Source organism: Methylacidiphilum sp. Yel (genome assembly GCF_004421185.1).
Classification (GTDB): domain Bacteria; phylum Verrucomicrobiota; class Verrucomicrobiia; order Methylacidiphilales; family Methylacidiphilaceae; genus Methylacidiphilum.
The window spans coordinates 1-46532 of sequence record NZ_LXQB01000003.1; the positions used below are offsets into that span (position 1 = coordinate 1).

Consider the following 46532-nt stretch of genomic DNA (forward strand, 5'->3'; position numbering starts at 1 on the left):
TTCAGACGGTTCAAGGCGGACTTGATAGCCTCCGTTGCACGCACACTCTAGCAGAAATCACAAGCCCGGAAGGCATATCCGGATGCTCAGTACGGTGTGTCCAGTACGTCTCGTGATGCAATTTCACACCGTTCTTGCAACGCTTCTGTAAGCCAACAGCACAGACAGCGTTGAAACAATCAGTGTACTCAGGGAGTGTGCGCAAGAGGATTTGAGCTGTTTGGTTGTAGGTTCTAGAAACAATCGGATTGTCCTCCTCATACTTCACATACTATCCTATTTTGCGAAGCGAGAGTAGCGCCGCTCCTCTCCATGCCTAAAGGAAGGGTCTTGCGCGACGCTGTTGGCAGATGAAAGCCTCTCTTTTGAAGAAAAGCTTTGGACTGAGTCCTTTTCCTAAAAACTTTAGCTTTCTTGGCTTCTAGCCTCCTCATTCGGTTTATGTACTAAAAAAGTATCGTCAAAAAATGGAGTTGGAATTCCATCGATACTTTTAGCGTTTTTTTCTTTCCAGTACGTACGGAGGCCATTGTCTCCTTTTTTCCTTGCCCATTGGATAAGGTCCTTTCTATTTCCTTTAAATTGAAAAAGAGGAACACCAAATCCACAGGAAGTGGTCACAAGATCAATATCGACTTGTATGATTTGTCTGGAGCCTGGAAAGGAAGGGAAAAGAATAAGAAATTCCCTCCACTGCTCTTCCCATGGATGAATCACTCTTCCTTTGCCGTAAAGCCTCAAAATGAGAGGCTTACCTTCAAAAGAACAAAACATAAGGGTTATTCTCCCATCGGTGGCAAGGTGAGCAGCAGTTTCGTTACCACTCCCAGTTAGGTTGAGCCAAAGAATCTTTTTAGGACTAATAATTCGAAGCGTATCTAATCCCTTGGGAGAAATGTTAATTCGGCTAGAAGAGGTGGCTGTAGCTACAAAGAAAACTTTTTGGTTTACAATAAAATCTTTTAATTCGGCAGTGATTTCTTTGTAACTTTTACCCATAATCCCTATACATTATGGCAGAGGATATTCCTTGTCGAGCTCAAGGTTTAATTTTAGGACATTGACACTTTTTTCACCAAAAATATTAGCAAGAGGATTTTGAGTATTTTTCAAAATAAGATTCTCTATAGCTTTTAGATCCGCTTTTCTTGCTTTAGCTACTCTTGGAGCTTGCAGAAGAGCGTTTTTGAGGCTGATGTGCGGATCGAGCCCGCTTGCAGAGGCGCAGACTGCATCAGCAGGGATAAGATTTAAGGAGGCTATGCCATTTTCTTTTCTATAGTGAGTGGCTCTTTTTTTTATCCTTTCAATAAAGTCTGAAGAAGAAGGAGCAAGGTTACTGCCTCCAGAGTTGAGTCCATCGTAGGTAGAAACAGAGGGCCTCGAATGAAAATATCTTGGAGAATCAAAATTCTGTCCTATGAGTAAGGAGCCACGGACATGGCCTTTCGAATCAATGATGAGGCTTCCTCCAGACTGATAAGGGAATAAGAGTTTTCCCAAAATATATACCGTAAAAGGGTAGATGCCAGAAAGAATAAGCAGCAACAGAAGTGTTAGTTTGACGGAGAGAACTAAGCTATGGAAGAGCTTCATAAGTATTCTTTAGACAAGGTGTAAAAAGAAGAGCAATTGGTCTATAAGTTTAATTCCTGCAAAGGGGGCTATTACTCCACCAAGGCCGTAAATTAAAATGTTTTTGATTAAAAGATTCTCTGCAGAAATTGTCTTTAGCTTCACTCCTTTCAGGGCTATAGGGATTAAGAGAATAATGATGAGGGCATTGAATATAACGGCACTAAGGATAGCACTTTCAGGAGTACGTAGCTGCATAATGTTCAGTGGGGATATTTCGGGAAAAGTGGACATGAGCATTGCAGGAATAATGGCAAAATATTTAGCCACATCATTGGCTATGCTAAAAGTGGTTAAGGCCCCACGAGTCACGAGAAGCTGTTTGCCAATCTCGACGATTTCTATCAGTTTTGTCGGATTACTATCAAGATCAACCATATTGCCGGCTTCTCTAGCAGCTTGAGTCCCTGTGTTCATTGCAACCCCAACATCCGCTTGTGCCAATGCGGGGGCATCATTGGTGCCGTCTCCGGCCATGGCAACAAGGTGACCAAGAGCTTGTTCTTGGCGGATTCTATTTAGCTTTTGCTCAGGGGTAACCTGAGCCATGAAATCATCGACACCTGCTTCGGCAGCGATAGCCGCGGCAGTCAGCGGATTATCTCCTGTGATCATAATTGTCCTTATGCCCATTTTTCTTAGCCTTGCAAAACGTTCTCTAATCCCTCCTTTGACAATATCCTTTAGTTCAATCACACCAAGAACCTCTTTGCCTTCGACGACAACAAGAGGGGTGCCTCCATTTTTAGCGACCTTTTCTACTATTTCTTTTACCGATTGGGGTATGCTCGCTCCCATTTCTTTCAAATATGCTTCGATTGCATCCATGGCCCCTTTTCGAATCCTTCTTTCGCAACAAGATCCATCTGCAGAAAAAAAATCAACTCCACTCATTCGTGTTTTTGCACTAAAAGGGATAAATTTTGCTCGTGTATCAAGCACTTCTCTGCCTCTTAACCCATATTTTTCTTTGGCAAGAATGACAATCGATCTTCCTTCAGGAGTTTCATCAGCTAAGCTAGCAAGTTGAGCGGCATCAACCAGTCTATAGTGATCTATACCAGGGGCAGCTATAAATTCGGTTGCCATCCGATTTCCTAGGGTAATAGTCCCTGTTTTATCCAGCAAGAGAACATCGATATCTCCAGAAGCTTCGACAGCTCTTCCACTTGTGGCTATAACATTGAATTGCACTAATCTGTCAATGCCGGCAATCCCGATGGCACTTAATAAGCCGCCTATTGTGGTTGGAATCAGACAGATGGTCAAGCTCGTCAAAATAGGAATCGAAACTGGAGCCTGAGAATACTTTAAAAAGGGAACCAGAGTCAGGACCACTAATAAAAAAATGAAGGTTAAAGAGGCTAACAAGATGGTTAAGGCAATCTCATTAGGCGTTTTTTGCCTTTTGGCTCCTTCAACCATTTCGATCATCCTGTCAAGAAAAGTATTCCCAGACTCAGCAGTGATTTTTATGACAATCCGATCACTAATGACACGAGTCCCACCCGTAACAGCACTTCTATCGCCACCACTTTCCCGTATGACTGGAGCTGATTCCCCAGTGATCGCTGATTCATCTACCGTTGCTGCTCCTTCAACCACTTCTCCATCAGAGGGGATGGTGTCACCGGCAACGCATACTACTAGATCTCCTTTCTTTAACTCACTGGCGTTGACAATGACTTCTTTTCCTTGGAGAAGTTTCTTTGCCATTGTCACAGTCCTGGTCTTCTTTAAACTTTCGGCTTGAGCCTTTCCCCTACTTTCGGCAATTGCTTCTGCAAAATTGGCAAAAAGAACAGTAAACCAAAGCCAGAGACTAATCTGAAGGGTGAAGGAAAAAGATTCCGAAGAACGAATCATTTCGATGGTAGTAATGAAGGCACCAATTTCGGTTACAAAAATAACGGGGTTTTTCCAAAGACTAAAAGGATTGAGTTTTATAAAGGCTTCTTTTATTGCAGATGCAATAAGAGCTAAGCTCCAAAAAGAAACAACATTCTTGGAGGGTTTCATAATTTTAGAACATTTTACCCCTAGCCATCATTAGATGCTCAAGGATAGGTCCTAAGGTAAGAACTGGGAAAAAGCTAAGAGCTCCAAGCAGGAATATGGTTGCCCCAAGGATAAAAACAAAAAGGGCACCACTGGTCGGGAAAACCATTTGGCTAATGTACCGTTTCTGACAAACAAGTGAGCCAGCAATGGCAAGCACAGGGATAATGACAAAAAAGCGACCAAAATACATAGCCAAAGCAAGGCAAATAGCATAGGGAATAGAGGTAGCGGATAATCCTCCAAAAGCGCTTCCATTGTTTTGGCTGGTAGAGGTAAAAGCATAAAGAATTTCAGTCAATCCATGTGGCCCATTGTTTCCTAGGGCTGCCCTCCCCCATGAAGAATATATAGCCATTGAGGACATGCCTAAGATTAAAATATACTGGATCATTAGAGCTAGCACCGCCATTTTGATCTCGTAGGCACCAATTCTCTTTCCCAAATAGCCCGGAGTTCGGCCTATCATCAGACCGAATAAAAACACCGAAAGAATGACGAAAAGCAGCATTCCATATAATCCAGAGCCCACTCCCCCAAAGATGATTTCTCCTAAGCTCATATTGAACAAAGGAATCATTCCTGAGAGGGGCAAAAAAGAGTCATGCATGGAGTTGACTGCTCCACAGGAAGCAGCGGTCGTGACGGCAGCAAAAAGTGTCGATTCAAATATTCCAAATCTCGTTTCTTTGCCTTCCATATTGGTTAATTGTTCAATGCCATAAGGTTTAAAAAACGGATTGCCTGCATGCTCTAACCAATAACAGCTAAGGCTAAGAACAAGAAAAAGAAGAACCATGGTTAGCCAAATTGACCAGCCGTGACGCAGTTTCTTACAACTTAATCCAAAGTAATAGGTTAACGCACTAGGGATGAGAAAAATAAGGAGCATTTCCATAAAATTGGAAAGGGGAGTTGGATTTTCATAGGGATGAGCGGAGTTGGCGTTAAAAAATCCTCCTCCATTAGTTCCAAGAAGTTTTATCGCTTCTTGGGAGGCGATAGGTCCCTGAGGTATAATGCAAGCTCCTTCATGAGCTTTGCTATCTAGTGGAAGATAGCGGATGTAGGCATGGAAATTTTGAGGGACTCCTTGTGACATTAGGAGTAAGGCACCAACAAGAGATAGAGGTAATAGAAGATAGTAAGTGATCCTTGTAAGATCTACCCAGCAATTTCCAATAGTTTTTACCTCTGTTCGAACAATACCCCGAACGAATGCGGCGGCGAGGGCAATGCCAGTAGCTGCCGAAGTAAAGTTATGGAAAGCAAGCCCAACCATTTGAGAAAAGTAGGAGACTTCTTTTTCAGGTATATAGGATTGCCAGTTGGTGTTTGTTCCAAAACTAATGGCCGTATTGAACGCTATGTGAGGGGCCATAGGTCCAATATGTTCAGGGTTAAGGGGGAGAACATGCTGCATTCTTAGCACAAAATAAGTCAACAACATGCCTACAAAATTAAAGAGTAAAAGGCCAATAGCGTATTCTATCCAATTTTGCTCTTTTGATTTATCGATCGAGCAAATTTTGTAAGTTAAATTTTCCAGTGGTTTGAAGATGGCATCAAAAATAGTTTTCCCTTCTGTATCCAGGACTCTATAAATATGTATTCCCAAAGGTTTGTTTAGGACAGCAAGGATAGATATAAAAAGAGCAAGTTCTATCCAATCTGAAGCTCTCATTGTTTTGTAAAATTTAAAATTTTTCAGGCCAGAGGATGACTATCAGCAGATAAACAAGCAGTAGGAGAGAGACTAAAAATAGAATAAAAAGCATAGGCTAGATCCTTCACACTTCACACTTTATCGCATGCTTTGCAGTAGAGCAGGCTGCAAAACATCAAACCAACAAAGAACAAAACATACATAGTGTCGATCATCTTACAAAGGATATTATCTCTTCTTTTTTGTCTTCTATAGTTAAATATAGTGTAGAAAATATCAAAATTTTATTAATCCTTGCATTTTTCATTTTAAAAGATCTTGAGGATCGACATCTATTCTAATGTTTATACCCATTTCAGAATCTTTGCCAAAAATTAGCTTCTTTAGCTTTTGACTGATCTCCATGACTTTTTGACAGCGTATGAATAACTGATAATGATATTTGCCTTTGATTTTGGCAATTGGGGCCTGTGTCGGTTCACTGATAAGAGCATTAGAATCTTTCAATGCATCTTTAATTTCTTTGGTGAAGGCTTCTGTCATAAACTTGACTTTTTCTTCTGGATTCCCTATGAAGCGAATCAATATGGCTCTGCAGAAGGGGGGATAAAAAAGAGTTTTTCTAAATTCTAGTTCCTGATCAACAAAACCAAGATAATCGTGGTGTCTTGCAAATTGGATGGCTGGATGGTAAGGGGTTCGTGTCTGTACAAAGACTTCTCCTTCTACAGAGCCCCTGCCTGAACGGCCTGAAACCTGTAAGAGTTGTTGGAAACTTTTCTCCGATGCTCGAAAATCAGGGAGATGTAAAAGACCATCTATGGAAACAATTCCAACAAGACTGACATGAGGAAAGTCCAGGCCTTTTGCAACCATCTGAGTACCAACAAGAATATCAAATTGCCCTTCTCCAAAGGCCCTTAATGCTCTTTCCATTGCCCCCTTTTTTTTCATTGTATCTGAATCCATTCTTAAAACTCGAGCAGAGGAAAACAATTGTTGAATGGCTTCTTCTACTTTTTCTGTGCCGCTTCCCAAAAATTTAAAAGCTCCTACTGCCCGACACATAGGACAGAAAGAAGGAACAGAAGCAGAATAATTGCATAGATGACAATTTAAAATCCCAAGGTTTTTATGAAAACTTAGGGAAATCGAACAATTTGGACAGGGAAGGACATAACCGCAGTCTGAGCATTGCAATGAAGAGGAATAGCCCCTGTGATTTATATAAAGGATAATTTGCTCTTTTCTTTCCAGTCTTTTTTCTATGGCTTCTTTTAGTTCATCTGAGACCAATTCTTCAGGCTTTAGAAAAAAACCGGTGCCTTTCTTTTCTTGTTGTGAAAGCCTCCTTTTGCGTTTTCTTAGATCGACAATGCTGACAGAAGGGAGTTTTCTTTCTTCGACCCTTCTTTTAAGTTCTATCAGTTTATATTTACCGCTCATCGCATTATAGTACGATTCCAAGGAGGGAGTGGCCGAACCCAAAATAATAAGGGCTCCTTCAAGTCGAGCACGCATCACGGCAACGTCTCTGCCGTGGTAGCGCGGGCTTTCCTCTTGTTTGAATGAGCTTTCATGTTCTTCATCCACAATGATTAACCCTAGGGAGGGGAATGGAGCAAAAAGAGCCGACCTGGTGCCAACAAGAATATCAATCTTGCCTCGGAGTATATCATACCAAAGAGTTGCTTTTTCACTACGGGAAATGCGGCTATGCCAGCAACCAATAGAGGCTCCTTGTGCTGTAAATCTGGCTTTAATTCTCTCCAAGAGTTGTGGTGTTAAAGAAATTTCAGGGACTAAAAGAAGAACCTGTTTTTTTTGCTTTAAGCATTTTTCAATTGTCCGCATATAGACTTCTGTCTTCCCGCTACCAGTGACTCCAAAGAGAAGAATCGGTTGAGGAAGACCTTTATGCATTTCCTCTTCGATCAAGTGGACTGCATGGCTTTGTTCTTCTGTCAAGCATTTTGGAGGAGAAAGATTAGGAACAATAGGGAAATAGGTTTCGGCTTTTTTTTGGGAGAGTCCAACTATTAACCCTTTGCGCAAAAGATTTTTCCAGATGTTTCGAGAGATTCCAGTCTTTTTAGGAAGCTCAGAAAGCCAAGCAGGTTGCCATTTTTGGAGGAAATCCAAAGCCTCTTTTTCTTTTTTGGCTCTTTTTATTTTGCTTTGAATATAAAGAGGATCCAAATGCGCTGGCAGGGATAATAGAAGATCCTCTTTTGGTTTAATAGTCGCTCTACTAATGGAATCAGGTAAGGCGGCTTGTAAAGCTGAAATCAACGGGCTACAGTAGTAGTCTGCAATCCACTTGCATAATTTGAGAATGTTTTGAGGAACTAATAATTCTTTATTTTCCCTGCAGAGAAGGGGTTTAAGCGTAGAGTTTTGTTTTTCAAGAATATCCACAACGATTCCCCTGCCAAATCCATTCTTAAATGGAACGCGAACGTGAGTGCCTAAAACAATTTCTTTCTCCAGGGCTTCGGGAATAGCATAGTCTAGGAGAAAGTCTCTTTTGTTATCAAGAAGTACTCGAGCGATATGGAGAGAGGGAAGCGAAGGGGGTGGGAAAAAAAATTCCTGTTCCATGTAGAGCCTTTTAAAAAATAAATTAAAGCTAGGCAGAGAAAAAAGAGAAATGATTTGATCTGAAAAGATCTGAAAAAAAACGCGCTGCATACAACCTCTTCCTTTAGGAAGAGGATAAGGCGCGGCATTCAGGTGTTCTCTGACTCTCGATAAACTGTTGGATAACAAGCAGAGGAGCGCCGCCACAGCTTCCGGCAAAATAACTTGGGGACCAGAGATGTCCACTTCATAGTTTTCGGCAAATTTGCGTATAGTTTTTCTTTTGGATCAGGCGGCTAGAGACGCCTTTCAGACTGTTCATCAGCGTGGAAATGGCCACTTTGGGGTGGATAGGTCACCAAAAGGTGCGCGAGGTCATCCTGAGGGTCAAATTCCAACAATTCAGCTTCGAAAGCTTTACAAACCGAGGCCATAATCTCGTGCAGCTCTTCCAAAATCTCTTTAGTGAAGACTCCGCGCCGATAATTAGTCACAAAGACCAATGTAGATGAAGATTATATACACAATGTCGACCTGTACGGATCTCGTTTGACTTTATCATAGACCAAGTATTTCCTAAAAAACATGGAAATTCTCCAGTCCTTTCGATTCTGCTTGGAACCGACAACGGGACAATCCCAGTGCCTCACCCGTTACCAGGGATGTGCGCGGTTGGTTTGGAACAAAGCGCTGGCCTTGCAAAAGGGGCGGCTGGAGGCCGGGTCCCCTTTGCTCTCGTATGAGGAGCTTGCCCGGCTCCTGACACGGTGGAGACACAGCGAGGACTACGGGTTTTTGGCTCAGGTGCCCGTTCACTCTTTGCAATGGACGCTCAAGTTTCTGGATCGGGCAATCCGGACCGCGTTTGACAAGTCCAATCCGGCGCGGTTGCCGCCCTTCAAGAAAAAGAACCGGGACGAGGCCGGCCTGCGCTTTACGGACCCCAAACCGATCAAGCTCGACCTGTCGACCAAGGACACAGACGGGCGGTGTGTCTTGCCGAAGGTTTTCCTGCCCAAGATCAGCTGGGTGAAGTTCCGCAAGTCCTGGCCCATCGATGGAACGATTCGGAATGCCACGGTAACATGGCAAGCCAGGCACTGGTACATCTCTTTTCAGAGGGCGGCATGAAAAGAAACTGGCTTGGGAAATACGGAAGCTGTCGCGGAAGAAACGGTTCTGGCGAAACTGGCAGAAACAGGAGGCCAGGATAGAACGGCTTCATGCGCATATTGCGAATGCCCGGCGGGATTTTTTTGCACAAGACCTCCACGGCCATCAGCAAAACCCACGCGATGGTGTTTGTGGAGGATTTGATCCAGAACATGAGCCGGTCGGCCAAGGGGACGAGGGAGAATCCGGGGAAGAAGGTGCGGGCGAAGAGCGGGCTGAACAAAGCGATTCTGGACCAAGGGTGGTCAATGTTCCAGAAGTTTTTGGAGTACAAGCTCCATTGGTCGGGAGGCTGGCTGGGGACCGTACCGACCCCATAGACGAGCCAGACTTGTCCGGAGCCGGAATGTGGACATGTGAGTCAAGCGAATCGGCCGAGGCAAACGACATTCCGCTGCGAGAGGTGCAGGTATGAGGGCAATGCCGACTCAGTGGGAGCGATGAACATATTAAGGGCTGGACTGGCCCGGCTCGCCTGTTCTCCGGTGTAGTGCCGGGGAGTCGGTTGTTCGACTGATCCAAGGGGTGCAACAAGGCCCCTGGTGGCAGGAAAGAATTCCCTGACTGAAGGCGGAGGAGGGGGCAAGCGTTGAAAATGCTTTTATCTTGCAACATGGTGATGTAATTTGATAGCAAAAAGGATTAATACAATGTCAGAATCAGAAAAAGTATATAAGATCGTCCATGTCATTGGCACTTCCAGCGAAAGCATCCAACAGGCGGTTCGCAATGCTATAGAAAGAGCAAATAAAACACTTCGTAATTTGGATTGGTTCGAGGTCAAAGAGATTAGAGGATCGGTTAATAAAGATGGAAAACCTCTCTTTCAAGTAGAGGTTAGAATAGGCTTTAGGCTAGAAGACTGATAAGAGTTATTTTTCAATATTCCTTGACCTAATAAGCCTTTTGTGTTTGAACATAGGGTCAATAAATGACTTTTAGAGGGGACTCTTCCCAGCTTTTCAAAATAGATAGTCCTTCCTCTCTTAAGAGTTGAATAGATTGCAGTTGTCTTTGATTGGATGGTTTTTTAAGTTCTTCGTATAAGAAAACATCTCGAAAACCAATTTTTTGAGCATCTTCTGCAGAACAACCAAAATATATTTTGTTGATCCCAGCCCAATAAATTGCCGAAAGGCACATTGGACAGGGTTCACAACTACAGTAGAGGATAGCCCCATTCAAATTGAATTTATAAAGTTTGTTGGCAGCCCGACGAATTGCTAGAATTTCAGCATGTGCAGTTGGATCTTGAGTTGAAAGCACCTCGTTATGAGCTAAGCCAATCGCTTCTCCTTGAAGCACCACAACTGCTCCAAATGGACCACCTTCTCCTTGTTCCGAACCATATTTTGCTAGTTTAAATGCGAGTCTCAGCCAAAACTCAGGACTATCACCGTTCATTGGCGGTTCGAAGATATCTGCCATAGTTCGCTTAGTTTAGTTGTTTTCTTTAAAAACGGAAAGAATTCACAATGAAAAATATCTAATCCTCCATTCTTCCTGTTTACTACTCTCTGCTGAGAGTATCAGTCCGAAAAGGAATCTTGACTTTTTTTGTCTGTTTTGTTTGCTCCTTTCTTATGAAATTTGGGTGGTTAGAAATCACTCTTTTTTCGATTGTCCTTGTCGTAGTGATCTCAGCCATATTTGTTAGAGGGAAAAATTGGTTGGAACCAGGTTTTTGGGGAGTGTTTGCTATCGTGAGTTCTTTGGTAATGTTTTCTATTCTTTGGCTTTTAACTTTTGATACCTTAAAGAAAATTTCATTTGGTTCAGCTCGAGTACCGTCTCCAACCGTTATCAATCATAAAATTGGATTTGAATACGATCCAGATAAAAAGCGCTATATGCCAACAATAGGGGAAGAAGAATTATTTTTCGGGAAAAAATGGTCAGAACAAGAAGCGACTCAACTGTTAACCAAAGGCAAGTTAGTGATTCAGAGTAGAAATTGCATGGACTGTCATACTCTCTTAGGCAATGGAGCCTATTTTGCACCTGATCTTACGAAATCTTGGCTTGATCCAAAATGGCAGACTATGATCCAACCAATGATAGGTGTGGCTACAAAAGAAGAAACTATGGCTAAGTGGCTGCAAAACCCTGAGTATTATGGAACATGGCAAAGAAGAATGCCCAATTTGAAATTGACAGAAGAGGAGGCCAAGGCCGTCGTTGGCTATCTAAAATTTATGTCTGCTATCGATACAAACGGGTTTCCGGATCATTTTGGCAAATCACCCGCTATTTTTTGATTCCCAAAGTTAAAAATGAAAGAAAGTAAAGATCTTTATGAATCACAAAAATTAGCCATTGGCTATTGGATCGTAGCTATATGTCTTTTTGGAGCCCAACTTGTCTTTGGACTGATTATTTCCTATCAGTATATCCAGCCTGAATTTCTCCATAAATTCCTTAATTTCTCTATTTGTCGGCTGCTTCATATTAACTCAATGATTCTTTGGTTGCTTTTTGGTTTTATTGGGGGAATCTATTGGTTTTTACCTTTAGAAACAGAAAGAGAGGTTGTAGGCATTTTTCTAGGCAAAATCGCTTTTATAGTTCTGACAGCAGCTGTCAGTATTGTTGTGCTGGTTTTTTTGCTTGTCCAAATAGGCAAAGGAGAAATGCTGACGCTTTGGCTTGTTACTGAAGGCAGAGAGTATATTGAAGCGCCAAGATGGGCTGATATTGGTATAGTGGCTGTTTTTTCGATAATATTTTTTAATGTTTTTGCATCTATCTGGAAAGCCAAGAAACTAAAGGGAATACTTTGGGTATTAATAGTGGATTTGCTTGCCATTATTGGATTTTACATTGCTGGCATGTTTTTCAGTCCCAATATCTCGGTAGATCAATTTTGGTGGTGGTGGGTGGTGCATCTTTGGGTTGAAGCAACCTGGGAAGTGCTAGTTGGCGTACTTGTTGGATGGGTGCTAATGGCTGTTTTGGGAACCTCAAGAAAAATTGTTGAAGGATGGCTTTACTTAGAAGTTTTCCTTATTTTTGGAACTGGAATTTTAGGGCTAGGACATCATTATTTCTGGATAGGTGCTCCAGAATATTGGTTAGGCATTGGAGGCTTTTTTTCTGCCCTAGAGCCTTTGCCTCTTGTCGCAATGATTGTTCATGCGGTCTATGATGCAGGAGTCCATAGGTTGAAAACAATTAATAAACCAGCTTTTTTTTGGATTGTGGCACAAGCCTTTGGCAATTTCATCGGAGCAGGGGTATGGGGCTTTATGCATACATTGCCTCAAATCAATCTTTATAGTCATGGCACACAGTTGACAGCAGCCCATGGACATCTTGCTTTTTTTGGTGCGTATGTTAATACGAATCTTGCCTTAATTTATACGGCTCTTCAAAGAATTCGGTTGCATGAGGGATCCATTCTTGATGGAACCCTTTGGAAATGGGTTTTTATTGGTTTGAATCTGGCAATGTTGGGTATTACTGCTCCATTAACTGTGGCTGGGTTTACTCAAACATTTGTTGAACGAGCCGTTGGTGGTTCGACATGGCAAGCCTACATCGATGCCCAGTCGCATCCCTGGTTTAAAGAGTCTATGATCTGGCGCATGGGATTTGGAATTATGTTTTTTGTTTGTTATGTCTTACTTGTTGCTGATTTGTTAACTATTGGGAAAACAAAGGCCACTCATCAACAATAGGACCATTTCTTATGAGTGCTGACTCCGTTTTAAAGATGCTCTTAGCCAGCTTGAGTTTTGTTCTTACGGCTGGCTTGTATGCATTTTTTTATGCGTTTGGAAGATTGAAAGGATCTTTCTTTTGGGAACTCTTTTCTTTTGTTTTTGCCTTAATGATGATGCTTAGCGGGTTTTTTCTTGTTTCATGTCCTGCATTTACTCTTTTTTGGAAACTGCTTCTGATTTTTTCTATTTTTAGCTATTTGATCATTCCAAAAGCAATGTTTTGGATTGTCGAAAAAATTCATCAAAAAGAAGGGGAAGAAGAAGGAAGACTAAAGACACTGAAATAGATTAAAAAAAGCTTGTTTTAATTTATAAGAGATTTTAAAGAAATTATGCATGGCTGATGTCTCACTGAGTGCTGTCTATACTTCGTTGGAGGATGCTGAAAAGGCTCTAAAGAGCCTGGAGCAAAATCAATTCCCTCTTACAAGAGTTTCTATTCTTGCTCAGGATCTATCCAGTGAAAGAAAAGTTCATGGATATATCACTGCTGGAGATATCGCCAAAACGGGTGCCACTATTGGGGGATGGGTTGGCGGGCTTTTTGGGATCCTTGTAGGTGCAGCCTTTGTTTGGGTTCCAGGGTTTGGTCCATTGATTGTTGCTGGTCCTCTTTCAGCAGCTTTGCTTGGTGGGTTGGAGGGATTGGTTGCCGGTGGAGTTGCTGGAGCAGCTCTTGGATTTTTGTCTGGCTTGGGGATACAAAAACAACATATTTTAAAATTTGAAGAACATCTCAAAGCAGGAAAATATCTTCTTGTTATTCGAGGCACTGAAGAAGAGATCGAAGGGGCTAAAAAGATTCTTGAAGCAACACAACCGCTTGAAATGCAGGTTCATAAAGAAAGCCCATAGTCAGAGTTTTTTTGGAGATGCTTTCTTTTTTCCCCTTGAGGTGCCTTGACAAAGTTTTTTTCCCAAAACGATGAGTCTTATGTTTGTCAAATAACTAATCAAAACGTGCTATAAAATTACATTATAGGCAGATTCTTTTCTATCTCCTTCCAGTCAAGGGCGTTAAAAAATTCTTCAATGTAACCTTCTTTGTCTGAACCAAAGTCTGACTCATAGGCATGTTCGACAAGATCAATAGCTAGCAGAGGACTCATCCCTGAAAAAGGAAAAGCATCTTCCCTATTAGAAGATAGGTTAAAGAGTTTACCAGTATAATGATCCAAAACCAACCAGACCCAGCCTGTAGAATAAAGTGCCTTAATTTTAAAATCTAGCTTGAATCGCACGACGGAATCAAAATTGATTTCTAGGAGTTCTTTGATTTTCCCTTCGCAATTTCCATTTCTGCCTAAAGAAGAGAAATACAATTCATGGCTTGCAATCTTACCATAAAGGGAAAACCATTGACCTATCTTTGAGGTGACAAGCTCTTTTTTAGAAGGTTCTTCCTCTGTGTTTTGAAAAGAAGGCCAGTTGTCAAGATATTGAGAAAATTCATTGGCTATGGAATTAGCCTCTTGCAAAAGATGACTGTATAAAGCCACATGCTTATTTAAAGCGTTCGCAGAAAATTTCCCAATTCCATTTTCAAATTTTTTTAAAAAAATCTCAGACTTGTCCGTTAAAACTTTCAATGAATCAGTAGCCATCTTGCATATAATAATAGGAAAATTCTTAGGTTCATGGCAAGGATTCGTTTTTTTCTCTTCCTATTGGAATAATTTTTCTAGGCTCTTTTCTTCTTTGTTCCCCTTGGCTACGGAAAGTAGTTTGCGAGCTAGTCTTATTGCTTCTTTGCTTTCTCCTCCAAGCATTCTTGCAATTTCCTTCAAACGGTCTTCTTCAACAATTTTCTTCAATAGAACTCGTGTGACATTTTCTTCCGATTCTTTCATAACCTTGAAATGAGCGTCCCCTCCAGCAGCCATGGATGGAAGATGGGTTATGCAGAGTACTTGATGGTTTATTGAAAGTTCCTTCAATAAAGAACTTACCTTCCAGGCTATCTCCCCACCAATGTTAGCGTCTATTTCGTCGAAAACAAGTATTGGGATAGGATCGACTCGGACAAAGACCGCTTTTAAGGCCAGCATGACTCTGGCTGCTTCTCCACTTGAAGCAATTTCTTTCAATGGTTTGAGTGGAATGCCTGGATTAGGAGAAAAAAGAAATTCTATTTCGTCCTGACCAGAAGGACCAACCTTTTCTTTATTATCAATACTTATGGAAAACCCTGATTGGGCAAAACCCAATGATTGGAGCACAGTTTGAATAGAAATGATTAATGCTTCGGCTGTTTTTTTTCTTTTGGAACTTAAATGCAAGGCCTCTTTTTGAAGTGCTTCCAAAAGTTCGAGTTCTTCTTTAGCGATATTTCGGACTATATCTTCTTCTTCCTTTATTTTGGCTAATTGTTCGCTAATTTTAGATTTATAATCGATTAATTCCTCTATCTGCAAAGCATATTTTCTTTTTAAATTCTCGAGGAAATTTTTTCTTTGTTCTAATTTTTCGAGAGCTTCTGGATCTATTTCTATTTTAGAAAAATAATCTTCGATCAATCTATCGAGTTCTAGCAAATCATGAGCTGCGGACTGTTCCAAGGCTATTGCCTGAGAGCCTTTTTGAGGATCAAATTTCTCCAATAGGCAAAGGTGCCTATGCAGAGAAGACAATAAAGAAAGAATAGAGGGATTGTTCTGGGAAAGCAAACCACGAATTGCTCCAAGACAATCGTAAATTTTCCAGCCGGTTCTAGCTAAATTTAGCTTTTGGTCGATTGCTTCTTCTTCTCCTGGAATAAGATCGGCAGCGACAATCTCCTGCAGTTGCTCGTTAAGTCTCTGTTTCTTTTTGAGCAGCTCTTCTAAAGAAAGAGAATTTTTTTTCTTCAGCAGTTTTTGATGAGTCTCATAAAGGGATTTTACTCGATGGGATAACTCATTTAAAGAGCCAAAAGCATCGAGGAGCTTTAATTGGATTTTTTTGTCAACAAGGGATTGATGATCGTGAGGACCAAGCACATCGATCAGATTATCTCCAAGTTCTTTTAAAAGGGAAATCGGAATGAGTTCACCATTAATGAATTGGCGACTCGATCCTGAAGGCCGCATTTCCCTTCTCAAAATAAAAGAAGAGCTATCTAATGTATCCAATCCTTTTTCTTTGAAAAGATCAGAAACCCTGGTCCAGAAAGTCTCTGATAATTGAAATTCTCCTTCGACTATGCCTGGCTTTTCTTTATTTTTTAGAAATGACGGAGAAGCTCTTTCTCCCAACAGAAACTTTAAGGAGTCGATGACTATCGATTTGCCTGCACCGGTTTCTCCAGTTAAAACATTGAGTCCCGGGACAAGGTCCCATTCTAGCTCTTCAATAAGGGCGAGGTTTTCAATCCTTAACTTGAGTAACATGAAAAATCTGTATCATTTTAAAATAATCGAAACGGTGTTCAAGTTTCCTCTATTTCTCTTTCTTCTTGATCCTTCTTTTTCCCTAGCAAATACGCCCAGATAAAAGAATCAAGATCTCCGTCAAGAACTTCCTCTACCTGAGATCTGTTTTCTCCAGTTCTCAAATCTTTAACCATCTTATAAGGTTGTAGGACATAAGATCGAATCTGCCTTCCCCAACCTATTTCTCCTTTTTGTCCGTAAATTCTTTCCATTTCGGCTCTTTTTTTGTCTTTTTCTAATTCATAAAGCCGCGAACGAAGGATCTTCAACGCGGTGGCTTTATTTTGTAATTGGCTGCGTTCATTCTGACATACCACAACTAATCCAGTAGGTAAATGGGTAATACGAACAGCCGAATCCGTTGTATTGACACCTTGGCCTCCATGACCGCTAGAGCGGAACACATCTATCTTTAAATCACTTTCTTTAATTTCTATGTCGATGGTTTCGTCAACTTCTGCAACAACATCGACCGAAGCAAAGGAAGTTTGTCTTTTCCCCTGAGCGTTAAAAGGAGAAATTCTGACAAGACGGTGCACGCCACGCTCTGCTTTTAAATAACCATAGGCATTGTTCCCTGAAACTAGGATGCTTGCGGATTTGATCCCTGCTTCTTCTCCAGGGAGAATATCGACAAGACTCACCTTATAGCCATGCCTTTCTGCATAGCGCTGATACATTCGCAAAAGCATTGCAGCCCAATCGCACGCTTCTGTCCCTCCTGCTCCAGCATGGATCGATAAAATAGCGTTCTTCTGATCCAATGGATCAGAAAGAATGAGTTTGACTTCCACTGAATCGAGCAACTCAGAATAATTTTTTATTTCCCTCTCTAATTCTTCTATAAGGGATACATCTCCGCTTTCCTTTAAAAGATCAAAGAGAGCTTCTAGATCTTTGAATCTGCTGAGGATAGTGTAATAATCGGATAGTTTTGCTTTAAGCTCTTTTGATTTAGATATCGCTTTTTCTGATTTTTCGCTTGATTGCCAAAAACCTGGATCGGCCATTTCTTTTTCTATCGCTTGAAGTTCTGCTTCAAGCTGCGTAGGGTCAAAGAAACCCCCGTACGGAAAATAATCTCTGTTTGAGTTCGCTAAGTTGATTAGAGAGAATATGTAAGTCGGTCATGTTTAAAATGTACGAAATTTCTCTTTAAAAAACAAGCCTTCTTTCTCTTCTATCCTACTATTAGGCGTAGCTCTTTATGGGTCCCAGAACGCAATTTTAGTCTTTTTCTATATCCTAAGAAGCAGGTCTGCCTTTTTTAGCCAGGCAATTTTTCTAGGAGCTAAAGAAAAGCTCATCGGTCCCAAGCCACACTAAAACTTGCTCGAGCGATTGCGGAGACTCTCTAGAAGTCTCTTGCGCAAGAAAAAGGGGTCGGCCAATCGGACCAAAGCCAAGGCTTAGGCTTGCAAGGCTGCATGCCAGGATTGCCAATATCCGGCAGGAAGGCTTACACAAGCTCACGACAAAGCTCAGGCGACGATTTCACCCCCGTCGTTGTCGAAGAGCTGAAGGCGGGCAGCATGGTGAAGAACCGGTAATCTTGCCGGCTCCCTATCCGACATGGGTTTCTTCGAGTTTTGGCGGCAACTGGCATACAAGGCAAAGTGGGGTGGTGGAATGGTGGTGGAGGCCGACCGCTGGTTTCCGTCCAGCGAGAGCTGTATGACTGGCAGGACGGTGCAGGAAAAATGCCTCTGGCTGTTTGCAGGTGACGATGTCCGGACTGTGGGAGGTGAATGCGGCTAGCAATCTTCTGGGGTATGGATTGGACGTCCTAAGCGGTCCTACGGCGAGGGCCGGCTGTATGTGAAGCCTGTGGAGAGGAAGGCACTGGCTCTGGCCTCAAAGCCCGAGTGAAACCAGCTTCGGTGAAGCAGGAAGTCAACTTCGAACCTGTGTTAGTAGAAATGAGTAAGTCTGACGGAACGGTATAGGATCAAGTGGAGGAGTTGGCAAAGCGTTTTTTTTCCCTTTCTAGTCTTTGGATCGCTTTGTGAATTCTATTTAGAGTCAGTTCAATGTTATCGAGATTTTTTTCGACTTGATAAAGGTTTCCCGACTTATCATAGATTAAGATTTGAGTGGTGTTTTTAGGAACTCCCAACTCATGGGTTAATGTGCCATTCATGTCGAGCACAGGGAAGGGACGAGAGTTTGCATTAAAATTTTTTTTTATGTGGGAAAGAGCCAATCCTTTAAAAAACCCTGCGTGAGAAATGTCTTCAACTAAAATCAGTGCCACATCATCAGGCAGTTTTGTTTTAGGATCCTCTCCAAGCAGTCGAGCCCATTTTTCTTGCTTTTTACCCTGAGTCATGTTGGGTACGGAAACGATAAAAACAGTGATTTTTCCTAGAAACTGATTTATGGAATGCTTTTTACCTAAGGGATCGATCAAGGGATAGAAGGGAAAATGACGAGCGTATCCATCGTAGTGAATGGAATAATTGGGGGAAGTTTTTTCAGCTGCTTTTAACAAGGAAGAACTACATAAAAAAAGCAAGAGGAATAGAACCATAGTTGGAATAATACGAAGGGGATAGAATTTCTCTTTGCTCTTTATTTCTGGGATAGACCCAATAGCCAACAGTTTCTTTTTGCATAAAATAAGCATAATGCATATTCTAAGGGAAAATTTCTATTTAACTAAAAACATTTTTAGGGGTTTTGTTCTATTTAAAATAACTGAATATGTTGTAATTTCTTTCATTTACTGAAAAACAATCAGCCTGATTTTATGGAGCTAGCAAGCCAGCAAAGTAGAGAGTCGAGCTTTTCCCATCTCTCTCCATCAGGAGAGGCAAGAATGGTTAATGTGACGGATAAAGCTGTGCAAAAAAGAACGGCCATTGCTGAAGGCTTTATAACGCTTTCTCAAGAAACGATTGGCCTTTTGCAGGCTAAGGCTATGCCTAAAGGAGATGTGCTCACCGTTGCGAAGATTGCCTCGATTATGGCGGCTAAAAAAACAGGGGAACTCATACCTTTAGCCCATGCTGTTGGCCTTTCTTATGCTGATACCCATTTTGAAATCGAGGAAACTGGAATAAGAGTAGTCGCAAGGGCCGAATCAGTGGCGAAGACAGGGGTGGAGATGGAAGCCCTTGTTATGGTCTCAGTAGCCCTTTTGACTCTCTACGATATGTGTAAGGCGGTTGACAAATCGATGGTCATCGGTCAAATCAGACTTATAGAGAAAAAAAAGGAATGAAAATTGGTCGTATTACTTTAAGCGACAGAGCCTATGCGGGTATTTACAAGGATCAGAGTGGTCCTGAAATCGAAAAAGTTATCATGCATCTATTTGCTGAACCTGTTGAATTCATTTCTGTATTGATTCCTGATGAAAAAAATTTGCTTGTTTCCGAATTTTTGAGGCTTGTTGATGAACTTGACTGTCCTCTTGTTCTCACAACTGGAGGCACAGGGCCATCTTCAAGAGATGTTACCCCTGAAGCAACAAGGCTTGTCTTAGAGAAGGAATTGCCGGGCTTTGGCGAAATCATGAGAATGGAGTCGTATAAGAAAGTAAAGACGGCAATATTATCAAGAGCAGTTGCTGGAATTAGAAAACGCTCGCTTATCATTAATTTACCGGGCAAACCCTCTGCCATAGCCGACTGTTTAATGCTGCTGGGAGAAGCTATAGCCGAATGTTTGGATCATCTACGTGGGTATAGGCCTCTTCTAGCAATTAAAGACAAAAAATAGAATCGGTAGCAGCGGTAGACGAGTAGAGTTTGCAGAGAAACCAAATAGAAAACCAGTTGATCTGCAAAAACTGTGGAAATTATGGTACAAAAAAAGACATAGGAGTAGAAACTTCGACAAAGAAGTTTTTTTGCGTTAAGATTTTTTGAATAGAGTCACAAAGAATGTCAGTTTTAATGTAAAACTTATAAAAGCGGAGTCAGTTATTCTATGAAGCCAACGGTTTACGAAATTGAAGAAGGGAATAAATTATTACCACGATTTGATCTCCATGAGTATTTACCTTGTATCACTCTGGATGCGGATACTGGAGAGGTGCTTATGTTAGGCTACATGAATAAAGAGGCTTTGGATAGAACCATAGAAACAGGATTGGCGACTTATTATAGCCGATCGCGAAAAAAAATTTGGGTGAAGGGAGAGCAATCAGGGTTTTTTCAACACGTTAAGGATATTTTTATCGATGATGATCAAGATACCTTACTTTTAAAAGTGAAAGTCGATGGCGGTGCCTCCTGTCATGTTGGTTATAGAAGTTGTTTTTATAGAAAGCTAAAAGCAGGAAGCAAAGAAGAGCTTGAATTTACTGAACAAAATAAAGTTTTTGATCCAAAAATTGTTTATAAACTTAGCTCATGACTTTACATCCTGATTCTGGATTTCCCAGTCCACCCATCTCACTAAATCCTCGATCCTATTCCTTCCGTCATGATGCCAAAATGCTGAAGGCTGTTGCATTTCTCCTACAGAACAAAATCTTGTGACCCCAGCATTAATAAAGAGCCTAACAATATCATCTGGAATTGTTTCGAAAACACCTACCGTACTTATCATACCCTGGATAGGTTTTAGCCATTCCTTTAGCTTTGTTTTGTCCACGCTGTCAACGTAAATGGTGCGATAGCCACAAGTGGGTTCAAAACTGTTGGATCTTCTATGGATTACAGTCCAGGGATTAATCTCCGTGAGACTACTTTCCCATACAGTCCAGCCCAGGGCCTTTGCACAATCCCGGAGTTGTTTAATGGCTGCGAGTTCTTCAATATTAATATCAAAGCCTTTTTCTGAGCTTCTCTTGCTCAGACTCTCCGCAAGAGCTTCGCAAAAAGAGAGGATGATGGTGCTAGGTGTGTTCTCTTCGATGAGCATTGATTGAGGAGAAAGACATCCTAATTGGTTAAAAAGACTGATATCTTTAGCGCTTAGGGTTATTTTTTCTCTGTTTATATTTTCGATTGTGCCTACCCAAATTAAGCTCACTTTATGGCCATGGCCGACAAATCGTTTGTCAGAAGGGGTCAGAGCTTTGAAATGCTCAATTGTCCTATTCCCACCAAAAACTACAATACAATCAGACTGTTCAAAGGCTTCTTGGTTGAATTCAAAACAAAGTTTGACTTGATTTTTCAATTTTTTTGGAAGTAAAGAAATAAATCTTAAGAGTGGTTCGGTGACCGGCTGGGGACACTGAACAACATTGAAAGAGCCTACCAGTAGCCCAAGTAAAACGCTTTGAAAACCAGCTACATATAAGTTGGCTGCCAATACATGGTATATTTGTCGTGGAGCGATAGCCTTGGTTTTCGCTCCTCCGTAATCAAAGAAGTCATCCAAAGCAGTTAAACTTTTTAATTCCAGTTCCACAAGACGGATGAGGTCCTCTTTTCCCCTGAAGCCAATTTCTGGGAAAAGCTTGCAAATTGCATCAAGCATTTCAATTCTTTCCAAAGTTTGCATCTGCTAACGGTGGGTGTTTTCAAAAAAGGCTATTTCTTCAATGCTTAAAGAACAACCCCTTGGGGGAGCATGATTAGATCTTCCTATAAGATAAAATCCTTCTTGAGTTTTTATGGCTATATCGAGAGTTTGTATGCAAAGAACAGAATCGACATTGGCAAGATCTATCCAACGGACCAATCCTTTTTGGCCGACTTGACATTCTTTTTCTGTTCTAGGATCGATAACTAAAACTTTGGCCCAAGGAGGGACTAAAAATGTCCCATCAGTGCCTTTGGAATAAGCCTGACTAGATAATTCCGTCATCCCATACTCGCTGAAGATACAGTCTTGTGTTATCCCAAAGTAAGAAGATAATTTTTGATAAAATTCTTTTTTGTCGATCTCTTTATGCTTTCCTTTCATCCCTCCGGTTTCAAGGATAAAAGAGCCTTGAGGAAGCGATAAAGATTTAGGGTGTTTTTCCATAAGTAAAACGAAGCTGAAAGCCGTTCCACATATTCCAACGTTTCTGCCGGCTGAAATGTCCAAATTGAGTTTTTGGATAAAGGGATCAATACAAAATGTTTTGTTTTGAATCCAAAAATAGGACGGGAAAGGGTTTGATTCTGCCCAAAAAGAAAACATTGCAGAAAGGGAACTATGTGGATTTTCATTAGGAGACTCTGTTAGAAAATGAAGACATGCTCTATGGATAGGGATAGCAGCTTCGTTAGCCCCCTGCAAAGACACAGCCTTATAGATCAATGGATCTAAAAAATAGTGTCTTCCTTGGATTCCAGAGGTGGTGCCACTGGTAAGGTAATGGCCTGCTGCCTGTTCAATGGTGTAACAAAAGATGGTTTCTTTTTTGAAAAGTTCTTGTGGAATGGCAGGAATTTCTTTCCAAGAAGAAAGGCGATTTGCAATAGTTTCCGTCAAAGTTTTATAAGCAGGGCAATGTTTTCTTTGAAAATCATATAATCTAAAAACTAAGGATTCGAAATTTTGTGGATTTTCTCGAAGGCTTAATAATTGATCTATCCACCACTGCCTGTTAGCTGGATCTTGAAAAAAACTTCTTTGGCCTTCCATAGCTTTTTCTTTCCTTTTTATCATAGCGAAATAAACTACATTAAAAATATAGCGAGTTTAGAAAAAAATCCCTTTGGAATGGGAGCATAAGATGCAGAACAAAGATGAGGTGACCATTTTGTCTCCATACATTTCGCTGGAAGGAGAATTGTGGGTGAGGGATAAGGCGATTGTCAATTGTCATATTCAAGGGAAAATAAGAGTGGGAGGAAAGTTGGAAATACTTTCTGAAGCGGTCATCGAAGGGGAAGTCTATGCGCAAGCCATTGAGATAGATTCGGGAGCTACAATAAATGGAAGAATAGTGATCGGTAAAAACAAGCTAAATAGTTAATGCAACCAATCAGTTCCAAGCGATTAGATAGTAAAACACAACTTATTAGATGTCCTGCTTGTGGGCATTCTCAAGTTGAATCCAGATGGGCTCTGTCGACTATTTGTAAGAAATGCTTTCATTATATTGGGCTTGCTACAAAAAAAAACCCCGTTCCATGTCTTCCTTCTTTGCCCTCCAAGACGCGTGAAATTACCTGCCCCTACTGCCACAATTCTCAAAAAATTTATCCTCAAGCCCTTTCTGTCGGTTGTGCTTTCTGTGGGGCCTATCTTTATGTGGAAAATCTTTGCCTAAAAGGAAAGATCAGAGGAAAAATTTCGACTCTTGGAGATATTGATTTTGAGGCTGGATCGGAATATGTGGGCGCTACTGTACAGGGAAGAAGAATAAGAATCAGGGGAATAATGCAATGTTCTTTTAAAGCCACGGAAGAAGTGGAATTTTGCTCGCAGAGTGTTGTAAAAGGGATAGTGGTCGCCCCGCGGGTAATTGTGAATCGATTTTCTTCTCCCAAAGTAAAGGAAGTGATTACTTACGAGCTTATAGTGAAAGGTCAACTTGAGTGTGAGACCATTATTGCCAGAGATTTTTTAAAAATTGAATCTTTCGGTAAGATTACGACAAAAAAAATGTTAACCAATAGGCTTGTGGCTGAGCTTTTTTCTCGGCTAGAAGCGGATTTCGAAACTTATTCGTTACTTACTCGAGATATCCAGAAAAATGGAATAGAGCTAGGAGAAGAGAGGCTCTTTTTAACTTAAGTATTTTTAGTTAGCTAATTGGCATTATTAAGAATTTGACTTTTCTTTATCCCAGATGATGGTTTTTTTTAGAATTCTTCACAAGCGATCTCTTCATGGTTATTTCTTGACAAAATTGATACCCTTATTATGATAAGCTTTCTGATTAGGATTCCACTGGGTCTTCGACGGGATCAGAAATCTAAGAGATTGAGAAGGGTGGGGGAAGAACGAGAAAATTTTTTAAGGAGGATGTAAATCAAAAAGCAGGCCTTCCGTGGTCACACAAGAAGAAATTCTTTAATTTATAAAAAGTATAGTGGGAGGGTAAGATGTCTCAACATAGAAGCTACCGAAGTGGTTCCATGTTAGCCGCCAAAAGAAACGTGCTTAAAAGATATGAGCGAATTAATATTTTGAAAAAGCAAGGAAAATGGAAGGAAGGGGATAAGGTTCTTGGCCTACCAAAGACCAAGCCAGTTTAAAGATTCCAGTATTTAAAAAATTTCTTTCTTCAGAGCATTCTAAGGGTGCCTGAAGGCCTCAGGAAAGAATCATTTCCTCATTGGGCTTGTTATCTCTCTTGTTGCTCTGCTGCTTTTCAACAAATTTGCGCGGGAGTCCCCGCCTTTCAAGGCGGAGAGGGATAGCGCCGCCGCGCAGCGGCGATGCTTTACAACTGAAACATAATACTCGTCAACCTGAATGAATTGCCAGCCACCCAATCGCTGAGGTGCAAACTGAAGCTCCTGCTCACTAAAGAGCAGGAGGAGGCGGTGCGGTGCACGGCGTTGGCTTACCGTAACGCCCTAAATCACACATCCACTGTCGCTTTTTTGGGCGGGAAGATATCGCAAGGCAAGAAACTGCAAAGGCTGGTGTCCCAGGATTTGCGCGAAAGGTTTGAGCTGCCAGCTCAAATGACATACAACGTGCCCAGACAAGTGGCTGCGGCCTAAAAAACCCTCTGGGAACGCGCCAAAGCGGGCGCGGCCCATAAAGCGAAAGGCTGGATCGGCCCGGCGCTATAAGGGTCTCGACAAGGCATACAGATTCACTGCCATGACCATGACTTTGAACCATCGCCGGGATTGGTCCTTGGGCAAGGAACAAACGGTCAGCATGGGGACTTTGGGCGGAGGCATCCGGTGCCGATACGAAGGATGGAACCGGCATCTGGAGAGGATGGCGCGAGCCCAGGGAGCATGGTGTCACACTGGGCGGGGCCCTGCTCTGGCAGGACTCTGCATCCAGGGCATGGTATCTGCTGGTGTCCGTCGAAAAGGCTTTGGACCGGTACCCGCAGGCCTCCATCACCCCAGTCAAGGGTGTGGACATGAACCGCCGGAACCTCGCGGTGGAATCCAATACCCAAGGCAAATGTCGTTTTTATCCTGGTGGACACCGAAGGCAACTGGCCAATCGTGCCGCCAGTAGACGAAGTGCGCTGCAAGAGAAGGGCACTTGCGGAGCCCCACGCGATGGTAGGCATGGAGGGGCTAAAGGCTATCCGTTATCGAACCGAGTGCAGACAGTCGGAGAAGGTTTTCGTCAAACGCTGCAAGGCCAACCGTAAGGGGAGCACTTGGGGTTTTGCGGAGGGGCAAGCCAAGACGGCTTACAAAATCCGGCTGCCGTTCGGAGTGCCGGTTTGGGTGGCTGCGGATTACACCAGCCAGAGACGGCCGGTTTGCGAGCATGTTGGACGGGAGAATCAGCCCAATAAGGGACTGCTGTTTGTATGCGCCCATTGTGGGTATAGGCTCCATGCCGATTTAGTGGCTGCCAGAAACATCAGCATGCGAACGCTTTTCATCTGGCAAGACTGGGTGAGGACGGGGCGATTGTCAGCCGACCCTTAAGCATCGGGTGATGAAGCCAAAGCCGCACGCCTTTCGAGATACACGCAGCTGCGGTGGAGCCTGGATGCAAGCTCCGTCCTTTAGGACGGAGTAGTTGACTTAATGACCGCTGACTTTAGAAATGCTTTTGGATGCTATCCATTAGCAAGTATATACGGCTAGAGATAGGATGGGGTACCATGGGCATTTTTAAGGCAAGAGAGGATGGTTGTAGAATTGGAATCTTAGCTAAGAACAAAGCCATTTCGATTACACCCCTAGGCTACCTCCAAACAGGAGTTAACATGGTTTTTTTTAGCTCTATAATTTGTCAGCAATTGCTCATACAGAAACTCTGATACATTAAAAGGCTAGGAGTTCGAAATAATCGGCTACGGAGGAGGGAATAAAAGAAAAGCTCTGGTGATCTAATACTATTTGCTTGCTTATTTGCTTTTCTTTTTTAGAGAGCTGTAGGGGCTCTTTTGAACCAAAGAGGAGTATTCTTTGAGCAAATTGCTGTGTCAATTGAGGAATGCCAAGACCATAACGGACGTGGATCTCTCCTGTGACGACACACATGGTTCTTTGAGAACCAAGGGGAGAATTCAGAAAGCTTAGGATGTGCTTTGCCATAGAACTTTCTCTAAGTCTTTGTGCTTCTATAGCAAAGGCAATCCTTTGTTTATCCATAAAAGCATGGACTGAAAGATAGGGGGTTAAAAATCTCCTATATAACGGTGTTATGGCGGCCAATGGGAAAGCGGCTTTTTCTTTTTTTGCTAGGGAGGAATAGCCTTCCCTTGCTACTTTTGAAATAATAGGATGAGTCGTGTCTATACCGATCAAGGGTATGTGATGTTTTTGAGCAAAAAGGCAAAGTGGTTTGTAATCCAAGTAGTTAGGCCATTTCTTCTTCCATTGAATGGTTTCTGAAAATTCTTTGAAAGAGAGCTGACCATTTATAAACCGATCGATTATCTTTTGGTCTTTGGCTTCGAGGGATTCCAACGCCAAAGCCAGAGGAATGTGCCTGTTGTATAGAAGTTTTAAAAGTGCAAGCTGGGCTTTATGATGGCTATGCAGAGTGTGTACTTCGCCCAAATAGATAATTCGAGCCTTGGAAAGATCTTCTATTAGCTCTTTATGATTTACTATTGCTCCACTCTTTAGATCTATCCAGATTCCTTCTGCAGCATTCCCAATGCGATAAAAGCTTAAGAAAAGAACAAGTAGAATGAATATTTTTTTCACAAGGATGAATGAAACAAAAAGATCGTTGTCTCCTTCTATTGCTGAGAGACATCATTAAAAAGAACATCGATTGTTTCTAAAGACAAATCTTTCCAGCTAGAAATTACTAGATCAGCATTTTCTAAGTTGTTTTTAGGTCTTGTAGTGGTCAAAGCGATCACTTTCATGCCAGCCTTTTTTGCAGATTCAACTCCTGCAGGGGCATCTTCAAACACTACACAGCGGCTGGGCACATAACCCAATTTTTGAGCTGTTAGTAGATAAGGGGCAGGATGTGGTTTGCCTTCCCTGACGTCTTCAGCACCTACTATAACGGGAAAATACTCTTTGATTCCTAATTTTTCTAATACGAAGAAGATATTGGTTTTTGTTGTCGAGGAGCAAATAGCCATGGGAATATGCTTCTGTTTTAAGCGATCCAGAAACTCTTTGACTCCATAAGTAAGACAAAGGCCTTCCTCCTGTACAATTTTTTTATAAAGTTCTTCCTTTCTCTTTGAAAGTTGAGTAATTTCTTTGGGATTTTGACTCCAGCCAAGAAACTCGGAAATGATTTTTTCATTTTTCATTCCGAATGTTTTGTTCATAAAATCTTGTTTAACTTCTTTGTGTTGTTCGGCTGCAAGCATGCGCCAACTTTGTTCATGCTGTTTGACTGAATCGACAATGACGCCGTCCCAATCAAAAAGAGCAGCCCACTGATAGTTATCATGGTCTTTTTTCATATAAAACTAACCGGCCTTAAAGCGAATCGATCGAAAAGATCGATTTTGCATGCAAAGAACAATAAGAAAGGCCTTTATCATCCCAATAGCAATATCTTCTCAAGAAAGGTCTTATTTTCCTGGAAGGTTATGACAAAGGTAGGTATTGTTATTGTTCTTTTCAAGATTTCCTTCTTTGAAAATTCGTTTTGTAAAAATCTGCGAGCAAATCAAAAACAATATAAGTCTTTAGCCAGTGAAAAAGAGCTTCTAAAGGCTTATAAAGCCCGAGGATTTTTAGCTCTTTATAGGAATCGGAATAGCGAAGCAAGAAAATTTTTTCAAATGTGTTATTCCCTCTCTCCTCAGGATGCAAAGCTTTGTGAACTTTTAGCCATAGCATCTCTTAGGGAAAACGATAGAAGGGGAGCAATCTTTTGGATGCATCAAGCCCATTTGATTGGGCTAGCCCGTTTTTATCAGATGGTAAAGCACCCTTTTGAATGTTCGAATTCTTTGCAAAATGCAACCTGTCCATTACTTAACACCTCTTATCCAGTCGTTCCGTTGGAAATTGATGGCCATTTTTTTGCTTTTCTCATCGATACAGGGGCTTCGACATCTATTGTGGATAAAAAAGTGGCACAAGCTGTTGGACTAAAAGAAGGGTGTCCATCGGAATTGGTTTTAAGTAATGGAAAGAGGATTCAGGGAGCTTTGAGTACTCTGCCAATTTTACGTATTGGTTCTTTTGCGATTAAAAATGTTCCGGCCATGCTCATCGAAAAGCTAAAGCCACTTTCCTCAGGTGCTCCGAATAGCTTTCATGGGGTATTAGGAACAGATTTGCTTTCAAGATTCAATATACTCATTGATTATCAAACAAAGAAGATTGTCATTTCAAAAAGGGCCATGGAGCAAGGGGCTACCTTTCTATCTGGGTCAAAATTATTGGCTGAAATTCCTTTTTTGTTTAGCCCTCAAGGACTTCTGCTACTAAAAGGGAGCCTTCAGTCGAAGGAAGTTTTTTTTATTTATGATACTGGATTTGGAGGGTACCCATTGGAATTTAATCAAAAATATAGGAATATGTTTTTTGGGTTTTCAGTACCTGCTAGAAGCTCATTGATATTTGGACCGGTAGCAATCAAGAAAATAAGTGAAACTTTTAGCCAACTTCCACTGACTCTAGAAGAAAGAGAAGAAATACCTATAGGAGGGATAATTGGCAATAGGCTCTTTTCTAGATACAAAGTGTTGTTGAATTTCTCAAAAATGGTTGTGCAGCTATATGATCAGAAGAACTAAGCTAGTGGGCAGACAGGGATTCGAACCCTGAACCAAGTGCTTAAAAGGCACCTGCTCTACCGTTGAGCTATCTGCCCTCGGGAATTAAGAATGTATTTTTTTTTAGTTATTTGTCTAAAAAAAATTGTCCAAAAAAAAGACCATTTCAATCTTTCTGTTCGAATAAAAATAGTATAGTATTGCTTTGTCTATCTAAAAAATATACTTTTCGAAATGCCTAAAAGTTTCTCCTCTTATGAAAAATTCATTATCTGCTTCTTTAGCTGATTGTCAAAGCCAACGGGATCATAGAAAAATCAAAATACACCGAGTAGGAGTTAAAGGTCTAAGGTATCCTATAGAAGTACGAGACAAAAATTTTGAAAGCCAACATACAGTGGCTACCGTATCCCTTCTTGTGGATCTTCCGCATCATTTTAAGGGCACACACATGAGCAGATTTGTTGAGGTGCTCAATGCGCATGGTCGGATGGTGCATGTCTGTAATGTTTTTTCGATCGTCCATGAACTCCAGAAGAAATTACATGCGGAAACTGCTCATGTCATCATGGAATTTCCTTATTTCATTGAAAAAATTGCCCCAGTGACTGGTTCAAAAGGCCTTGTTGATTATCAGGTAAGATTTGAAGCAGCGGCCTATCTTGATGAGACGGATTTTGTTATGTGGGTTACTGTGCCCGTGACCACCTTGTGTCCTTGTTCAAAAGCAATAAGCGATCGGGGAGCTCATAACCAAAGAGGGTATGTGTCAGTTGCCATAAGATTTGTTCAAACGATCTGGATTGAAGACGTCATTGAGATGGTTGAAGCCTCAGCCAGTAGCCCGATTTATTCTCTTCTTAAAAGACCTGATGAAAAGTATGTTACTGAATTGGCGTTCGATAACCCTGTGTTTGTAGAAGACTTGGTGAGGAATGTGGCTCTTAGGCTCAATGCCAATCAAGATATACTCTGGTATCGGGTAGAAGCCGAGAATATGGAAAGCATTCATAATCATGCTGCTTACGCTTGTGTGGAAAAAGAGCTAGAAACTTAGAAAAGAACAATTGACTGACTATGCCAAAAAAGATAAGCAGAGAGGAATAGCAGTTGATAAATGGTTTTTTTTTAGTTATAAGTATTAAGTGATCCATGGGGAGCCTTATTGGCTGAGAGGTTCTTCTCTAATGATAGAGGAGAACGACCCTATGAACCTGATCCGGATAATGCCGGCGGAGGGAAAGGATATGCACTGTTCTTATGCTCTTATCTCCTGTTCGGCTGTCCTCTGAAAGGAGGAAGCAACAATGGCTCAAAACAGTAATCGGCTGACGTATTTGGATATTGTTTCAAAAGGAAAAGAACTTTCTTCCTTCCTTTTGTCTTTTTTCCCAAATTCCAAAAAGGTATATATCCAAGGGGAAAATAGGGGGGTAAACGTTCCCTTTAGGGAAATAAAGGTTGCTCATAATGGTTCTGGTGTAGCAACAGATCATTCATTTTTTTATGCTTACGATACTTCTGGGCCTTATACAGATCTTTGTGCTGAAGTAGAAATAGGGAGGGGGCTTTTCCCTTTGCGAGCCGAGTGGATAGAACAAAGAGGGGATTGCGAACCTTACGAAGGCAGGCCAATTAAACCTGAAGATAATGGATGGGTATCGGTCAAAGATAAAACCGGGATTCTGCTGAAAAATGGTGCTCAAAAGCTTTCTTTGTTAAAAAAGCGTCTGCCTTTACGTGCCAAAGCTGGAAGAAGGGTTACTCAACTGCATTATGCCAAAAAAGGCATTATTACTCCAGAGATGGAGTTCGTAGCCATAAGAGAGAATTTAGGTAGGAAAGGTTACTCTCTTCGCCAAGGCAAAGGCCCACTTTATAGCCAGCACTCGGGATTGGCCTGGGGGGCATCGTTCCCAGAAGAAATAACTCCAGAATTTGTAAGGAAAGAAGTTGCTTCGGGCAGAGCGATTATCCCCTCTAACATTAACCATCCAGAGCTGGAACCGATGATTATTGGCCGTAACTTTAGAGTCAAAATAAATGCGAACATTGGAAACTCTGCAATTAGCTCATCGATGGATGAAGAGGTAGCAAAACTGGTTTGGGCTATTCTTTGGGGAGCTGATACGGTCATGGATCTTTCTACGGGAAAAAACATTCATGAAATTCGTGAACTAATTATTCGTTCTAGCCCTGTGCCGATAGGGACTGTTCCTATCTATCATGCGCTAGAGAAGGTTGGGGGGATTCCTGAGGAATTGAGTTGGGAAATCTATAGAGATACTCTGATCGAACAGGCCGAACAGGGAGTAGATTATTTTACCATACATGCCGGAGTCCTTTTGCGATATATCCCTTATACAGCCAATCGACTCTGTGGCATTGTTAGTAGAGGAGGGTCCATTATGGCTAAGTGGTGTTTAGCCCATCATCAAGAAAACTTTCTCTACACGCATTTTGATGAAATCTGTGAAATATTAAGGAGCTACGACATCAGTGTGTCGCTAGGGGATGGGTTAAGACCAGGAGCCATTGCCGATGCTAATGATACGGCTCAGCTTAGTGAACTTTTTACCCTTGGCGAACTGACTAAAAAGGCGTGGGAACATGATGTGCAAGTGATGATTGAGGGGCCTGGCCATATTCCTATGCAATTGATTAAAGAAAACATGGATTTAGAGCTTAAGCATTGTTTTGAGGCTCCCTTTTATACCCTTGGACCGTTGACTACGGATATTGCGCCCGGTTATGACCATATTACTAGTGCCATTGGAGCTGCAATGATCGGCTGGTTTGGCTGTGCAATGTTGTGCTATGTCACTCCTAAAGAACATCTAGGCTTACCTAATCTTGAGGATGTAAAAACTGGGGTCATAGCGTATAAGATTGCGGCTCATGCTGCTGATCTTGCAAAAGGGTTTCCAGGGGCCCAATTACAGGATAACTTTTTGAGTTATGCCAGGTTTCATTTCCAATGGGAAGACCAATTTAATTTAAGTCTTGATCCTCCAACCGCTCGGCTTTTCCATGATGAAAATTTACCTCAGCCAGCGGCCAAGCATGCTCATTTTTGTTCGATGTGTGGACCTAAGTTCTGTTCAATGAAAATCACCGAAGAAGTCTTAAAATACGCGGAAAAAAATAAGCTGACGACAGACGAGGTCTTTTTAGAGGGGATGAAAGAGAAAGCTGAAGAATTTAGAAAAATCAAAAATATTTATATATAATATTTTTTTTTCTTTCTTTTTTTATTTTACTAAATAATATAAGTTTTATAAATATTGATCCTAGATCATCCTAAAAATTTGTTTTTCTTACTGTATGAGACAAAAGCCATCTCTTTCCATTTCTTCCATGGTTATGTCCAATCGGAAATCGATTGGCATCGAAAATCTTGCTTTACTTGAGGAATATTACCAACGCTGGAAGAAAGATCCGAATTCTGTCTCTGCTGATTGGAGCGCTTTTTTTGAAGGGTTTGAGTTCGGATATGAATCCTTAAAAAATGGTCAGCTCGGAAAGAAAGTCGAAAGCCGAGCTAAAACCGATGATTTAAAAAAGCAACGTGCCGTTTATGAACTTATTCATGCCTATCGCACCCTTGGGCATTATATAGCCAATCTTGATCCGTTGGGATTCAATCAATATGAATATGACGAATTGAAGCTTGAAAGATTTGGGTTAGATCAAAAAGACCTTGAGTGCTACTTTGATTCTGGAGATCTGGCTGGGGGGGGATGGAGAACTTTACGGGAGATATTAGAGATACTTAAGAAATCTTATTGTTCTACGTTGGCTGTTGAGTTTATGCACATGGATTCTTTTGTGCAAAGAAAATGGATATCCCAGCGGATTGAAGGAAAATCTTTTTATGCTGGTTTTTCGAAAGAACACAAAAAGCAAATTCTTTATGACCTATTGAAGGCTGAACTTTTTGAAGCGTTTTTACATACACGATACGTTGGACAGAAAAGATTTTCTTTGGAAGGAAGTTGTACACTCATTCCTATGATGGATGCTCTTATAGAAGCTTGTCCGACCCATGGGATTGAGCGGCTTGTTGTTGGAATGGCGCATCGAGGAAGGCTTAATTTTGTTGCCAATGTGTTGCAGCAGGATTATAAGGTCATCTTTGATGAATTTTCTGAAAATTACATTCCCGAAGGGGTATTGGGCAATGGGGATGTTCGGTATCATTTAGGCTTTGAAGCAGCTCTGAAAACTAAGTCTGGTGCTATTGTAACAGTAGGCCTAACGCCTAACCCAAGTCATTTGGAAGCTGTTAATCCTGTGGTGGAAGGCAAAGCCAGAGCTTGGGAAAGAAGACTAAAAGATACAGAGCATAGAAAAAAAGTTTTGCCTTTGCTTATTCATGGAGATGCCTCATTTATGGGACAAGGCGTTGTGCAAGAAACTTTGAATCTTTCCAGGCTTGAAGGGTATACAACGGGGGGTACTCTGCATATTATTGTCAACAATCAGATTGGCTTTACAACGGTGCCTCAGGATGGGCGCTCTACGCATCATTGTACGGCAGTAGCACTGATGCTAGGAATTCCTATTTTTCATGTCAACAGTGATGATCCTTTGGCGGCTGTCTTTGCTGTGCTGCTAGCTTTAGAGTACAGGCAAGTTTTTGGTCAGGATGTGGTTGTTGATCTTGTGGGATATAGAAAGTATGGACATAACGAGGGGGATGAACCTAGCTTTACTCAACCTCTTCTTTATAAGGCAATAGCACAGCATCCCAATATCAGTGATGTTTTCTTGGATCAGTTGATAAAATCCGGAGAGATGACAAGAGAAGAAGCAAATGCATACCGAAAAATATTTGTTGCTGAGTTGAACCAAAAAATGGAGGAATCGAAGGAATGGATTAAACAAGAAAACCCTCCCACCTTGAGACCCAGGTTGGCTTGTCCCAGGATTTTTGATCCAGTGAAAACAGCCGTTCCTTTGGAAGAATTCCTTTATGTAGGCAATGCATTGGTGAGGGAGCCTCCTGATTTCAATCTTAATCCTAAAATCCGCAAGATCCTTGAAGAAAGAAAAGCCATGGTTGAAGGAAAACAGCCAATTCTTTTAGCTTTTGCTGAAACCATGGCTTTTGGCACTCTTCTCTATGAGGGAATCCCAGTTAGACTATCCGGTCAAGATAGTCGGCGTGGGACTTTCAGTCAAAGGCATGCGGTACTTTATGATACAAAAGTCTCTAAGAAATATGTTCCCTTAGCGAATATCCATCCCAACCAGGCGATATTTTGTATCTATAACAGTCCCCTTTCCGAATATGCTGTTTTAGGTTTCGATTATGGCTATTCTCTAGATTATCCTGAAGCTTTAATTATTTGGGAAGCTCAGTACGGTGATTTTGCTAATGGGGCTCAGGTTATTATAGATCTATACCTGGTTAGCTCTGAATCGAAGTGGGGTGTGACATCGAACATTGTTTTGCTACTGCCACATGGATATGAAGGACAGGGGCCTGAGCATTCTAGCGCACGTGTGGAAAGATTCCTTCAAGCATGTGCTGAAGATAATGTCGTTGTTGCTAACTGTACTACCCCAGCCAATTATTTTCATATCTTAAGAAGACAGGTTTTGAGGGGATTTTCTAAACCCTTAATCCTTTTCACCCATAAAAGCCTTTTACGCAACCCACAATGTTCCTCGTCCATTACAGAATTTGTTCAAGGCTCTTTTGAAGAGGTCTTGGCGGATCCTCAGGTCAATCAACCAAGCTCAAAAGTTATCTTATGCACTGGAAAAGTCTATTATGATCTTATAGACTACAGAAGCCGGATTGGAAGGATGGATATTCCTATTGTTCGAATCGAACAGCTCTATCCTCTGCATGAGAAAAAGCTCAAAGAGATTGTCTTAAGCTATCAGCCCCAGTCCCTAGTTTGGTGTCAAGAGGAGCCAAAAAACATGGGCGCTTGGACTTATATGTTTCCTAAACTGAACGATATTTTTTCTCTTCCTGTCCTTTATGCCGGTAGGGAGGCCTCGGCCAGCACGGCGACTGGTTCAATGGCCTACCATCGGCTGGAGCAGCAAAAGCTTCTTGCAGATGCCTTTGGCAGATAACCCTTATGTAAATTCATTTTTAACCCAGGAGCTAGGTCGCAATGGATATAAAAATGCCTTCTGTTGGTGAATCGATTGAATCTGGATTGATTGGCAAATGGCTTAAAAAAGAAGGGGAAAGAGTACAATCTGGAGATGCCTTGTGTGAAATTGAAACTGAGAAGATCACTACTGAAATTTATGCTGAGAAAGAAGGAATATTGCATATTCTTGTCAAAGAAGGCTCAGAGGTGAAGGTTGGGCAAACCATCGCTCAATTAGAAGAATTGCCTTCGGGAAAGATGGAGCCAGAGCCGAGGGCAAGTATCAAAGTAGAAAAAGAGGAAAAAACAGTTTTGGAACCGCAGAAAGAATCGATAGAGCCAGTAAAAAAGGAAGAGGAGAAAGAAAAGGCTTCTGTAGAAGCTCCCCTGATGCGTCCTAGTAGGATAACCAAGGAAGAGGCCCTAGAACTGATAGAGGAAGAAAAGGAAGAAAAAGAAGAAAAAAAAGAAGCAAACAAACTAGAGCCTTTTGCGCTAGGTCCTCAAGAAAAAAGAAAACCACTGAGTCCTATCCGAAAGAAGATTGCTCAGCGTTTGCTAGAAGCTCATATTGGCACCGCTCATTTAACTACCTTCAATGAAGTCGATATGAGTACGGTGCTAGAATTAAGAAAAAATTATGGGAAGAGATTCGAAGAGAAATTCGGAGTCAAACTGGGACTGATGTCCTTTTTTGTCCGAGCGGTTGTGGAGGCTTTGAAAAAAATACCAGAGGTCGGTGCGCGGATTGAAGAGGATGAACTTGTTTATCCTTCCACTTTGGATCTGGGAATAGCTGTTGCTACAGAAAAAGGATTGATCGTACCAGTGATTCGTAGCGCCGAAAATCTAAGTTTTGCCCAGATTGAAAAAACGATTCAAGAACTAGCTATAAAAGCGAGAAGTGGGAAAATTACTCTCGAAGACATTGAAGGAGGAGTCTTTACGATAACCAATGGCGGTGTCTTTGGCTCTATGCTTTCCACCCCTATATTGAATCCACCTCAAAGTGGCATTCTTGGCATGCATGCTATTAAAGAAAGGCCTGTAGCAATCAATGGGAAAGTGGAAATCAGACCCGTCATGTACCTTGCTCTTACCTACGATCATCGAGTGATTGATGGCAAAGAAGCTGTCAGTTTTTTAGTCCTTGTCAAAGAGTTTATCGAACAGCCCGCCTCGGTTCTTTTGGAAGTCTAAATGTTGGTTTTATAGAAAGCAAAAAGAATGGATACGTTTGATGTATGCGTCATTGGATCTGGCCCTGGTGGCTATGTTGCCGCCATTCGTGCCGCTCAGCTTGGCTTGAATGTGGCAATTATTGAAAAAGACAAGACCCTTGGAGGTACCTGCCTGAATGTGGGATGTATTCCGAGTAAAGCTCTTCTTTCTCTTTCTGAATATTACTATTTTGCCAAGACAAAGTTTGCTGAAAATGGATTGCTCGTTGAAAATCTCCGCTTCGATCTCGATAAACTCATGAAGAAAAAAGACCAAGTCGTCCATAAGCTAGTCAAGGGAGTGGATTTTCTCATGAAGAAAAACGGGATTGAAGTATTTCATGGGATAGGATCGCTTGTAGATCCCCAAACGGTTGTCATAGCCGAAGAAAATGGAAAAGAACATAGAATTAAAGCTAAAAATATTATCCTTGCGACAGGTAGTGCACCAGCTTCTCTGTCTTTTTTGCCTTCCTATAACGATCAGATCGTGGATAGCACCTCGGCCCTTCAGTTTAGTTCTGTTCCCAGAAGTATGGCTGTTATAGGTGCTGGAGCTGTTGGATTGGAGCTAGGATCTGTGTGGAGTAGACTTGGATCCAAGGTTTATGTTATAGAGCTTTTGCCAAGAATATGTCCATTGATGGATCATTCCGTATCCAGCACTTTAGAAACCTTTCTTCGAAATCAAGGAATAGAATTTTTTCTCAATACTAAAATCATCTCTGCAACGAGCAATACAAACGAAGTCTTACTTGAATTAGTTTCAGGATCCAAGACCTACTCGCTTAGTGTGGAAAAAGTGCTCGTAGCCGTAGGGAGAATTCCTTATACTCATGGGTTGAATCTGCAACAAATAGGCATCAGTACTACAAAGAAAGGCAGTGTAGAGGTCAATGCATGGTGGCAGACCAATTTTGCCCATATCTATGCAATTGGCGATTTAATAGAAGGGCCAATGCTTGCTCATAGAGCTCAACTAGAAGGAATAGCGGTCGCTGAAATCATTGCTGGGCTTCGATCCCCACAACTGAACTATGCGCTCATCCCCTCTATTATTTATACCTCTCCTGAGGCGGGAGGAATTGGCTTTACAGAAGAAGAATTGCAAGCAGCTAAAAGAGACTATAAAAAGGGTGTATCGAAGTTCTCTTTTAATGGAAGGGCGTTGGCCGGGGATGTCGGCGAAGGATTTGTAAAAATTTTGGTGGATGCCAAAAGTGATAAGATTTTGGGAATCCATGGAGTGGGGCCAGTTATCTCCGAGCTCATTTCAATGTCGACCCCATTGTTTTTAAGAAAGGTTAGCGGGGTGGATTTCGTAAGCCTGCCATTAGCGCATCCTACGCTTTCTGAAGTGCTTCGTGAAGCAGCTCTTGATGCCTATAAGCGGTCGATTCATTCGTAGTAATGCACGGAAGCATTGGAGCGGGAAAGAAAATGCCGATACTGTCTTGGAATGTTGGAATGGATATTCGTGAGTATTTCATAGGAAATTGTTCCAGCAAGCTTGGCCAGTTCGTCAGCATTAATGGATTCTTTTCCTTGCGTACCAATCAATACCGCCTCCTCCCCAATTTTACATGAAGACAGTTCGCTGATATCCACCATGATCTGGTTCATTGTAACCGCTCCACGGACTGGACATCTTTTTCCTTTGATCAGCACAAAGGCTTTATTAGAAAGCGACCGGAGATAGCCATCGCCATAACCGATGGAAAGCACGGCGATCTTAGAAGGTTTTTTAAGCCTGTAAGTTGACCCATAGCTGATTGGATGGTTTTTGGGAAGCTCTTTTATTAGCACGACTTTGCATTTCCAACTCATAATTGGTTTAAGAAGCGTTCGTAGGAATGACATGGGGGCTAGTCCATAAAGGGCAAGACCAATCCGTACATAATCGCAAGCATACACACTTTTCCGCCATAAAGCCGCGCTATTAGCAACATGAATGGGAAGGCCTTTGAAATGCTCCTTTAATTTTAATAGCTCAAGCCACTGCTTTTCCGTCGCTTCTATATCCGTATCTGCCTGGGAAAAATGAGTGCACACTGCACCGATACAGACAGAAGAAAGTTTTTTTATTTTTTCCATCTCTTTAACAAAATTTGAAGGGATAAACCCAAGTCTTCCCATCCCTGTATCTATTTTAAGATGGATAATTGCCTTTTTGCCTAAATGTTCTGCTGCTTGATTGAGCCATTTTGCCTCATTGAATGAAGAGACAACTACCCAGGCATTATTGGCGATCACAAGTGGAGCTTCAGGAGGCAAGATAGGACATAAGATTAATAAAGGATTTTGGATACCGGCATTTCTCAGTTCAATAACCTCATCGACGTTGTTGATTCCAAGAACTTCGATTCCAGATTGCACAAGTTCTCTGGATATAGGAACAAGGCCATGCCCATAGGCATCAGACTTAACAACAGCAATAATTTTTGTTTTTTTTGGAATCCTCTTTCTTGCCACGCGGATATTAAAGCGCAAAGCCTGCCCATCAATTTCTACCCAACTACGAGGCAGGGGGGCAGCCGAAAAAAAAGAATAGTAATTCTTATAGCTCATTTTATTATTAAACAGGGCCTCTTAAATAGATAGGTTCTGGGAAAGGGGTGTTATCAAATGGAGGACAATTTTCTGGAAGTAGAAAAAAGTCTTCGGCTCTTGGAAAAACTTGAGGCATGTTGTCATGTAGGGCTTCTGGACTAACTGCTAAATCTACCGTTTTGATTATTTCTGTTAGTTTTTTTTGCTCAATAAGATAAGGCCCTTTGACGAGTTTACCATAAGAAAAGAGAGAACAAAAAAGTTCGCCTCGCCTGGCATCAGAAAATATTCCTAAGGAAGGAATATGAGAAAATTGAAGGCCTATAGACCATATGCTTGGAATGGAAAGAATTGAGGCGTTTTTGGCTATGCTGATTCCTTGTGCGGCTGCAATGCCTACCCGGATAGAGGAAAAAGATCCTGGTCCTGTCCCAACAAAGATCTTTTCGATCTTCAAAGAGGCCAAATTTAATTTTTCCAGACAATCAAATAGGGAAGAAAAATGGCGTTTGCCTTTAAAATACGAGCGCCAGACAACATGGTGATTTTCTGCCAAAGCCACGCTGCCCATTTCTGAAGAGGTATCAATCGAAAGGATCATAAAGTTATAGGAAGGAATAGGGAGGTTCTAACATAACAAATGAGGGATCAACGAATGCGTTTAATTTTTCTTTCATTTTGGGCAATGATTGTAATTTCCCAATACTGGGTCCAAGAAGGTAATAGTTTTTCTATTTTTTGAGGCCATTCCACAAAACAAATAGCTTCTCCATACAAGATTTCTTCCAAATAATGAGATAAGCTAGGAGGCAGGTTTTCTACTCGGTACAAGTCAATATGAAAAATATCGAACTTTTCTCCTTTATAACAGTGGACTAAACTAAAAGTAGGACTCGTAACTTCGCCTTTAAAACCTAAAGCAAGAGCAGCGCCTTTGACAAGTTGGGTCTTACCCGATCCTAACTCGCCGATCAATGCAAACACTTCTCCCCCCTGGCAGGGTTTTACCAGTTCTTTGGCAAAATTAATAGTCTCCTCTGGACTTTTGGAAATGATCGAAGCCTCTGTATCCATCCTGAAATTCCATTTTTCCATTTTTGCTAAAAGTTCCAATTTTTTTTATAGGAACCTCAAAAGGCCAATTTTTTATAAGATTTATTTCTTTTTCTTTTGCGACAGAAAAAAGCAATTCGTAGTCTTCCCCATCGGTTAAGGCATTGTGAAGGCCATAATTTTTTCGCACTGGAATTGCCTCATAATCGATTTCAAAGCCAATATTGGAAGCTTTTGCCATTCTTGGTAAATCGGTGGCCAAACCATCACTTAGATCCATCATCGCCTTTGCCCATTGGCCTTTGGCAAGCCATTGGCCTTCTTTTATTCTGGGAATAAATAATAGATGGTGCCCAGAATCATAGCTGCCTCCAAGAACTCCTGTAACAAACAAAGCGTCTCCATCTTCTGCTCCTGATCTCAATATTGGCTTATAGCCATCGGTTTTTCCCCATACCGTCACTACAAGAAAAAGTTGGTTTGACTCAGTGGTTTCTCCTCCAATAAGATCCGTTCCGATAGCACGAGCCAAATCAGTCAATCCCTTATAAAGTTGCTTTATTTTTTCTACTTTCTCTGTTCTGTTAACTCCAAGGCATATGAGGGCATAGAGCGGTTCTCCGCCCATAGAGGCGATGTCAGAGAGAGCCCTTGCGAGCGCTTTTCGGCCAATCCATTCTGGAGGAGTTGATGGATCAAAGTGTACATTTTCTACGGTTGCATCCATTTTGAAAAGATAATAGAGCTCTTTTTTTTCTGTTTGGATTACTGCACAGTCTTCTGCTGTGGAAGCTATCACTTCTCTTTTGCTTTTTCCCCACCCTTCAACAAGAAGACTGATGAGCTGCTCTTCGCTGAGATCAGAAACAAGAGATTCCGATGTTAAAGAAAATGAGGTATTGGTTTTCTTACTTTGCACTATTGATCCCCAAAAGTAACAGGATTTTAGCTTTAATTTCTTAAAAATGTCATAATCGGGGTCTAAAGAGTCAATAGTTTCTTTAACCAAATTTTGCTAAAAGAAGAAGGCATGCTGTAAAACCATTGAACCAGAAATGAATGGCCATAGAGAGGATCAAACAACCACTGAATTCATAAACGGCTGCTAATATCATGCCAAAGATAAAAAGAGGGAGAAAAGTGATCCAATGAATGTGGAGTAAAGCAAAGATAAGGCCACTCAAGACTATGGCACTTCTTTTTGTAAGGTGACTTCTAAAAAATTGATAAAGAAATCCCCTGAAAAGAAGCTCTTCTCCAATAGGAGCCGCCACAAGAATTAAAGTTAAAAGAACGGCAATTTCACTGGGCTTTGAGGCATGTAAGAAAAGATCAACGGCGGGCTGTCTTGGAACGGGAAGATGGAGTGCTTTCCCAATATTCTCACTGAGTCCAGCAATCATTTGAAGGGGTAGGTAGGCAGAAAGACATATCCAAAAACTGAGGATGGCAATTTCCCATGGATTAAACTGAGAGAGCCCTAAGAAATCTGAAAGAGTATACCCATGAAAACGGACCAAAAGGACAATAAGAATAATAGAAAAAATGCTCAATCCAGCAGCGACACCAAGCAAGATGCCTGTGAGAAGAAAGAGACATACGGCAACAAGTTCCAACCAGCTAAAAGGAATTGGAAGAAATTCTCTAAAGGGAGCAAAATCGGTTTTTTTCCACCGGTAAAGAAAAATCCCCATTGCCAGATCCGCCAGAAGGGTAAGCAATAGGAAGCCAAGGATCAGTGGCTTATAATGAACAATGAGTCTTTGAGTTAGTTCATCCACGTTTTGTTATCCTACTCTTTGTTGCAAGCATTATGCCTAAAGCAAGCTAGGCAGTCTAGTTTCTTGAATTATCTATCCTTTTGAAAATTTCAACGTTAGATACACATGGAATGGTTCCTAGGAGCATTCCACGGTCTTTGTTAAAAACAAACTTTCAGCCTTTATTAATTCAAACCAAAAGCTTGAGGATAAAGATAGTATAGGTGTCCAGAAGATATTGGCCATTGCAACGGTTGGGGGCTCAGGTTGATATTTGGGATCATTTCCTTGGAAAAAAGGCGAAACAAATTAGAAAATTTAAAGGGAGGAACATAACGAATGAGCCGAGCGGATGGAACTTTAGAAAGCTCTTTGCATTTGTTAAAAGCATCTTCGAAATACCCAAGGCCATCGATCAGCCCATTTTTTAAAGCATCTTGCCCCATGAAAATTCGGCCATCGGCAAGGTTGTTCTTCAGCTTATTGATATCCATGTGTCTTTCTTTGGCTACTATGGACACAAACTTATTATAGGTTTCATCGATTAATCCTTGGATAAAAGCTTGTTCTTCTGGGGTCATTTCTCTTGTCGGATTTAATAGGTCTTTCATTTTCCCTGACTTAAATGTGAGGGCTTTTATTCCGACTTTTTCCATTAAATCTTTGACGAGGAAGGATTCCATAATGACTCCAATGCTGCCAGTGATCGTCAGATCATTAGCCATAAGATAGCTGCCACCCACCGCCGAGTAATAGCCCCCAGAAGCCGCCATGGACTCCATATAGATCACCACTGGTTTTACATTACGAGTTAATCGGATTTCATGATAAATGACATCGCTAGCGTTAACTTCTCCTCCAGGGGAATTAATGGCAACAATGATTCCTTTGACTTTTTTATCTTCTCGGGCTGCCTTCAGTTGCACTTTCATGTCTTCGACAGTGTTTTGAGTAAACGTTCCTCCTTCATCCTGACTAATCAGTCCCCGAAGATGGATTAGAGCAATTTTAACATCTTTCATGGCAAAATCACCGCCCACAAACTCTTCCTCTAGAGCGAGCGGAGCGGATGGTGCCTTTTTGGTTTGTAAAATGGATATAAAAATAAGATTCAAAAGCAGGCTAAAACATAAAATTAAAATTAAAAACACGCTAAAACAGCCACCTTTCTTATTCATAGTGCCAATCCTTCTCTGTGCTCAGAGTAAATCATTTCCTCCGTTCTGCAATATTAAAATAAATAAGTAGCTATTCATTGCCTTGCTGTGGGATTCTTGGAAATAAAGGAAAAGGAGCATTGATTGTTTTCCCTGCTAAATCCATGGAATAGAAAGCATCATACAATGGAAAGTTCTCTTTTCCAATATTTAAAAGCGAGAGTATTTTCTCACTGGTCTCCGGCATCACTGGATCAATGAGTAAAGCATATCTTTTAAGGCATGCGCAGCAGACAAAAAGAATGCAATCGAGCTGGTGGGATTCCTTGGGGTTTTTTGCTAGGGTCCAGGGAGCGGTCGTATCGATATACCTGTTGAGTTTTTTCATATGTTGCCAGACTTCCTGGAGAGCCATCGAAATATCGTATTTATCGAAATGCTGGCAATAGCTTTCTAATAGCATGCCATTGAGCAAGTTTTTTTCTCTTTCTCCCATGAGCTTTTCAGAACAGGAGGGAATGACACCAGATCTATATTTATGGATCATTGTTGTGATTCTTTGGACAAGATTACCCAAATCATTGCAGAGATCGCTTGCATATCGGCTAGCAATTTTTTCATCAGTAAAATCGGCATCCTGCCCTAGGCCCATTTCTCTTAATAGATAATATCTAAGAGCATCGGCTCCATATAGTTGTATATAGGGCAGAGGATCGATGTAATTGCCTAATGACTTGCTCATCTTTGCTCCGCGGTTCATCCACCAGCCATGGATTAAAAAGCGGTGAGGTTGTTCTAATTCCAGAGCCTGTAGCATGACTGGCCAATAGATAGTGTGTGCAGGAATCAAGATGTCCTTTCCGATAACGTGTAATTGAGCAGGCCACCAGTTATGGCTCTCGGTCCTGGCAAAAGAAACATAGTTTAATAAGGCATCAAACCAGACGTAGGTGACGTAGTTTTCATCAAAAGGCAACGGAATGCCCCAAGAAAGTCTACTGATCGGTCTGGATATGCACAAGTCCGAAAGGGGTTTTTCTAAAGCCCCTAAGAGCTCGTTGCGTTTAGATTTAGGAATGAGCCATTCTTCGTGAGTTTCTACATAGTCTTTTAGCCAATTTTCGAAAAGGGATAATTTGAAAAAATAATTTGGTTCTTTGGTTTTGATGACTTCTCCATAGATTTCAGGCCATTGACCATTGACTAAATCTTTTTCCGTAACGAATTGTTCTTGCCTTAAGCTATAGTAGCCTTCATGTTCTTTAAAATAGATAAGTCCTTTATTCGCTAGCTTTTGTAAGGCCTCTTGGACATACTGAATGTGGGAAGGATGAGTGGTGCGGGCGAAAGCATCATAGCTAATATGCAATTGATTCCAAAGCTGGACGAATTTTTCTGTTTGGATATCGCAAAAATGTTTAACGTTTAGTTTTTCTTTTTCAGCCGAGCGCTGAACTTTCTGGCCATGTTCGTCGACACCAGTAAGGAAAAAAACTGAATCTCCCTTCTTCCTATGATACCTAGCAATAGCATCAGCCATTATTTTTTCATAGGCATGACCTAAGTGAGGGGAGCCATTGACATAATCAATGGCAGTAGTAATAAAAAAAGGATTCGGCATATCTGACTCTAATAATAAAATACTTTGGTTTGCTTTGTATGTATTTTTTCCTCATGAATCTTTTTCTATGAATATTCTTGAGAAAAAAGAAAATATGTTAACTTTTATTTTGATCATTATCACTTTAGGCACATAGTTAAAAGAGGGAGAAGAAGGGAAATCCTCTGGAAAAGAAGAAAGTAATAGGATATGGGGAATTTAACAAGAAGAGATTTAGTCGTCAAGGTTGCGATGAAAACAGGTTTGCCACAACAAGAAGTGGCAAAGGTCTTTGAGGAGATCCTTGATGTTTTTATGGAAGTTTTCAAAAAAAGAGAGACGATTGAACTACGCAATTTTGGGGTTTTTGAAGTTACATTAAGAAAAGCTAGAATAGGACGCAATCCACGAAATCCCGAGCGGGACATTCTTATACCCCCAAGAGCGGTGGTTCGATTTAAACCAGGAAAAGAAGTTAAAGGCATTCTCAATGCGATTACAAAAGATCTTCTTAAAGAGGAAGAATTAAAGAAGAAGAAAAAGACATAATTTTGCCTTTTCTTTTTTTAAAAAAACTGAGTTATTGCCTCTAAGCTATTTTGTTTTATGCAGCCGCTCCCTGGATTTCGTGATTTTTATCCTCCCGACTTTGCTTTTAGACAATTGCTATTTTCTCGCTGGAGAGAAATATGCAGGCGTTTCAATTTTGTCGAGTATGATGGGCCAGTATTAGAGTCTTTAGAACTGTATCAAAAAAAGTCTGGAGAAGAGATACTCAATCAAATTTATCATTTTTTGGATAAAGGCAATCGGATTGTTGCATTAAGACCTGAAATGACGCCAACACTAGCCAGAATGATCGAGGCCCATTATAAGGAATATAAGAAGCCTATTAAATGGTTTTCTATTCCCCAACTTTTTCGTTACGAACGAGCTCAAAAGGGGAGGTTGAGAGAACATTTCCAGCTTAATTGCGATATTATTGGAGAAGCTGATCTAGAAGCAGATATTGAGCTGATGAATCTTGCAATAGACATTCTCCGTTCTTTTGGTTTAGGCAAGGAAGATTTTATTGTTCGGATTAGTGACCGGCAGTTTTGGTCTGAATTCCTAACCAAAAAAGGAGTTGCCATAGAAGAATGGTACCAGTTTTTCCAAGCTATAGATAAGATCGAAAGAGATCCAAAAGAAGAGATTGAGCGCCGTTTAGGAGGGTTAGCCAAAGAGGTGTTTGAGTTAATTGAAAAGCCATGCTATTGGGAAAGATTTGACGTTGTTTTAGAGGGGCTTCGTCATAGGAAGCTTGAAGAATATGCTCGGATAGATCTTAGAATTGTCCGAGGTTTGGCCTATTATACGGGAATCGTCTATGAAATTTTTGATAAAGCTGGAAAATTTAGAGCTATCGCAGGAGGAGGAAGATATGATGATCTGCTTAAGCTCTTTGGAGGAGAAGATATCCCTGCGGCAGGGTTTGGAATGGGGGATGTCGTTCTTGGCGAAATTCTTAAAGAAAAAAGGCTTTTAGAGCCTTCTTTCCCACGGCTTGATGTGTATGTTGTTTTTCCAGAAGGGAAAAAGAATGCTCTTGGGCTACTTTTGATCGAACAGTTACGGAGTAGTGGGTTTTCTGTTGAGTTTTCATTCCATCCCTTGAAAATGAAGAAGCAGCTGGCACAAGCCCAATCCCTCAATGCCCGATTTGCGCTTTTTGTGACCGAAAAAATCGCAGAAGGGTTCGTAGAACTAAAGAATATGGACGAAAGAAAGCAGTTTGTGATACCGGTAGAACAATTGGTTGGATTTCTAGAGAAAAAAGAGTAAAATGAGGGCCGGTAGTATTTTCTTTGTCTTTTCTTTTTTGGGAATGGACTATTTTAAAAGGATTTTCATCGCAACCGGATTGTTTTGAAAGAAATAGGCTCCCTAGAGCCCACAGTGGCGATGAAGCTTGCAGGCAGAGCTAAGACTTCCTGTTTGAGAGTCAACTACCCCGCCCTGAAGGGCGGAGCTTGTGAGTCAGGCTGGGTTGACCAGGGAAAGCGGTAGTCAGTCCGCTCCGTTTGCAACAGGTCGTTAAGACCCACTCCGGGATGCTTCCTCAGTCCCGGACACTGGAAGGTGGGAATCATGCT

General features: G+C 41.4%; 47 protein-coding genes, 1 tRNA gene, 1 pseudogene and 1 riboswitch. Of the genes and pseudogenes, 24 read left to right on the plus strand and 25 right to left on the minus strand.

Annotated elements, in window-relative coordinates:
- Positions 1-10: 10 nt before the first annotated feature.
- The 8 genes and pseudogenes from A7Q09_RS00320 to tnpA all read right to left on the minus strand — a co-directional run bounded on the left by A7Q09_RS00320 (position 11) and on the right by tnpA (position 8501).
- On the minus strand, positions 11-268 hold the full coding sequence (locus A7Q09_RS00320; RefSeq protein ID WP_134389345.1) for a hypothetical protein: 258 nt from the start codon (positions 266-268) through the stop codon (positions 11-13).
- 137 nt (positions 269-405) lie between these two features.
- On the minus strand, positions 406-999 hold the full coding sequence (locus A7Q09_RS00325; RefSeq protein WP_134389346.1) for a pyridoxamine 5'-phosphate oxidase family protein: 594 nt from the start codon (positions 997-999) through the stop codon (positions 406-408).
- Between the two features lie 12 nt (positions 1000-1011).
- Positions 1012-1596, minus strand: coding sequence for a K(+)-transporting ATPase subunit C (gene kdpC / locus A7Q09_RS00330; protein WP_134389347.1), 585 nt, complete (start codon positions 1594-1596; stop codon positions 1012-1014).
- Positions 1597-1605: 9 nt separating this feature from the next.
- Entirely contained in the window at positions 1606-3654 is a 2049-nt protein-coding gene (gene kdpB, locus A7Q09_RS00335; protein ID WP_134389348.1) for a potassium-transporting ATPase subunit KdpB, read from the minus strand.
- 4 nt (positions 3655-3658) lie between these two features.
- On the minus strand, positions 3659-5377 hold the full coding sequence (kdpA, locus tag A7Q09_RS00340; RefSeq protein WP_134389349.1) for a potassium-transporting ATPase subunit KdpA: 1719 nt from the start codon (positions 5375-5377) through the stop codon (positions 3659-3661).
- A gap of 13 nt (positions 5378-5390) precedes the next feature.
- Positions 5391-5471 (minus strand): potassium-transporting ATPase subunit F, encoded by an 81-nt coding sequence (locus A7Q09_RS11375; protein ID WP_079199496.1) that lies wholly within the window; start codon positions 5469-5471, stop codon positions 5391-5393.
- 191 nt (positions 5472-5662) lie between these two features.
- A complete protein-coding gene (gene priA / locus A7Q09_RS00350; RefSeq protein WP_244228424.1) occupies positions 5663-8050 on the minus strand; it encodes a primosomal protein N' in 2388 nt (795 codons plus the stop codon).
- Between the two features lie 13 nt (positions 8051-8063).
- Positions 8064-8501: pseudogene (gene tnpA, locus A7Q09_RS00355) on the minus strand (IS200/IS605 family transposase).
- A 23-nt stretch (positions 8502-8524) separates the two neighbouring features.
- Between tnpA and A7Q09_RS10595 the strand changes: the two are divergent.
- From A7Q09_RS10595 to A7Q09_RS00365, 4 genes are all read left to right on the plus strand, one after another.
- Positions 8525-9070 carry a helix-turn-helix domain-containing protein gene (locus tag A7Q09_RS10595; RefSeq protein WP_208526645.1) on the plus strand — a complete coding sequence of 182 codons (546 nt, stop codon included), beginning with the start codon at positions 8525-8527 and terminating at the stop codon, positions 9068-9070.
- Between the two features lie 92 nt (positions 9071-9162).
- Entirely contained in the window at positions 9163-9432 is a 270-nt protein-coding gene (locus A7Q09_RS10600) for a transposase (RefSeq protein ID WP_208526646.1), read from the plus strand.
- Between the two features lie 36 nt (positions 9433-9468).
- Positions 9469-9603, plus strand: coding sequence for a zinc ribbon domain-containing protein (locus A7Q09_RS11185; RefSeq protein WP_208526647.1), 135 nt, complete (start codon positions 9469-9471; stop codon positions 9601-9603).
- A 159-nt stretch (positions 9604-9762) separates the two neighbouring features.
- On the plus strand, positions 9763-9978 hold the full coding sequence (locus A7Q09_RS00365) for a dodecin (RefSeq protein ID WP_134389350.1): 216 nt from the start codon (positions 9763-9765) through the stop codon (positions 9976-9978).
- Between the two features lie 58 nt (positions 9979-10036).
- Here A7Q09_RS00365 and A7Q09_RS00370 read toward each other — a convergent pair whose 3' ends face one another.
- Positions 10037-10540, minus strand: coding sequence for a nucleoside deaminase (locus A7Q09_RS00370; RefSeq protein ID WP_244228425.1), 504 nt, complete (start codon positions 10538-10540; stop codon positions 10037-10039).
- A gap of 155 nt (positions 10541-10695) precedes the next feature.
- On the opposite strand from A7Q09_RS00370, the gene A7Q09_RS00375 reads away from it, so the two are divergent.
- From A7Q09_RS00375 to A7Q09_RS00390, 4 genes are read left to right on the plus strand one after another with little or no spacing between them, the layout of a single operon-like run.
- Entirely contained in the window at positions 10696-11370 is a 675-nt protein-coding gene (locus tag A7Q09_RS00375; RefSeq protein ID WP_134389351.1) for a cytochrome c, read from the plus strand.
- Positions 11371-11385: 15 nt separating this feature from the next.
- Positions 11386-12789, plus strand: coding sequence for a cbb3-type cytochrome c oxidase subunit I (locus tag A7Q09_RS00380; protein ID WP_134389352.1), 1404 nt, complete (start codon positions 11386-11388; stop codon positions 12787-12789).
- 11 nt (positions 12790-12800) lie between these two features.
- On the plus strand, positions 12801-13121 hold the full coding sequence (locus A7Q09_RS00385) for a hypothetical protein (protein ID WP_134389353.1): 321 nt from the start codon (positions 12801-12803) through the stop codon (positions 13119-13121).
- Between the two features lie 49 nt (positions 13122-13170).
- The gene (locus A7Q09_RS00390) at positions 13171-13689 is read left to right on the plus strand and encodes a general stress protein (RefSeq protein WP_134389354.1); all 519 of its coding nucleotides are present in this window, start codon (positions 13171-13173) and stop codon (positions 13687-13689) included.
- A 116-nt stretch (positions 13690-13805) separates the two neighbouring features.
- On the opposite strand, the gene A7Q09_RS00395 is transcribed toward A7Q09_RS00390, so the two are convergent.
- The 4 genes from A7Q09_RS00395 to A7Q09_RS00410 form a co-directional block, all read right to left on the minus strand.
- Entirely contained in the window at positions 13806-14438 is a 633-nt protein-coding gene (locus tag A7Q09_RS00395; RefSeq protein ID WP_134389355.1) for a Fe-Mn family superoxide dismutase, read from the minus strand.
- A 60-nt stretch (positions 14439-14498) separates the two neighbouring features.
- Positions 14499-16202 (minus strand): DNA repair protein RecN, encoded by a 1704-nt coding sequence (gene recN / locus A7Q09_RS00400; RefSeq protein WP_134389356.1) that lies wholly within the window; start codon positions 16200-16202, stop codon positions 14499-14501.
- A 38-nt stretch (positions 16203-16240) separates the two neighbouring features.
- Positions 16241-17362, minus strand: a complete 1122-nt coding sequence (gene prfB, locus A7Q09_RS00405) for a peptide chain release factor 2 (protein WP_208526649.1) — start codon at positions 17360-17362, stop codon at positions 16241-16243.
- Between the two features lie 830 nt (positions 17363-18192).
- A complete protein-coding gene (locus A7Q09_RS00410; protein WP_134389358.1) occupies positions 18193-18870 on the minus strand; it encodes a hypothetical protein in 678 nt (225 codons plus the stop codon).
- A 123-nt stretch (positions 18871-18993) separates the two neighbouring features.
- Between A7Q09_RS00410 and moaC the strand changes: the two genes are divergently transcribed.
- The 3 genes from moaC (at position 18994) to hisI (ending at position 20606) form a co-directional block, all read left to right on the plus strand.
- The gene (moaC, locus tag A7Q09_RS00415) at positions 18994-19467 is read left to right on the plus strand and encodes a cyclic pyranopterin monophosphate synthase MoaC (RefSeq protein WP_134389359.1); all 474 of its coding nucleotides are present in this window, start codon (positions 18994-18996) and stop codon (positions 19465-19467) included.
- Positions 19464-19967 carry a molybdopterin adenylyltransferase gene (mog, locus tag A7Q09_RS00420; protein WP_134389360.1) on the plus strand — a complete coding sequence of 168 codons (504 nt, stop codon included), beginning with the start codon at positions 19464-19466 and terminating at the stop codon, positions 19965-19967. The genes moaC and mog overlap by 4 nt, the downstream gene beginning before the upstream one ends.
- A gap of 210 nt (positions 19968-20177) precedes the next feature.
- Positions 20178-20606 carry a phosphoribosyl-AMP cyclohydrolase gene (gene hisI / locus A7Q09_RS00425; protein ID WP_134389361.1) on the plus strand — a complete coding sequence of 143 codons (429 nt, stop codon included), beginning with the start codon at positions 20178-20180 and terminating at the stop codon, positions 20604-20606.
- Here the strand turns inward: hisI and A7Q09_RS00430 are convergent.
- Positions 20601-21704: an acyl-CoA reductase gene (locus A7Q09_RS00430; RefSeq protein WP_134389362.1), complete on the minus strand. Its 1104-nt coding sequence runs from the start codon at positions 21702-21704 to the stop codon at positions 20601-20603. The genes hisI and A7Q09_RS00430 overlap by 6 nt on opposite strands.
- A 3-nt stretch (positions 21705-21707) precedes the next feature.
- A complete protein-coding gene (locus A7Q09_RS00435) occupies positions 21708-22778 on the minus strand; it encodes an acyl-protein synthetase (protein WP_244228426.1) in 1071 nt (356 codons plus the stop codon).
- Between the two features lie 91 nt (positions 22779-22869).
- Between A7Q09_RS00435 and A7Q09_RS00440 the strand changes: the two genes are divergently transcribed.
- From A7Q09_RS00440 to A7Q09_RS11380, 5 genes are all read left to right on the plus strand, one after another.
- Positions 22870-23112 carry a polymer-forming cytoskeletal protein gene (locus tag A7Q09_RS00440; RefSeq protein WP_134389364.1) on the plus strand — a complete coding sequence of 81 codons (243 nt, stop codon included), beginning with the start codon at positions 22870-22872 and terminating at the stop codon, positions 23110-23112.
- Complete coding sequence (locus tag A7Q09_RS00445) at positions 23112-23876, plus strand: polymer-forming cytoskeletal protein (protein WP_134389365.1); 765 nt, start codon at positions 23112-23114, stop codon at positions 23874-23876. The genes A7Q09_RS00440 and A7Q09_RS00445 overlap by 1 nt, the downstream gene beginning before the upstream one ends.
- Positions 23877-24187: 311 nt before the next feature.
- Positions 24188-24340 (plus strand): small basic protein, encoded by a 153-nt coding sequence (locus A7Q09_RS00450; protein ID WP_134389366.1) that lies wholly within the window; start codon positions 24188-24190, stop codon positions 24338-24340.
- A gap of 851 nt (positions 24341-25191) precedes the next feature.
- Positions 25192-25431 carry a hypothetical protein gene (locus A7Q09_RS10345; protein WP_166791869.1) on the plus strand — a complete coding sequence of 80 codons (240 nt, stop codon included), beginning with the start codon at positions 25192-25194 and terminating at the stop codon, positions 25429-25431.
- Positions 25346-25717, plus strand: a complete 372-nt coding sequence (locus A7Q09_RS11380; protein ID WP_394346602.1) for a zinc ribbon domain-containing protein — start codon at positions 25346-25348, stop codon at positions 25715-25717. The genes A7Q09_RS10345 and A7Q09_RS11380 overlap by 86 nt, the downstream gene beginning before the upstream one ends.
- Positions 25718-26059: 342 nt before the next feature.
- On the opposite strand, the gene A7Q09_RS00460 is transcribed toward A7Q09_RS11380, so the two are convergent.
- Both A7Q09_RS00460 and A7Q09_RS00465 read right to left on the minus strand, forming a co-directional pair.
- The gene (locus A7Q09_RS00460) at positions 26060-26950 is read right to left on the minus strand and encodes a ChaN family lipoprotein (RefSeq protein WP_134389368.1); all 891 of its coding nucleotides are present in this window, start codon (positions 26948-26950) and stop codon (positions 26060-26062) included.
- A gap of 35 nt (positions 26951-26985) precedes the next feature.
- Positions 26986-27675, minus strand: a complete 690-nt coding sequence (locus A7Q09_RS00465) for an HAD family phosphatase (protein ID WP_134389369.1) — start codon at positions 27673-27675, stop codon at positions 26986-26988.
- Between the two features lie 129 nt (positions 27676-27804).
- Between A7Q09_RS00465 and A7Q09_RS00470 the strand changes: the two genes are divergently transcribed.
- Positions 27805-28962, plus strand: a complete 1158-nt coding sequence (locus tag A7Q09_RS00470; protein ID WP_166791871.1) for a retropepsin-like aspartic protease — start codon at positions 27805-27807, stop codon at positions 28960-28962.
- Positions 28963-28967: 5 nt separating this feature from the next.
- Here the strand turns inward: A7Q09_RS00470 and A7Q09_RS00475 are convergent.
- Positions 28968-29039: transfer RNA gene (locus tag A7Q09_RS00475), tRNA-Lys, on the minus strand.
- A gap of 158 nt (positions 29040-29197) precedes the next feature.
- On the opposite strand from A7Q09_RS00475, the gene folE2 reads away from it, so the two are divergent.
- The 5 genes from folE2 to lpdA all read left to right on the plus strand — a co-directional run bounded on the left by folE2 (position 29198) and on the right by lpdA (position 37685).
- Positions 29198-29998, plus strand: a complete 801-nt coding sequence (gene folE2 / locus A7Q09_RS00480) for a GTP cyclohydrolase FolE2 (protein WP_134389371.1) — start codon at positions 29198-29200, stop codon at positions 29996-29998.
- Positions 29999-30084: 86 nt separating this feature from the next.
- A riboswitch (TPP riboswitch) is annotated at positions 30085-30200 on the plus strand.
- A 48-nt stretch (positions 30201-30248) separates the two neighbouring features.
- On the plus strand, positions 30249-32171 hold the full coding sequence (gene thiC, locus A7Q09_RS00485; RefSeq protein WP_244228427.1) for a phosphomethylpyrimidine synthase ThiC: 1923 nt from the start codon (positions 30249-30251) through the stop codon (positions 32169-32171).
- A gap of 94 nt (positions 32172-32265) precedes the next feature.
- Complete coding sequence (locus tag A7Q09_RS00490; protein ID WP_134389372.1) at positions 32266-35034, plus strand: 2-oxoglutarate dehydrogenase E1 component; 2769 nt, start codon at positions 32266-32268, stop codon at positions 35032-35034.
- A gap of 41 nt (positions 35035-35075) precedes the next feature.
- On the plus strand, positions 35076-36257 hold the full coding sequence (gene odhB, locus A7Q09_RS00495) for a 2-oxoglutarate dehydrogenase complex dihydrolipoyllysine-residue succinyltransferase (RefSeq protein ID WP_134389373.1): 1182 nt from the start codon (positions 35076-35078) through the stop codon (positions 36255-36257).
- A gap of 27 nt (positions 36258-36284) precedes the next feature.
- Positions 36285-37685: a dihydrolipoyl dehydrogenase gene (gene lpdA, locus A7Q09_RS00500; protein ID WP_134389374.1), complete on the plus strand. Its 1401-nt coding sequence runs from the start codon at positions 36285-36287 to the stop codon at positions 37683-37685.
- Here lpdA and alr read toward each other — a convergent pair.
- The 7 genes from alr to A7Q09_RS00535 form a co-directional block, all read right to left on the minus strand.
- Positions 37676-38845: an alanine racemase gene (alr, locus tag A7Q09_RS00505; protein WP_134389375.1), complete on the minus strand. Its 1170-nt coding sequence runs from the start codon at positions 38843-38845 to the stop codon at positions 37676-37678. The two genes, lpdA and alr, sit on opposite strands and share 10 nt — an antisense overlap.
- Positions 38846-38852: 7 nt before the next feature.
- On the minus strand, positions 38853-39428 hold the full coding sequence (tsaB, locus tag A7Q09_RS00510) for a tRNA (adenosine(37)-N6)-threonylcarbamoyltransferase complex dimerization subunit type 1 TsaB (protein ID WP_134389376.1): 576 nt from the start codon (positions 39426-39428) through the stop codon (positions 38853-38855).
- Positions 39429-39475: 47 nt separating this feature from the next.
- Complete coding sequence (tsaE, locus tag A7Q09_RS00515) at positions 39476-39901, minus strand: tRNA (adenosine(37)-N6)-threonylcarbamoyltransferase complex ATPase subunit type 1 TsaE (RefSeq protein WP_134389377.1); 426 nt, start codon at positions 39899-39901, stop codon at positions 39476-39478.
- Positions 39852-40799, minus strand: coding sequence for a thiamine-monophosphate kinase (locus tag A7Q09_RS00520; protein ID WP_134389378.1), 948 nt, complete (start codon positions 40797-40799; stop codon positions 39852-39854). Before A7Q09_RS00520 ends, tsaE begins: the two co-directional genes overlap by 50 nt.
- Positions 40800-40881: 82 nt before the next feature.
- The gene (locus tag A7Q09_RS00525) at positions 40882-41661 is read right to left on the minus strand and encodes a CPBP family intramembrane glutamic endopeptidase (RefSeq protein WP_134389379.1); all 780 of its coding nucleotides are present in this window, start codon (positions 41659-41661) and stop codon (positions 40882-40884) included.
- A 164-nt stretch (positions 41662-41825) separates the two neighbouring features.
- Entirely contained in the window at positions 41826-42818 is a 993-nt protein-coding gene (gene sppA, locus A7Q09_RS00530) for a signal peptide peptidase SppA (RefSeq protein WP_134389380.1), read from the minus strand.
- A 70-nt stretch (positions 42819-42888) separates the two neighbouring features.
- The gene (locus tag A7Q09_RS00535; RefSeq protein ID WP_134389381.1) at positions 42889-44418 is read right to left on the minus strand and encodes a class I tRNA ligase family protein; all 1530 of its coding nucleotides are present in this window, start codon (positions 44416-44418) and stop codon (positions 42889-42891) included.
- Between the two features lie 189 nt (positions 44419-44607).
- On the opposite strand from A7Q09_RS00535, the gene A7Q09_RS00540 reads away from it, so the two are divergent.
- Positions 44608-44946, plus strand: a complete 339-nt coding sequence (locus A7Q09_RS00540) for an HU family DNA-binding protein (RefSeq protein WP_134389382.1) — start codon at positions 44608-44610, stop codon at positions 44944-44946.
- Positions 44947-45003: 57 nt separating this feature from the next.
- Entirely contained in the window at positions 45004-46221 is a 1218-nt protein-coding gene (gene hisS / locus A7Q09_RS00545; RefSeq protein ID WP_134389383.1) for a histidine--tRNA ligase, read from the plus strand.
- Positions 46222-46532 lie beyond the last annotated feature (311 nt).

What these genes read in the sequence shown, in the direction of transcription:
- A7Q09_RS00470 (WP_166791871.1), top strand. Translation starts at nt 27,805, where the DNA reads ATGACAAAGGTAGGTATTGTTATTGTTCTTTTCAAGATTTCCTTCTTT.
- kdpA (WP_134389349.1), bottom strand. Translation starts at nt 5,377, where the DNA reads ATGAGAGCTTCAGATTGGATAGAACTTGCTCTTTTTATATCTATCCTT.
- A7Q09_RS00365 (WP_134389350.1), top strand. Translation starts at nt 9,763, where the DNA reads ATGTCAGAATCAGAAAAAGTATATAAGATCGTCCATGTCATTGGCACT.
- A7Q09_RS00490 (WP_134389372.1), top strand. Translation starts at nt 32,266, where the DNA reads ATGAGACAAAAGCCATCTCTTTCCATTTCTTCCATGGTTATGTCCAAT.
- A7Q09_RS00540 (WP_134389382.1), top strand. Translation starts at nt 44,608, where the DNA reads ATGGGGAATTTAACAAGAAGAGATTTAGTCGTCAAGGTTGCGATGAAA.
- thiC (WP_244228427.1), top strand. Translation starts at nt 30,249, where the DNA reads ATGGCTCAAAACAGTAATCGGCTGACGTATTTGGATATTGTTTCAAAA.
- kdpB (WP_134389348.1), bottom strand. Translation starts at nt 3,654, where the DNA reads ATGAAACCCTCCAAGAATGTTGTTTCTTTTTGGAGCTTAGCTCTTATT.
- A7Q09_RS00385 (WP_134389353.1), top strand. Translation starts at nt 12,801, where the DNA reads ATGAGTGCTGACTCCGTTTTAAAGATGCTCTTAGCCAGCTTGAGTTTT.
- A7Q09_RS00390 (WP_134389354.1), top strand. Translation starts at nt 13,171, where the DNA reads ATGGCTGATGTCTCACTGAGTGCTGTCTATACTTCGTTGGAGGATGCT.
- priA (WP_244228424.1), bottom strand. Translation starts at nt 8,050, where the DNA reads ATGCAGCGCGTTTTTTTTCAGATCTTTTCAGATCAAATCATTTCTCTT.
- A7Q09_RS00370 (WP_244228425.1), bottom strand. Translation starts at nt 10,540, where the DNA reads ATGGCAGATATCTTCGAACCGCCAATGAACGGTGATAGTCCTGAGTTT.
- recN (WP_134389356.1), bottom strand. Translation starts at nt 16,202, where the DNA reads ATGTTACTCAAGTTAAGGATTGAAAACCTCGCCCTTATTGAAGAGCTA.
- A7Q09_RS10595 (WP_208526645.1), top strand. Translation starts at nt 8,525, where the DNA reads ATGGAAATTCTCCAGTCCTTTCGATTCTGCTTGGAACCGACAACGGGA.
- A7Q09_RS00410 (WP_134389358.1), bottom strand. Translation starts at nt 18,870, where the DNA reads ATGCTTATTTTATGCAAAAAGAAACTGTTGGCTATTGGGTCTATCCCA.
- A7Q09_RS11380 (WP_394346602.1), top strand. Translation starts at nt 25,346, where the DNA reads ATGGAGGGGCTAAAGGCTATCCGTTATCGAACCGAGTGCAGACAGTCG.
- hisI (WP_134389361.1), top strand. Translation starts at nt 20,178, where the DNA reads ATGAAGCCAACGGTTTACGAAATTGAAGAAGGGAATAAATTATTACCA.
- kdpC (WP_134389347.1), bottom strand. Translation starts at nt 1,596, where the DNA reads ATGAAGCTCTTCCATAGCTTAGTTCTCTCCGTCAAACTAACACTTCTG.
- moaC (WP_134389359.1), top strand. Translation starts at nt 18,994, where the DNA reads ATGGAGCTAGCAAGCCAGCAAAGTAGAGAGTCGAGCTTTTCCCATCTC.
- A7Q09_RS00445 (WP_134389365.1), top strand. Translation starts at nt 23,112, where the DNA reads ATGCAACCAATCAGTTCCAAGCGATTAGATAGTAAAACACAACTTATT.
- A7Q09_RS00325 (WP_134389346.1), bottom strand. Translation starts at nt 999, where the DNA reads ATGGGTAAAAGTTACAAAGAAATCACTGCCGAATTAAAAGATTTTATT.
- A7Q09_RS00535 (WP_134389381.1), bottom strand. Translation starts at nt 44,418, where the DNA reads ATGCCGAATCCTTTTTTTATTACTACTGCCATTGATTATGTCAATGGC.
- A7Q09_RS00395 (WP_134389355.1), bottom strand. Translation starts at nt 14,438, where the DNA reads ATGGCTACTGATTCATTGAAAGTTTTAACGGACAAGTCTGAGATTTTT.
- mog (WP_134389360.1), top strand. Translation starts at nt 19,464, where the DNA reads ATGAAAATTGGTCGTATTACTTTAAGCGACAGAGCCTATGCGGGTATT.
- hisS (WP_134389383.1), top strand. Translation starts at nt 45,004, where the DNA reads ATGCAGCCGCTCCCTGGATTTCGTGATTTTTATCCTCCCGACTTTGCT.
- A7Q09_RS00435 (WP_244228426.1), bottom strand. Translation starts at nt 22,778, where the DNA reads ATGGAAGGCCAAAGAAGTTTTTTTCAAGATCCAGCTAACAGGCAGTGG.
- lpdA (WP_134389374.1), top strand. Translation starts at nt 36,285, where the DNA reads ATGGATACGTTTGATGTATGCGTCATTGGATCTGGCCCTGGTGGCTAT.
- A7Q09_RS00430 (WP_134389362.1), bottom strand. Translation starts at nt 21,704, where the DNA reads ATGCAAACTTTGGAAAGAATTGAAATGCTTGATGCAATTTGCAAGCTT.
- A7Q09_RS00465 (WP_134389369.1), bottom strand. Translation starts at nt 27,675, where the DNA reads ATGAAAAAAGACCATGATAACTATCAGTGGGCTGCTCTTTTTGATTGG.
- alr (WP_134389375.1), bottom strand. Translation starts at nt 38,845, where the DNA reads ATGAGCTATAAGAATTACTATTCTTTTTTTTCGGCTGCCCCCCTGCCT.
- odhB (WP_134389373.1), top strand. Translation starts at nt 35,076, where the DNA reads ATGGATATAAAAATGCCTTCTGTTGGTGAATCGATTGAATCTGGATTG.
- A7Q09_RS11375 (WP_079199496.1), bottom strand. Translation starts at nt 5,471, where the DNA reads ATGCTTTTTATTCTATTTTTAGTCTCTCTCCTACTGCTTGTTTATCTG.
- tsaE (WP_134389377.1), bottom strand. Translation starts at nt 39,901, where the DNA reads ATGGATACAGAGGCTTCGATCATTTCCAAAAGTCCAGAGGAGACTATT.
- A7Q09_RS10345 (WP_166791869.1), top strand. Translation starts at nt 25,192, where the DNA reads ATGAACCGCCGGAACCTCGCGGTGGAATCCAATACCCAAGGCAAATGT.
- sppA (WP_134389380.1), bottom strand. Translation starts at nt 42,818, where the DNA reads ATGAATAAGAAAGGTGGCTGTTTTAGCGTGTTTTTAATTTTAATTTTA.
- tsaB (WP_134389376.1), bottom strand. Translation starts at nt 39,428, where the DNA reads ATGATCCTTTCGATTGATACCTCTTCAGAAATGGGCAGCGTGGCTTTG.
- folE2 (WP_134389371.1), top strand. Translation starts at nt 29,198, where the DNA reads ATGAAAAATTCATTATCTGCTTCTTTAGCTGATTGTCAAAGCCAACGG.
- A7Q09_RS00375 (WP_134389351.1), top strand. Translation starts at nt 10,696, where the DNA reads ATGAAATTTGGGTGGTTAGAAATCACTCTTTTTTCGATTGTCCTTGTC.
- A7Q09_RS00380 (WP_134389352.1), top strand. Translation starts at nt 11,386, where the DNA reads ATGAAAGAAAGTAAAGATCTTTATGAATCACAAAAATTAGCCATTGGC.
- A7Q09_RS00450 (WP_134389366.1), top strand. Translation starts at nt 24,188, where the DNA reads ATGTCTCAACATAGAAGCTACCGAAGTGGTTCCATGTTAGCCGCCAAA.
- A7Q09_RS10600 (WP_208526646.1), top strand. Translation starts at nt 9,163, where the DNA reads ATGCGCATATTGCGAATGCCCGGCGGGATTTTTTTGCACAAGACCTCC.
- A7Q09_RS00440 (WP_134389364.1), top strand. Translation starts at nt 22,870, where the DNA reads ATGCAGAACAAAGATGAGGTGACCATTTTGTCTCCATACATTTCGCTG.